Source organism: Streptomyces sp. NPDC096324 (assembly GCF_044763015.1).
GTDB lineage: Bacteria > Actinomycetota > Actinomycetes > Streptomycetales > Streptomycetaceae > Streptomyces.
The window spans coordinates 455,306-512,346 of record NZ_JBIWFK010000002.1 but is presented as its reverse complement, the minus strand read 5'-3'; the positions used below and the strand labels follow the sequence as shown (position 1 = coordinate 512,346).

General features: G+C 72.2%; 48 protein-coding genes and 2 pseudogenes (2 of these 50 running past the window's edge). 23 read left to right on the top strand and 27 right to left on the bottom strand.

Annotated elements, in window-relative coordinates; all coding sequences use genetic code 11:
• On the bottom strand, positions 1-160 hold the start of the coding sequence (locus ACIQ7M_RS05760) for an ABC transporter transmembrane domain-containing protein (RefSeq protein ID WP_403640093.1). The gene continues 1,709 nt to the left of window position 1, outside the view; 160 of the gene's 1,869 nt are visible here — the first part of the coding sequence; its start codon is at positions 158-160; its stop codon lies beyond the left edge, outside the window.
• A gap of 219 nt (positions 161-379) precedes the next feature.
• Here ACIQ7M_RS05760 and ACIQ7M_RS05755 point away from each other — a divergent pair, with 219 nt between their 5' ends.
• The gene (locus ACIQ7M_RS05755; protein WP_403640090.1) at positions 380-1,129 is read left to right on the top strand and encodes a L,D-transpeptidase family protein; all 750 of its coding nucleotides are present in this window, start codon (positions 380-382) and stop codon (positions 1,127-1,129) included.
• Between the two features lie 96 nt (positions 1,130-1,225).
• Positions 1,226-2,900: pseudogene (locus ACIQ7M_RS05750) on the top strand (peptide-N4-asparagine amidase).
• 37 nt (positions 2,901-2,937) lie between these two features.
• Here the strand turns inward: ACIQ7M_RS05750 and ACIQ7M_RS05745 are convergent.
• Together ACIQ7M_RS05745 and ACIQ7M_RS05740 are read right to left on the bottom strand one after the other, a co-directional pair.
• Positions 2,938-5,883, bottom strand: a complete 2,946-nt coding sequence (locus ACIQ7M_RS05745; RefSeq protein ID WP_403640087.1) for an FAD-binding and (Fe-S)-binding domain-containing protein — start codon at positions 5,881-5,883, stop codon at positions 2,938-2,940.
• 126 nt (positions 5,884-6,009) lie between these two features.
• On the bottom strand, positions 6,010-6,468 hold the full coding sequence (locus tag ACIQ7M_RS05740) for a MarR family transcriptional regulator (protein WP_355769003.1): 459 nt from the start codon (positions 6,466-6,468) through the stop codon (positions 6,010-6,012).
• An 87-nt stretch (positions 6,469-6,555) separates the two neighbouring features.
• On the opposite strand from ACIQ7M_RS05740, the gene ACIQ7M_RS05735 reads away from it, so the two are divergent.
• Together ACIQ7M_RS05735 and mltG are read left to right on the top strand one after the other, a co-directional pair.
• Positions 6,556-8,400 carry an ABC transporter ATP-binding protein gene (locus ACIQ7M_RS05735; RefSeq protein ID WP_403640084.1) on the top strand — a complete coding sequence of 615 codons (1,845 nt, stop codon included), beginning with the start codon at positions 6,556-6,558 and terminating at the stop codon, positions 8,398-8,400.
• A gap of 44 nt (positions 8,401-8,444) precedes the next feature.
• A pseudogene (gene mltG / locus ACIQ7M_RS05730) lies at positions 8,445-9,281 on the top strand (endolytic transglycosylase MltG); the annotation flags it as partial.
• 231 nt (positions 9,282-9,512) lie between these two features.
• Here mltG and ACIQ7M_RS05725 read toward each other — a convergent pair.
• Positions 9,513-10,601: an NAD(P)-binding domain-containing protein gene (locus ACIQ7M_RS05725; protein WP_403640081.1), complete on the bottom strand. Its 1,089-nt coding sequence runs from the start codon at positions 10,599-10,601 to the stop codon at positions 9,513-9,515.
• 246 nt (positions 10,602-10,847) lie between these two features.
• Between ACIQ7M_RS05725 and ACIQ7M_RS05720 the strand changes: the two genes are divergently transcribed.
• The gene (locus ACIQ7M_RS05720; protein WP_386981356.1) at positions 10,848-11,270 is read left to right on the top strand and encodes a secondary thiamine-phosphate synthase enzyme YjbQ; all 423 of its coding nucleotides are present in this window, start codon (positions 10,848-10,850) and stop codon (positions 11,268-11,270) included.
• Positions 11,271-11,296: 26 nt separating this feature from the next.
• Here ACIQ7M_RS05720 and ACIQ7M_RS05715 read toward each other — a convergent pair whose 3' ends face one another.
• The 3 genes from ACIQ7M_RS05715 to ACIQ7M_RS05705 all read right to left on the bottom strand — a co-directional run bounded on the left by ACIQ7M_RS05715 (position 11,297) and on the right by ACIQ7M_RS05705 (position 15,818).
• Entirely contained in the window at positions 11,297-12,874 is a 1,578-nt protein-coding gene (locus ACIQ7M_RS05715) for a multicopper oxidase family protein (protein ID WP_403640078.1), read from the bottom strand.
• Between the two features lie 327 nt (positions 12,875-13,201).
• A complete protein-coding gene (locus tag ACIQ7M_RS05710) occupies positions 13,202-15,085 on the bottom strand; it encodes a SpoIIE family protein phosphatase (RefSeq protein WP_403640075.1) in 1,884 nt (627 codons plus the stop codon).
• 52 nt (positions 15,086-15,137) lie between these two features.
• Complete coding sequence (locus ACIQ7M_RS05705; protein WP_403640072.1) at positions 15,138-15,818, bottom strand: class I SAM-dependent DNA methyltransferase; 681 nt, start codon at positions 15,816-15,818, stop codon at positions 15,138-15,140.
• A gap of 664 nt (positions 15,819-16,482) precedes the next feature.
• Between ACIQ7M_RS05705 and ACIQ7M_RS05700 the strand changes: the two genes are divergently transcribed.
• Positions 16,483-17,547 (top strand): NAD(+)/NADH kinase, encoded by a 1,065-nt coding sequence (locus tag ACIQ7M_RS05700; protein WP_389837158.1) that lies wholly within the window; start codon positions 16,483-16,485, stop codon positions 17,545-17,547.
• A 119-nt stretch (positions 17,548-17,666) separates the two neighbouring features.
• Complete coding sequence (locus tag ACIQ7M_RS05695) at positions 17,667-18,296, top strand: dihydrofolate reductase family protein (protein WP_386987469.1); 630 nt, start codon at positions 17,667-17,669, stop codon at positions 18,294-18,296.
• 74 nt (positions 18,297-18,370) lie between these two features.
• Here the strand turns inward: ACIQ7M_RS05695 and ACIQ7M_RS05690 are convergent, their stop codons facing one another.
• Positions 18,371-18,949: a TetR/AcrR family transcriptional regulator gene (locus tag ACIQ7M_RS05690; protein ID WP_403640917.1), complete on the bottom strand. Its 579-nt coding sequence runs from the start codon at positions 18,947-18,949 to the stop codon at positions 18,371-18,373.
• A gap of 356 nt (positions 18,950-19,305) precedes the next feature.
• Entirely contained in the window at positions 19,306-19,782 is a 477-nt protein-coding gene (locus ACIQ7M_RS05685) for an Lrp/AsnC family transcriptional regulator (RefSeq protein ID WP_403640068.1), read from the bottom strand.
• Positions 19,783-20,022: 240 nt separating this feature from the next.
• On the opposite strand from ACIQ7M_RS05685, the gene ACIQ7M_RS05680 reads away from it, so the two are divergent.
• Both ACIQ7M_RS05680 and ACIQ7M_RS05675 read left to right on the top strand, forming a co-directional pair.
• On the top strand, positions 20,023-21,525 hold the full coding sequence (locus ACIQ7M_RS05680) for an FUSC family protein (RefSeq protein ID WP_403640065.1): 1,503 nt from the start codon (positions 20,023-20,025) through the stop codon (positions 21,523-21,525).
• Between the two features lie 473 nt (positions 21,526-21,998).
• The gene (locus tag ACIQ7M_RS05675; protein WP_403640914.1) at positions 21,999-23,045 is read left to right on the top strand and encodes a lactonase family protein; all 1,047 of its coding nucleotides are present in this window, start codon (positions 21,999-22,001) and stop codon (positions 23,043-23,045) included.
• A gap of 118 nt (positions 23,046-23,163) precedes the next feature.
• Here the strand turns inward: ACIQ7M_RS05675 and ACIQ7M_RS05670 are convergent, their stop codons facing one another.
• From ACIQ7M_RS05670 to ACIQ7M_RS05655, 4 genes are all read right to left on the bottom strand, one after another.
• Entirely contained in the window at positions 23,164-24,084 is a 921-nt protein-coding gene (locus ACIQ7M_RS05670; RefSeq protein WP_355771772.1) for a hypothetical protein, read from the bottom strand.
• A gap of 129 nt (positions 24,085-24,213) precedes the next feature.
• Entirely contained in the window at positions 24,214-25,296 is a 1,083-nt protein-coding gene (locus tag ACIQ7M_RS05665) for an N-acetylglucosamine kinase (protein ID WP_403640062.1), read from the bottom strand.
• Positions 25,293-25,970: a uracil-DNA glycosylase gene (locus ACIQ7M_RS05660; RefSeq protein WP_355771777.1), complete on the bottom strand. Its 678-nt coding sequence runs from the start codon at positions 25,968-25,970 to the stop codon at positions 25,293-25,295. Before ACIQ7M_RS05660 ends, ACIQ7M_RS05665 begins: the two co-directional genes overlap by 4 nt.
• Before the next feature lie 194 nt (positions 25,971-26,164).
• Positions 26,165-27,250 carry a WD40/YVTN/BNR-like repeat-containing protein gene (locus tag ACIQ7M_RS05655; RefSeq protein ID WP_403640059.1) on the bottom strand — a complete coding sequence of 362 codons (1,086 nt, stop codon included), beginning with the start codon at positions 27,248-27,250 and terminating at the stop codon, positions 26,165-26,167.
• Between the two features lie 298 nt (positions 27,251-27,548).
• Here ACIQ7M_RS05655 and ACIQ7M_RS05650 point away from each other — a divergent pair, with 298 nt between their 5' ends.
• Positions 27,549-28,121: a hypothetical protein gene (locus tag ACIQ7M_RS05650; RefSeq protein ID WP_403640057.1), complete on the top strand. Its 573-nt coding sequence runs from the start codon at positions 27,549-27,551 to the stop codon at positions 28,119-28,121.
• A gap of 104 nt (positions 28,122-28,225) precedes the next feature.
• Here the strand turns inward: ACIQ7M_RS05650 and ACIQ7M_RS05645 are convergent, their stop codons facing one another.
• Both ACIQ7M_RS05645 and ACIQ7M_RS05640 read right to left on the bottom strand, forming a co-directional pair.
• Positions 28,226-30,292: a HEAT repeat domain-containing protein gene (locus tag ACIQ7M_RS05645; protein WP_403640054.1), complete on the bottom strand. Its 2,067-nt coding sequence runs from the start codon at positions 30,290-30,292 to the stop codon at positions 28,226-28,228.
• Between the two features lie 205 nt (positions 30,293-30,497).
• Entirely contained in the window at positions 30,498-31,454 is a 957-nt protein-coding gene (locus ACIQ7M_RS05640; protein ID WP_403640051.1) for a hypothetical protein, read from the bottom strand.
• A gap of 266 nt (positions 31,455-31,720) precedes the next feature.
• Here ACIQ7M_RS05640 and ACIQ7M_RS05635 point away from each other — a divergent pair, with 266 nt between their 5' ends.
• Positions 31,721-32,308 (top strand): RNA polymerase sigma factor, encoded by a 588-nt coding sequence (locus ACIQ7M_RS05635; protein WP_403640048.1) that lies wholly within the window; start codon positions 31,721-31,723, stop codon positions 32,306-32,308.
• Positions 32,305-32,919, top strand: a complete 615-nt coding sequence (locus tag ACIQ7M_RS05630) for a hypothetical protein (RefSeq protein ID WP_403640045.1) — start codon at positions 32,305-32,307, stop codon at positions 32,917-32,919. The genes ACIQ7M_RS05635 and ACIQ7M_RS05630 overlap by 4 nt, the downstream gene beginning before the upstream one ends.
• A 163-nt stretch (positions 32,920-33,082) precedes the next feature.
• Here the strand turns inward: ACIQ7M_RS05630 and ACIQ7M_RS05625 are convergent, their stop codons facing one another.
• On the bottom strand, positions 33,083-34,960 hold the full coding sequence (locus ACIQ7M_RS05625; protein WP_403640042.1) for a phosphatidylglycerol lysyltransferase domain-containing protein: 1,878 nt from the start codon (positions 34,958-34,960) through the stop codon (positions 33,083-33,085).
• 482 nt (positions 34,961-35,442) lie between these two features.
• Complete coding sequence (locus ACIQ7M_RS05620) at positions 35,443-35,739, bottom strand: hypothetical protein (RefSeq protein WP_355771792.1); 297 nt, start codon at positions 35,737-35,739, stop codon at positions 35,443-35,445.
• A gap of 205 nt (positions 35,740-35,944) precedes the next feature.
• On the opposite strand from ACIQ7M_RS05620, the gene ACIQ7M_RS05615 reads away from it, so the two are divergent.
• Together ACIQ7M_RS05615 and ACIQ7M_RS05610 are read left to right on the top strand one after the other, a co-directional pair.
• On the top strand, positions 35,945-36,712 hold the full coding sequence (locus ACIQ7M_RS05615; protein ID WP_403640039.1) for a hypothetical protein: 768 nt from the start codon (positions 35,945-35,947) through the stop codon (positions 36,710-36,712).
• A 134-nt stretch (positions 36,713-36,846) separates the two neighbouring features.
• The gene (locus ACIQ7M_RS05610) at positions 36,847-37,536 is read left to right on the top strand and encodes a sigma-70 family RNA polymerase sigma factor (RefSeq protein ID WP_403640036.1); all 690 of its coding nucleotides are present in this window, start codon (positions 36,847-36,849) and stop codon (positions 37,534-37,536) included.
• 100 nt (positions 37,537-37,636) lie between these two features.
• Here the strand turns inward: ACIQ7M_RS05610 and ACIQ7M_RS05605 are convergent, their stop codons facing one another.
• Positions 37,637-38,716 carry an NADH:flavin oxidoreductase/NADH oxidase gene (locus tag ACIQ7M_RS05605; protein ID WP_403640033.1) on the bottom strand — a complete coding sequence of 360 codons (1,080 nt, stop codon included), beginning with the start codon at positions 38,714-38,716 and terminating at the stop codon, positions 37,637-37,639.
• Positions 38,717-38,900: 184 nt separating this feature from the next.
• Between ACIQ7M_RS05605 and ACIQ7M_RS05600 the strand changes: the two genes are divergently transcribed.
• Positions 38,901-39,257 (top strand): ArsR/SmtB family transcription factor, encoded by a 357-nt coding sequence (locus tag ACIQ7M_RS05600; RefSeq protein ID WP_403640030.1) that lies wholly within the window; start codon positions 38,901-38,903, stop codon positions 39,255-39,257.
• A 215-nt stretch (positions 39,258-39,472) separates the two neighbouring features.
• Positions 39,473-41,620 (top strand): RNA polymerase recycling motor ATPase HelR, encoded by a 2,148-nt coding sequence (gene helR / locus ACIQ7M_RS05595; RefSeq protein WP_403640027.1) that lies wholly within the window; start codon positions 39,473-39,475, stop codon positions 41,618-41,620.
• 450 nt (positions 41,621-42,070) lie between these two features.
• Here the strand turns inward: helR and ACIQ7M_RS05590 are convergent, their stop codons facing one another.
• Positions 42,071-43,417: an FAD-dependent oxidoreductase gene (locus ACIQ7M_RS05590; protein ID WP_403640024.1), complete on the bottom strand. Its 1,347-nt coding sequence runs from the start codon at positions 43,415-43,417 to the stop codon at positions 42,071-42,073.
• A gap of 214 nt (positions 43,418-43,631) precedes the next feature.
• Between ACIQ7M_RS05590 and ACIQ7M_RS05585 the strand changes: the two genes are divergently transcribed.
• Positions 43,632-44,102: a DUF6214 family protein gene (locus ACIQ7M_RS05585; RefSeq protein ID WP_355772321.1), complete on the top strand. Its 471-nt coding sequence runs from the start codon at positions 43,632-43,634 to the stop codon at positions 44,100-44,102.
• A gap of 98 nt (positions 44,103-44,200) precedes the next feature.
• Here ACIQ7M_RS05585 and ACIQ7M_RS05580 read toward each other — a convergent pair whose 3' ends face one another.
• From ACIQ7M_RS05580 to ACIQ7M_RS05560, 5 genes are all read right to left on the bottom strand, one after another.
• Positions 44,201-44,884, bottom strand: coding sequence for a helix-turn-helix domain-containing protein (locus ACIQ7M_RS05580; RefSeq protein WP_355772302.1), 684 nt, complete (start codon positions 44,882-44,884; stop codon positions 44,201-44,203).
• Positions 44,885-45,000: 116 nt separating this feature from the next.
• Positions 45,001-45,291, bottom strand: coding sequence for a hypothetical protein (locus ACIQ7M_RS05575; protein WP_403640020.1), 291 nt, complete (start codon positions 45,289-45,291; stop codon positions 45,001-45,003).
• Positions 45,292-45,474: 183 nt separating this feature from the next.
• Positions 45,475-46,179, bottom strand: coding sequence for an HAD family hydrolase (locus ACIQ7M_RS05570; RefSeq protein WP_403640017.1), 705 nt, complete (start codon positions 46,177-46,179; stop codon positions 45,475-45,477).
• A 110-nt stretch (positions 46,180-46,289) separates the two neighbouring features.
• Complete coding sequence (locus ACIQ7M_RS05565) at positions 46,290-47,228, bottom strand: M56 family metallopeptidase (RefSeq protein ID WP_403640014.1); 939 nt, start codon at positions 47,226-47,228, stop codon at positions 46,290-46,292.
• A gap of 88 nt (positions 47,229-47,316) precedes the next feature.
• The gene (locus ACIQ7M_RS05560; RefSeq protein ID WP_403640012.1) at positions 47,317-47,880 is read right to left on the bottom strand and encodes a DUF5134 domain-containing protein; all 564 of its coding nucleotides are present in this window, start codon (positions 47,878-47,880) and stop codon (positions 47,317-47,319) included.
• Between the two features lie 177 nt (positions 47,881-48,057).
• On the opposite strand from ACIQ7M_RS05560, the gene ACIQ7M_RS05555 reads away from it, so the two are divergent.
• Entirely contained in the window at positions 48,058-49,725 is a 1,668-nt protein-coding gene (locus ACIQ7M_RS05555) for an FUSC family protein (RefSeq protein WP_403640009.1), read from the top strand.
• Between the two features lie 314 nt (positions 49,726-50,039).
• Positions 50,040-50,531: a MarR family transcriptional regulator gene (locus ACIQ7M_RS05550; RefSeq protein ID WP_355769568.1), complete on the top strand. Its 492-nt coding sequence runs from the start codon at positions 50,040-50,042 to the stop codon at positions 50,529-50,531.
• A gap of 195 nt (positions 50,532-50,726) precedes the next feature.
• On the opposite strand, the gene ACIQ7M_RS05545 is transcribed toward ACIQ7M_RS05550, so the two are convergent.
• Together ACIQ7M_RS05545 and ACIQ7M_RS05540 are read right to left on the bottom strand one after the other, a co-directional pair.
• Positions 50,727-51,494, bottom strand: coding sequence for a VOC family protein (locus tag ACIQ7M_RS05545; RefSeq protein ID WP_403640006.1), 768 nt, complete (start codon positions 51,492-51,494; stop codon positions 50,727-50,729).
• An 82-nt stretch (positions 51,495-51,576) separates the two neighbouring features.
• Positions 51,577-51,963, bottom strand: coding sequence for a VOC family protein (locus ACIQ7M_RS05540; RefSeq protein WP_355769524.1), 387 nt, complete (start codon positions 51,961-51,963; stop codon positions 51,577-51,579).
• Positions 51,964-52,072: 109 nt separating this feature from the next.
• On the opposite strand from ACIQ7M_RS05540, the gene ACIQ7M_RS05535 reads away from it, so the two are divergent.
• Positions 52,073-52,615, top strand: a complete 543-nt coding sequence (locus ACIQ7M_RS05535; protein ID WP_403640003.1) for a GNAT family N-acetyltransferase — start codon at positions 52,073-52,075, stop codon at positions 52,613-52,615.
• Positions 52,616-52,749: 134 nt separating this feature from the next.
• On the opposite strand, the gene ACIQ7M_RS05530 is transcribed toward ACIQ7M_RS05535, so the two are convergent.
• Positions 52,750-53,433: a glycerophosphodiester phosphodiesterase family protein gene (locus tag ACIQ7M_RS05530; RefSeq protein WP_355769528.1), complete on the bottom strand. Its 684-nt coding sequence runs from the start codon at positions 53,431-53,433 to the stop codon at positions 52,750-52,752.
• 470 nt (positions 53,434-53,903) lie between these two features.
• On the opposite strand from ACIQ7M_RS05530, the gene ACIQ7M_RS05525 reads away from it, so the two are divergent.
• The 3 genes in view from ACIQ7M_RS05525 to ACIQ7M_RS05515 are tightly spaced (at most 41 nt apart) and all read left to right on the top strand, a layout consistent with a single transcriptional unit that may run on beyond the window.
• Positions 53,904-55,301: a DUF6421 family protein gene (locus ACIQ7M_RS05525; RefSeq protein ID WP_403640000.1), complete on the top strand. Its 1,398-nt coding sequence runs from the start codon at positions 53,904-53,906 to the stop codon at positions 55,299-55,301.
• A gap of 41 nt (positions 55,302-55,342) precedes the next feature.
• Positions 55,343-56,098, top strand: coding sequence for an SDR family NAD(P)-dependent oxidoreductase (locus ACIQ7M_RS05520; RefSeq protein WP_355769533.1), 756 nt, complete (start codon positions 55,343-55,345; stop codon positions 56,096-56,098).
• Positions 56,095-57,041, top strand: partial view of a threonine aldolase family protein gene (locus ACIQ7M_RS05515; RefSeq protein ID WP_386979813.1) — the 5' portion only. The gene runs 127 nt beyond the window's last position; the window shows 947 of its 1,074 coding nt (coding positions 1-947); the start codon lies at positions 56,095-56,097; the stop codon falls past the right edge of the window. Before ACIQ7M_RS05520 ends, ACIQ7M_RS05515 begins: the two co-directional genes overlap by 4 nt.

The following is a 57,041-nucleotide window of genomic DNA, read 5'->3' as shown; positions in this document are numbered from 1 at the left end:
AGAACGGCAGCGCGGAGACGGCGAGGAAGTGCAGCAGACCCCAGGCCAGGGCCTTGAACTGTCCGCCGAGTTGATTCCTCCCGAGCCACCACAGGAATCGGGGACCTGAGCGTGCGTCGGGCACACCCGGGTCGGGATACGGAAGGTCTTGGATCTGCATGACGTCCCAGTGGCTCGTGTCAGGCGATGGAGAGTGTTCCGGATGTCGGCGGCCGTCCGGCCGGGACCGGCAGCAAACCGTGACAGGTTCGCGTCGCAGCGTGGTCGAAAGCAAACGGTTTTACGTCCCGCCGCAAGGAACCGGACCGGGGGTGGCCGCGACTGGCCGGTACGGGAGAGAAGGGCGATTCGCCCGATACGTGATGCGAGGATGGACGGCATGCGAAAGAACGGTGCGATGCGTACAGGGCTCGCGGCCATGGTCTGCGGGGCCGTCGTGCTCGGTCTCTCGGCGTGCGGTGGCGTGGAGGGCGGAGGCGGCAGCGGTGCGAAGGGCCACTCGGGATCCCGCGGCGAGGTCGCCCGTACGAGTGCGCCCGCGGTCGACCCGACGCGCATCCCCGACGTGGGTGACCGGCTCCAGCGGCAGATCCCCTCCGACTCGCGGCAGGTCCTGGCGGTGTACGGCGAGGGCAAGGACTCCGCGGACTCCACGGCCGTGCTGTACACGAAGTCCGGTACGGCCTGGGAGAAGACGATTGCCTGGGCCGCGCACAACGGGAAGAAGGGCTGGACCACCGACCATCACGAGGACGACAAGCGCAGCCCCGTCGGCGTGTTCACGCTCAGCGACGCCGGTGGCGTGCTCGACGACCCGGGTGCCCTGTTGCCGTACTCGCAGTCGGAGACGTACCAGGCTCCGCACGACTGGCCCGAGTCGTACTGGCACGACTTCGACTACGTCATCGCCATCGACTACAACCGCGTCGAGGGCAATCCGCCGGACGATCCGACCCGGCCCTGGGGCGACGACAAGGGCGGCGGCATCTGGCTGCACATGGACCACGGCAGCGGCACGTCGGCGTGCGTGAGTCTGCCCAAGGAGGGCATGGAGTACCTCCTGCGCACACTCGACCCGCGGCAGCATCCCGTGGTGGTGATGGGGGACAAGGCGGATCTGAAGGCTTAGCGGACCCGGGTGCGTTGGCAGTGGACCCGGGTGCCTTGGCCGGGGGACGCCGGTGCGCCATTGCGGACGGCACGGCCGCCCCGTAGAACACCGCACATGAAGAGACCGGTCATCATGTCCATGCTCGCCGGGTTGCTGTTAGCCGCGAGCACCCTCCTAGCGGCGGGCCCGGCTCCGGCGGCCACCGCGCCCGTCGCGGATCGCACGTCCGCGGCCTCCACCGCGTCCGCCGCGGACAGCGCGTCCGCGCCCGCGGCCCGGTCGGCCGACGTGCCCGCCGAGTTCGGCAGCGACTGGCACGACCCGGTCACCGCCGCCCCGCCCGTCGGCCGGCCGTCCGCGAAGTCCTGCGAAGTGACGCTCGCCGAGGCGCGGTTCCGCGACTTCACGCCGTACACAGGGACCTACGCCCCGCCGTCGGGCTGCGGCGACCGCTGGAGCAAGGTCGTGCTCCGGCTCGAAGGCAAGGTCAAGGGGCGTCAGTTCGACCGCCTCGGCTATCTGCACGTCGGCGGGGTGGAGATTCTCCGTACGTCCACGCCCGAGCCGTCGCCCGACGGGATCGAGTGGTCCGTCGAGACGGATGTGACCCGCTACAGCGACACGTTCCGGCGGAGCCAGGACGTCGAGATGCTCATCGGGAACGTCGTCGACGACACGTACACCGGGGTTCTCGACGTCAGGGCCACGCTGACGTTCTACGCGGGCAGGCCCGCCGTGACGCCCGACCGTGTCCTGACCCTCCAGGACGGCACGTTGACGACCCCGCGCAACAGTGAGCGCGTGATCGCCGAGGTGTACGCGACCGGGTCCGGCGGTGGCTGCGAGGAGGTCTGGTACATGACGGTCCCGGACGCGGCACCCTACTCCTGCAAGGCGGGCGACGGCCCGTACCGTGAGGTGCAGATCAAGGTCGACGGCCGGCTCGCCGGAATCGCCGAGCCGTTCCCGACCGTGTGGACCGGAGGCTGGTCCAACCCCTTCCTCTGGTACGTGATTCCGGGGCCCCGAGCCTTCGCGGTCAGACCCGTCGAGTACGACTTGACCCCGTTCGCCGGACTCCTCAACGACGGGCGCCCGCACCGGATCGACGTCTCCGTCGTGGGCGTTCCCGAGGGGGCAGTCCGGCTGGAGTCTGCCCGTCAACGTCCTGGTCCGACAGGACGCGGGGCGCGCCCGGGTGAGCGGTGGGCTCGTCCGGGCCGAGGCGGGCGACCTCACCGACTCGGCCACGTACACGCCCGGTTCGGAGTACCGCGTCGACAGCGTGGGCGGGCACCGGCTGACGGTCGCCGGGTATCTCGACACCTCGCACGGCCGGGTGCTGACGACGGTGAGCCGGGACCTCGCCAACAACTCCACGCACCGCTGGACCGAGGGGGAGAACACGGACGGCCTGGAGGCGACGTGGACCGACGACGAGGTGGTGACCGTCGACGGACGCGGACCGGCCACGACGACGCGCACCCGGCGCACGTACACGATGGACGGCACGACGACCCTCGGCGCGGACGACCGGCTGCGGACCGTGCTGACGCTCGGCGACCGGGCCACCGTGACCGAGAAGCCGGGCGGCAGGCCCACCACGTGGTCACGGCTCGACGACACCTACACGGGTGACGCGACCTACACGACCGGTGTGCCGCGCGACCAGCGGCACGCGGTCGCCACGACGAGCGAGCGCTATCGGCGCCACGGTTCGGCCGGCTGTTACGACCGCTCCCTGGTCACCGTGCAAGGGACGCTCACACAGGACCGCGCCCGCTGCTGAGCCGGGCGAGCCGGGCGAGGCCTGATCACCGGCCGGCTCAGGAGGACCGGTCGGCCGGCCCGGCGGCGGGGCGGGTCGCGTGCTCCAGCGCCAGCAGGGCGGAGTGGTAGGAGCGGCCCGTCGCGTGATCCATGCCCACCTCGCACATGCGGTTGGCCGACAGATGCGCGTCGAAGTCGCGTGAGGTCACGTATGCCGCCTCCTCGCGGGTGGCCGACTCGGTGAGCTCCCTGTGGAGCATGCCGCGGTCGCCCGCGAAGGCGCAGCACCCGGCGTCGTCGGGCACCACCACCTCGTCCGCGCAGGCCCCGGCCACCGCGCGCAGCTCCGCCTCGTCACCCAAGTGCCGCATGGAGCAGGTCGGGTGGAGGACCGCGGAGCCGAGGGTGCGGTGCACGGTGAGGTGGGGGAGGAGTTCCTCCGCCGCCCACACCACCGAGTCGACGACCCGCAGCTCGGCGTGCAACTCCCGGTTGTCCGGGGTCAGATACGGCACGACCTCGCGCGCGATGCCGAGTGTGCACGACGAGGCGTCCACGACGAGCGGCAGTCTGCCGCCGGCGGTCCAGCCCCAGGCCGCCTCGACGATCCGGTTGGCCATCACGGCGTTGCCGGCGTCGTACCCCTTGGAGTGCCAGATCGTCGCGCAGCACGTTCCGCGCACATCGTCCGGGATCCACACGGGTCTTCCCGCGCGTGCGGAGACCGCGACGACGGCCTGGGCGAGGGACACGTCTCCCGGGCCGCCGAAGACGCGGTTGACGCACGCCGGGTAGTAGACGGCGACGGCACCCACGCGCGCGGTGCGGGGCATCGCGGAGGGGGCGGCTCCGGGCATGCTCGGCAGCCACTCGGGCACGAGATCGGGGCGTACGGCCCTGCGGACCGCCCGCGTCACGGCGTTCACCCGCCGGTCGCCGATCCGGTCCGCGGCGGCGACGGCCAGCCGGGCGGAGGCCTCGAGGACCCGGAAGTGCCGCGCGGCCAGCGCGGCCGCCCTCTCCTCGCGCGGCGTGTGCCGGGCGTGCCGGAACGTCTTCATCAGGGCGCCCGTGTCGATGCCGACCGGGCAGGCCAGTTTGCAGGTGGAGTCGCCCGCGCAGGTGTCCACGGCGTCGTATCCGTACGCCCCCAGGAGCCCCTTCTCCACGGGCGAGCCGTCGGGCTGACGCATCAACTCGCGACGCAGCACGATCCGCTGGCGCGGTGTCGTCGTCACGTCCCGGCTGGGGCAGGTCGGTTCGCAGAAGCCGCACTCGATGCACGGGTCGGCGATCGACTCGATGCGCGGGATCGTCTTCAGACCGCGTACGTGCGCACGCGGATCGCGGTCGAGCACCACGCGCGGTGCGAGCACGCCGGCCGGGTCGATCAGCCGCTTCGTGCGCCACATCAACTCCGTCGCCCTGGGCCCCCATTCGAGCTCCAGGAAGGGCGCGATGTTGCGCCCGGTGGCGTGTTCGGCCTTGACCGAGCCGTCGAAGCGTTCGACCGTGAGCCGGCAGAACGCCTCCATGAAGGCCGCGTAACGCTCCACGTCGGCGGGCTGGGAGGCGTCGAAGGCGAGCAGGAAGTGCAGGTTGCCGTGGGCGGCGTGGCCCGCGACGGCGGCGTCGAAACCGTGCCGGGTCTGGAGTTCCAGCAGCGCCTCGCAGGCCTCGGCGAGCCGCTCGGGCGGTACCGCGAAGTCCTCCGTGATCAGCGTCGTACCGGACGGACGCGCGCCGCCGACCGCCGTCACGAACGCCTTGCGGGCCTTCCAGTGGCCGGCGACGGTCCGCCGGTCACGGGTGAAGGAGTTCGTGACCGAGGGCACGGGCGACACCAGGGAAAGCCCCTCGAGCACCGCGCGGGCCCGCTCCTCGTACGCCTCCTGCGCCGTCTCGTCCGGGGCGCGGAACTCGACGAGCAGCGCGGTCGTCGGCCCCGGCAGCCCGGCCCAGTCCCCGGGCACGCCGTCGACGGCCACCGAGGCACGCAGGGTGTTGCCGTCCATCAGCTCGACGGCCGAGGCACCGGCGGCGGTGAACAGGGGCACGGCGCCGGCCGCGGCCGGCAGCGAGCCGAAGAAGAGCAGCGCCGCGGAGACCCGGCGGTCCAGCGGCAGGGTGTCGAAGACGACCTCCGAGATGAAGCCGAAGGTGCCCTGCGAGCCGACCATCAGACCGCGCAGGATCCCGACCGGTGTCGAGCCGTCGAGGAACGCGTCCATGCGGTACCCGTTGGTGTTCTTGATCGCGTACTTGGCGCGGATGCGGTCGACCAGTCCGGCGTCGGCCTCGATGTCGGCCTTGAGCTCCATGAGTCCGGCGCACAGGCCCGGTTCCGCCAGGGCCAGCCGCTCGTCGGCGTCGGGTTCCGCGGTGTCGACGACCGTGCCGGACGGCAGGACGAACGTGAGCGAGGCCAGAGTGACGTAGGTGTTGCGGGTGGTGCCCGCCGTCATGCCGGAGGCGTTGTTCGCGACGACGCCGCCGACCGTGCAGGCGACCGCGCTCGCCGGATCGGGGCCGAGCACGCGTCCGTGCCGGGCGAGCGCGGCGTTCACGCGGGCGACGGTCGTGCCCGGAGCGATCCGGACCCGCGCTCCGCCGTCGAGGACCTCGACGCCCGTCCAGTGCCGGCGCACGTCGACGAGGATGTCCTCACCCTGCGCCTGGCCGTTGAGCGAGGTCCCGGCCGCGCGGAACACCACCTCGCGGCCCTTGCCGTGGGCGTAAGAGAGCACCGCCGAGACGTCGTCGAGGTCCTCGGGGACCACGACGACCCGCGGCACGAAGCGGTAGGGGCTGGCGTCGGAGGCGTAGCGCACGAGGTCGGAGATCCCGGTCAGCACCTTGTCGGCGCCGAGCAGGGCGATCAGATCGCCGCGCAGGGGTTCGGGAGTCCCGCCGGCCCGGTCCTCCGGGACCCGGTCGGCCGCCGGGGCGTCGGGGCGCGCACCGGGACGTAGTGTGTAGGGGTCGGGCTCCAGCAGAGGCACGGCGGACCACTCCTCAGACGCTCGGCTGACCGACGACGGCGCGGTGTGCCTGTCGTACCCGGCCGGCCCGGACGCGTCCGCTCCGCCCTGAGTCGCCTCAGCGGCGAAGCACCGCCCCGAGCCCGTTCAGCACCGGTGGTGGTCCACCCTCGGCATGCCGTCCACCAAGGTGTCCAGCAGCCCGCCGAGCACCTCGCGCTGTTCGTCCGTCAATGGAGCCAGGATCTCCTCCGCGGCGCCGCGGCGCGCGGCGCGGAGCTCGCGCAGTGCCTTGCGCCCCTCGTCCGTGACCTCGATACGGATCACCCGGCGGTTGGTGGGATCGGGCACCCGGCGCACCTTGCCGCTCGCCTCCAGGCCGTCGACCAGCGTGGTCACGGCACGCGGCACCACTTCGAGGCGCTCCGCGAGATCGGCCATACGGGGCGGTGAGGCGTAGTGCGCGAGGGTGCGCAGGAGCCGGGACTGGGCAGGGGTGATGCCCAGCTCGCGCTGCTCCAGATGGCGCTTCTGGATGCGGTGCACGCGTCGCGTCAGACGTAGCAACTGCTCGGCGAGCAGGCCGTCGGCATCGGGGGTGCTCATGCGGGAACAATATCAGGATGCCGTTCATTGTGAGTATAGGTAACAATGAGCTGGGGTCCGTCAGTCGTGGGATCCCTGCCGATGTCCATGTCGTCATCGGCATCCCTGTTCTCCCGTCTCCCTAGGAGTCCATTGCGCCCCGAACAGTCCACCTGGAGCCCGCCACCTGTCGACAGGCAGGAGCCACGGCAGGTGCGCCGCATCCTGAGTCTCTTCCGGCCCTACCGCGGCCGCCTCGCGATCGTCGGCCTGCTGGTCGGCGCCGCCTCCCTCGTGGGCGTCGCCACGCCCTTCCTGCTGAAGGCGATCCTCGACACCGCGATCCCCCAAGGGCGTACGGGCCTGCTGACCCTGCTCGCGCTCGGCATGATCGCGAGCGCCGTCCTCAGCGGGGTCTTCGGTGTCCTGCAGACACTGATCTCCACGACCGTCGGCCAACGCGTGATGCACGACCTGCGCACGGCGGTCTACGGCCGTCTCCAGCGCATGTCGCTCGCCTTCTTCACCAGGACGCGCACGGGCGAGGTCCAGTCCCGCATCGCCAACGACATCGGCGGCATGCAGGCGACCGTCACGTCCACCGCCACCTCGCTGGTCTCCAACCTCACGAGCGTGATCGCCACGATCGTCGCGATGGTGGCCCTCGACTGGCGCCTGACCGTCGTCTCCCTGCTTCTGCTGCCGGCCTTCGTGTGGATCAGCCGCCGGGTCGGCGACGAACGCAAGAAGATCACCACCCAGCGCCAGAAGCAGATGGCGGCGATGGCCGCCACCGTCACCGAATCGCTGTCCGTCAGCGGCATCCTGCTCGGGCGCACCATGGGCCGGGCCGATTCGCTGACGAAGTCCTTCGCGGAGGAGTCCGAAGGTCTCGTCGACCTCGAGGTGAGGTCGAACATGGCGGGGCGCTGGCGGATGTCCGTCATCGGCATCGTCATGGCCGGCATGCCCGCCTTCATCTACTGGACCGCGGGCGTGGCCCTCCAGCTCGGCGGACCCTCCATATCGATCGGCACGCTCGTCGCCTTCGTCTCGCTCCAGCAGGGCCTGTTCCGGCCGACGGTCAGCCTGCTGTCCACCGGCGTGCAGATCCAGACCTCGCTGGCGCTGTTCCAGCGCATCTTCGAGTACCTGGACCTGCCGATCGACATCACCGAGCCCGAGAACCCGGTCCACCTCGACCAGGTCAAGGGCGAGATCCGATTGGAGGACGTCGAGTTCCGTTACGACGACAAGGGCGCCCCGATCCTCGACGGCATCGACATCACCGTCCCGGCCGGCGGCAGCCTCGCCGTCGTCGGTCCGACCGGCTCCGGCAAGTCGACGCTCAGCTATCTGGTGCCCCGGCTGTACGACGTCACGGGCGGACGCGTGACCCTCGACGGGGTCGACGTCCGGGACCTGGACTTCGACACCCTCGCGCGCGCGGTCGGCGTCGTCTCCCAGGAGACGTACCTCTTCCACGCCTCGGTCGCCGAGAACCTGCGCTTCGCCAAGCCGGACGCCACCGATGAGGAACTGCACGCGGCGGCGCGGGCGGCGCAGATCCACGACCACATAGCGTCGCTGCCCGACGGGTACGACACCGTCGTCGGTGAACGCGGGCACCGGTTCTCCGGCGGCGAGAAGCAGCGCCTCGCCATCGCCCGGACGATCCTGCGCGACCCTCCCGTGCTCATCCTGGACGAGGCGACCAGCGCCCTGGACACCCGTACGGAGCATGCCGTCCAGGAGGCCATCGACGCCCTGTCGGCCAACCGCACCACGCTCACGATCGCGCACCGGCTGTCCACCATCCGGAGCGCCGACCAGATCGTCGTCCTCGACTCGGGCCAGGCGGTCGAGCGCGGCACGCACGAGGAACTGCTGGCGGAAGGGGGGCGCTACGCCGCTCTCGTCCACCGGGATGCCCAACTGGAGCCGACAAGATGACGATATGCCGGGTTTGTGGGCACTAGCGCGTTACCGTGCCGGTTATGCAGACGAACACTCCGCCACGGAGCACGATCCGACTGACGCGCCGGGGCCGGGTCGCCATGATCGCGACCGGCGCCGTCGTGGCGGCAACCGCCGTGGCGGTGCCGCTGCTGAGCATGGGGGACGACGCCCGCCCGACGTCCCTCGTCGTTCCGGAGGGCTGGCGCTCCGGGCAGATCTACGCGGCCGTCGACAAGGCCCTCCGGGTCCCCGCGGGGACCACCAAGAAGTCCCTGGGGAAGGCCCACCTCAAGCTTCCGAACGACGCCAGGGGCAACCCCGAGGGCTATCTCTTCCCGGCGACCTATCCGATCGGGGCGAAGGCGACCCCGGAGTCCCTGCTGACGTTCATGGTCGACACCGCGAACAAGAGGTTCAACGGGGCGCCGATCGCGGCGGGTGCGCAGCGCAACGCGATGAACGTCTATCAGGCGGTCACCGTCGCGAGCATCGTGCAGGCGGAGGCGGCGAGCGCGGCGGACATGGGCAAGGTGGCCCGGGTGGTCTACAACCGCCTGGCACGCGGTATGCCGCTGCAGATGGACTCCACCATCAACTACGCGCTGAACCGCTCCACCCTGAACACGAGCGAGGCGGACACCAGGCTCGACAGTCCGTACAACTCGTACCGGCGCATGGGCCTGCCGCCCACGCCCATCGCCAACCCCGGTGAGGAGGCGATGCGCGCCGCGGTCAACCCGCCCGCGGGCGACTGGCTGTACTTCGTCACCGTCAAGCCGGGCGACACGCGCTTCACGGCCAGCTACGCGGAACACCAGCGCAACGTGGCCGAGTTCAACCGACGGCACCACAAGAGCGCGTCCCCCACGGCCTCGTCCACGCTCCCGCAGTCGGCCTCTCCCGCGGTCACGTCCCCGGCGTCTCCCGCGGTCCCGTCCGTGGCCTCTCCCGCGGTCACACCGGCGACCACTCCGGAGGAGTCACCCGCGGTCACCTCCGCCGTGACCCCCACGGCCGGTTCCACAGCCGGTTCAACGGCCGGTTCCACGGTCGAGCCCACGGCCAGTCCCACGGTCATCCCCACGAACTGACCGGCGTACGGGGCATCACACGGCGACCGGGACGTCCGCCAGCAACCGCCTGATGTCCCGTACGGCCGCCCGGCCCGCCCGGTTGGCGCCGATGGTGCTCGCGGAGGGCCCGTACCCGACCAGGTGGATCCGCGGATCGGCGACCGCGCGCGTTCCCTCGACCCGGATGCCGCCGCCCGGTTCACGCAGCCGCAGCGGCGCGAGATGGTCGATGGCGGCCCGGAACCCGGTCGCCCAGAGGATCACGTCCGCGTCGACGCCCGTCCCGTCCGCCCACTCCACGCCGTCCGGGGTGATCCGCTCGAACATCGGCCGCCGGTCCAGCACACCGTCGGCCAGCGCCCGGCGGATCGCGTCGTTCAGCGGCAGCCCGGTGACCGAGACCACGCTCTTCGGCGGCAGCCCCTGCCGGACCCGCTCCTCGACGAGAGCGACGGCGGCCCGCCCGAACTCCTCGGTGAACGGTCCCTCGCGGAAGACCGGGGGACGCCGGGTGACCCAGGTGGTTCCGGCCGCGTGCGAGGCGATCTCCATCAGATGCTGGGTACCGGAGGCGCCACCGCCCACGACGACGACGCGCCGCCCGGCGAACCACTCGGGGCCCGGGTACTGGGCCGTGTGCAACTGCCGCCCGCGGAAGGTCTCCTGGCCCGGGTAACGGGGCCAGAACGGCCGGTCCCAGGTCCCCGTCGCGTTGATCAGCGCCCGCGCCGACCACGCACGGTCGCCGGCCTCCACGAGCAGTCGCCCGCCGGTGCCCTCCCGGACCGACCTGACGTCGACCGGCCTGTGGACCGGCAGACCGAAGGCGCTCTCGTACGTGGCGAAGTACTCCGAGATCACCTCGGAGGACGGACGGTCCGGGTCGGCGTCCGTGAGGTCCATGCCGGGCAGGGAGTGCATCCCGTGCACCTTGCCGTACGTCAGCGACGGCCAGCGGAACTGCCAGGCCCCGCCCGGGTGCGGCGCGTGGTCGAGCACGACGAAGTCGCGCTCGGGCTCGAAGCCGGTGCGCCGCAGGTGGTAGGCGGCGGCCAGACCGGCCTGACCGGCTCCGACGACGACCACATCGACCTCGCGCGCGTGCACCCCGGTGTTGTTCACAATTCTACGAACCGGACCGGGGCCCGGGATCTTCCCGTCGGGCACGTCGGGTACCTCACGGTGAGCCACCCGACGAAGCATCGCGCCGGAAACCGCCGGCGGCCGTCCGGCCGGTCACGACCGGACTCGCTCGCCGCTCACCGCTCGCCGGTCGCCGGTCGCCAGCCGCCGGACGTCGGCGCCCCAGCCGCCGGACGGACGCCGTCGCCACAGGCCGGGAGCCCGCGGATGGGGGAGGATCGAGGCATGTCCGATGCCTTCACCACGCAGGTCCTGCACATCTCCTCCGGCTCGTCGGAGACGGTCGTCGACCTCACCCGCGACTGCGAGGCGTTCCTCCGTGAGGTCGCGGCGGGCCGCGACGGCCTCCTGAACGTCTTCGTCCCGCACGCCACCGCCGGAATCGCCATCATCGAGACCGGAGCCGGCAGTGACGACGACCTCCTGACCGCGCTGCACTCCCTGCTTCCCGCGGACGACCGCTGGCAGCACCGGCACGGCAGCCCCGGACACGGCCGCGACCACGTCCTTCCCGCCATCGTCCCGCCGCACGCGACCCTGCCGGTGGTGGACGGGGCTCTGGAGCTGGGGACCTGGCAGTCGGTGTGCCTCGTGGACACGAACCGGGACAACCCGAACCGCCAGGTGCGACTGAGCTTCCTCGGCTGAGCGGCCGGTCCTGACGTTCCGTGGGCTCAGGCCCCGTAGGCCACGAGCGCCATCATCCCGGCCTCGCTGTGGTAGGCGTTGTGGCAATGCAGCATCCACTGCCCGGGGTTGTCGGCGTCGAAGACGACGGACACCTTCGACCTGGGCAGCACGATGGTCGTGTCCTTGCGCGCGCCGTCGGCGCCGAGTTGGTAGGTGTGGCCGTGCAGGTGCATCGGGTGCCACATGCCCGTGGCGTTGACGAAGTCGAGCTGGACCCGCTGGCCCTGCTGCACCAGCAGCGGGTCCTCGGTCGGGGCGGCCATGTCGAACCGGTGGCCGTTGATCGCCCAGTCGTACGAGCCCATGCTGCCGGTGAGTTTGACGCGGATGACCTGGTCGGGATCCTTCGCCTCCAGCCGTACGCCGTCGCTCGCGCGCAGCTGTCCGGCGGTCACCATGCGGCCGTCCAGCTGACTCGGACGCGCGGCCGGATCCGGCAGGCCTCCCGATCCGGTCCGCACGAGAGCCATGCCGGAGACGTCCTTGCCCTCGGCCAGCGCGACGAGCGGGAAGACGCCGTCGTCGAGGGTGACCAGCACGTCGTACCGCTCGCCCATGGCGATCAGCAGGGCGTCGACCTCCTCGTGCTCGACGGGGAAGCCGTCGGTGTGGGTGATCGTCAGTTTGTGGCCACCGAGCACCACCCGGTACGCGGTGTCGGCGCCGGCGTTGATGATCCTGAGGCGGACCCGCCTGCCGGGGGTGCCGTTGTAGACGGCCGGGTCCGTCGGCACGCGTCCGTTGATCAGGTGGTACGGGTAGTCGACGTCCCCGGCGTCACGGCCGAGCAGGGGGCTGGCGGAACTGCGGAGCCTGAACCGCGTCGAGGCGCCGTCGCCGGCGGACGCGGACGGGGACGTCGGCATGGACGGGTGCCGTGAGGACATCGGCCGCCTCGATCCGCCGCCCTTCATGTTCATCCCGGACATGCCGTGGCTGAGCTCGGTGAAGACGTCGTCGGGCGTGCCGGTCACGCCGTCGAGCCAGTCGTCGAGGACGACGACCCACTCGTCGTCGTACGAGAGCGGCTCCCTCGGGTCCTCGATGATCAGCGGCGCGTACAGGGCGCGGTCGACCTGGACGCCCACGTGCGGGTGGAAGAAGTACGTGCCGGGTTTGTCGGCGACGAAGCGGTACGTGAAGTTGGATCCGGCCCGCACCGGGTTCTGTGTGACCGGCGGTACGCCGTCCATGTCGCCACGCAGCGAGATGCCGTGCCAGTGGATGGACGTGGTGGTGGCGTCGGGCAACTGGTTGGACAGCTCGGCTTCGAGCGTGTCGCCGGCGGAGATGCGGATCTCCTTGCCGGGGATCTGTCCGCCGAAGGCCCAGGACTTGGCCACCACCCCGCCGCCCAGGTCGACGGTGGCGGGCGCGGCGGTCACATTGAGGCTCCGCACCCTGCCCGTGGCGCCGCGCTCCTTCTCGACGCGGGCGACCTGGGATCCGTTGGGGCTGAGGAGCGCGGGAGCGCTGGGGGTGTCCTTGCCGCAGGCGGCGAGCAAGCCGGTACCTGCCGCTCCCAGTCCGGCGAGGACGGTGCGACGGTTGATGCTGTTCACGAGGAGTCCTCTTCTCGATGCGCGTCAGGCGATTCGGGACGGTCCGCACACGGCCGTACGGCGTCGAAGGACGCGGAGAGCCGTGGGGACATGGCCTATGTGCGCGGTGAGGAGAGGAACGGCGGGCCGGGCCCAGGGCAACATGCGTACCGTCATCAGGGGCGTCAGCACTTCCTGCGAGCTAGGACCGCCACCGTACCCCGGACGGGTATGCGGGCCTCGGAACCGCCGGGACCGTCGTTCGAGATCGTCCAGGAATCATCCGAATGCGGACCGCGGCGGTGCCGGCGGAGCGGGTGGGTGGCCGCGCGGCGTCCCCCGTGGCCGCTACTTCGCCGGGATCTTCTGCTCGAACCAGACGACCTTGCCGCTGCTCACGCGTGTCGCGCCCCAGCGCAGGGCGAGTTGATTGACCAGGAAGAGGCCGCGCCCGCTCTCGTCGCCGGAGCCGGCCTGCCGCATCCTCGGCACCTGGGGCGAGTCGTCGGTCACCTCGCAGCGCAGCACGTCGGTGCGCAGCAGCCGCAGTGAGAGGGGACGGGAGGCGAACCGCACGGCGTTCGTGACGATCTCGCTGACCATGAGTTCCGTCGGGTCGACCAGGGACTCCAGACCCCAGCGGCGCAGTGCCCTGCGGGTCAGCCGGCGCGCCTGGCCCGCGGTCATCGGGTGCGGGGCCAGGAACCAGTAGCCGACGCTGTCCGGCGGGAAGCCGTCGAACCGGGCGGCGAGCAGGGCGATGTCGTCGTCCCGGGTCCCCGGGCCCAGGGTTCCGAGCACGTGGTCGCAGAGGACCTCCAGCGAGGCGAGTCCCTGGGGGGTGCGCTGGAGGGTGCCGCGCAGTGCCTCGACGCCGCTGCCGATGTCCGTGTCGCGGGACTCGACGAGTCCGTCGGTGTACAGCACCAGGGTGGCCCCGGTGGGCGCGGCCATCTCCACCGACTCGAAGACGACACCGCCGACGCCGATCGGAGCGCCGGGCGGAACCCCCAGCACATCGGCCCGGCCGTCCTCGTGGAGCAGCACCGCGGGCGGGTGGCCGGCGTTGGACATCAGCAGGCGGTGCGAGATCGGGTCGTAGATCGCGTAGAGGCAGGTGGCGATGTGGTCGCTGCCCAGCCGCTGGGCCTGCTCGTCGAGATGGTGCAGGACCTCGTTCGGGGGCAGGTCGAGACCGGCGAGGGTCTGCACGATGGTGCGGAGCTGGCCCATGATCGCGGCGGAGGTCATCGAGTGGCCCATGACGTCGCCGACGACCAGTGCGATCCGGTTGCCGGGCAGCGGGATCGCGTCGTACCAGTCGCCGCCGACCTGGGCGGTCTTGGAGGCGGGCAGATAGCGGCTGGCCAGCCGGATACCGGTGGGTTCCGGCAGTGACGACGGGAGCATGGTGTGCTGGAGGGTGTCCGCCACGGCGGCCTCGTGGCCGTACATCACCGCCTTCTGGACCCCGAGCGCGGTGTGCGTGGCGAGCTGCGAGGCGACGAGCAGATCGTCGCTGGTGAAGACCGGGCGGTCGGCGCGGCGGAACAGGACGACCGTGCCCATGACGTGATGGCTGCCGTGCAGCGGCGCGATGATCAGACGGTGGCCCGGGGGCAGCGTTCCCGGCGGCACGGTCCCCGCCGCGAGCAGTTCGGCCACGGCGGGCGTGTTGCCGGGGGCGTCACCGAACGCGGGACGCCCGTCCCGCAGCAGCTCCGCGAGCCGCCCGCTCCCGGCCGGTTCCACGCGCTCGGCGATGTCGGGGAGCGGCGGCGGTGGCGGGGTCCGGCCGCTGTACGGGGCTTGGTCGGTGCAAAGGGCTGTGTCGGCGTACTCGGCCGTGTCGCCGTACGCGGCTCCGTCGCCGTGCGGGACCGTGTCGGCGGCTGTGCCGGCGTTCGGGGCGGTGTCGGCGTGAAGCGCTCCCGGCCACGTCCGTTCGGAGCTGTGCAGGCGGAGCACGACGGGTCCCGTCGACCGCTCGGTGCCCACCGGCAGCGGATCGTCGAGGTGGATGAAGACCGCGTCCGCGAACGCCGGTACGGCCGCCTGCCGCAGTTCCCGGAGCGTCTCGTCCAGATCCATCCCGCGGGCGATCCGCCGCGTCGCCACATCGAGATACCGGAGGCGGTCGGTCTGCGGCACGCGGGCGTCCGTCACCGCCGCAGGTGGCAGGGGGACCTGTGGCGGGGTGGTGCCCTCGTGAGGGGTGCGGTGCTCGGTCACGCTTCTGTCCCGTCGGGTGGGTGGCGCTGTCCGCGGCTCGGACTCCGCCTCCTCAGTCACACCGCCGGCAGCACAGGAAGACCTGCTCCTCGGGCGGGACGTCGGCCACCGAGGGGGCGTACGTGTACGAGGTCTCCTCGACGATCTCGAAGCCCGCATCCTCGATGACCGTGTGCAGGTCCTCCCGCAGATAGCCGGAGACCCGGATCGTGTTCCCGAGGAACGGGATCGCGAAGTCGTCCACGTCGGCCTCGACCATCGACAGGACGAACAGGCCGCCGGGCACCAGCAGATGACGGACGGTCCGCAGGGCGAGGGGAATCTCGGCGCGCGGCAGCATCAACAACGAGAAGAAGGCGGCGACGCCGTCGAAGCGGCCGAGGTCGCGGGGACCGCCCGGGCGCAGGTCGGCGAGGTCCAGTTGATGGAACGTCGCGTCGGGAACGTAACCGCTCGCGAGCTTCAGCATGCCGCCGGAGAGATCGACGCCCACGACCTCGAACCCCGCGTCCGCCATCTGGCGCGCGGTCGGCACCCCCGTGCCGCAGCCGAGATCCAGGACCCGCGCCCCCTCGGAGAGTGATCCGACCAGCCACTCGCCGGCCGCGACCTGGCCCTCCTTGTGCGGGAAGGCCTCGTCGTAGCGGTCGCCGATGGCGTCGAAGGCTTCGGCCTGGCCTTTGCGGTCGAGCAGAAGGCTCTCGTAATCAGTCCCGTGATTGCTGTTGATCACGAAAGGAACCTTTCATGGGGGCGGTCGAAATGGTTCGTCATGCGGATGAAAGCGGCCATGACGGGATCTCCGAGCCTTGTCGGTCGCTCAGGAGACGTCAATTCGAGACGATAGTCGTTCAGCGTTCGGCGGGATGCCCAAGTGTCCGAAACTGTTCGGCCCGCGGAACGGATCCCGCGCGGGTTGCCCTGCCGCTGACGGCATCCGAACTCATGCTGAGCGGAAGCGAGTTGATGTACCCGGGCGACGCCGACACGGCTGGAATCCGTCCGGGGGATTCGGGGGCCGGAGCGGCGCTCGTGGCGGCAAGTCACGCTCCTGGCACGGGACATGCCGAAGTCGGTTATATGGGTGGGGAGTTGAAGCCACGGCAAGGTGGCGGTCCCCGGCCCTCGGGCCTCGGCGCTGGATCGCTCGGGCGCTGGTACGGGTGGTGACACGGGCGGAGGTGCCCGTGGTGAACGCGGCCGGAGATGCTGACAGCGGGACCGGCATCCGGGTGCCGCACCCCGGTCGCGGTGCCCGCCCCGCGGATCCCCCGTACCGCCGCGCCACGGGCCCTCCGGTACGGCCGGACGGCCCGTCCCCTCGTACCGAAATGCCTCATTCGTGGAAGGATCGAGTCGTACCCCATGTGGACCTGGATGTGGACCTGGAGGCTGCCGTGTCCGTGCACCGCGTCGGCCTGGTCGTCCACCAGGGGCGGACGGCGGCCCGCGATGTGGCCCGCGCCGTGCACGACTGGTGCGACGCGCGAGGTATTCGGTGCACCGAGATCGACGTCTGGGCCAAGGACCAGCGGCGACGCGGCGGACGCGCGGAAGCCGAAGCGGCCGGCAACCCGGACCTCGTCGTCACGCTCGGCGGCGACGGCACCTTCCTGCGCGGCGCCCGGATCGCCGTCAAGAGCGGTGCGAACGTGCTGGGCGTCGACCTCGGCAAGGTCGGCTTCCTCACCGAGGTGCCCGCGGCCGACGTCACCCGGGCGCTGCAGGCGGTCCACGAGGGCGAGGCCACCGTCGAGGAACGGATGACGCTGACCCTGCGCGCCTCGCGGGTGCTTGAGATCCCCGGGGAGATGGAGGCCGTGCTCTGCTACGGGCGGGGTCCCGCACTGCCTCCGCCGCAGGTCAGAGCCGAGACGACGGAGGGCGACGGCTGGGGGGTGGCGCTGGACGTCACGGCCCTGAACGACGTCGTCGTGGAGAAACTGGCCCGGGACCGCCAGGTCAGCGTCGGGGTCTACCTCGCCGGCCGACGGCTGGCCTCCTACTCGGCGGACGCCTTCGCCGTCGCCACCCCGACCGGATCGACCGCCTACAGCTTCGCCGCCGGCGGTCCCGTGCTCTCCCCGCACATGGACGCGGTCGTCTTCACCCCGATCGCCCCGCACATGACCTTCAACCGCAGCGTCGTCGCCGCGCCGGACGAGCCCGTCGCCCTGCGGGTGCTGCCCCACTCGGGCCAGGCCGCCGTCAGCATCGACGGCCAGTTGCGCGGGGTGCTCGACCCCGGCGACTGGATCGGGGTCTTCCGGTCTCCACGGCGGGTGCGTCTCATCCGTCTGCACCCCACCGACTTCTACGGGCGGCTGCGCGACCGCTTCCGCCTCACCGACGCGCCGGCCACGGCGGCCGACGGCGAACCCGCCCCCTTCTTCCGCCCCGACACCCCGATCCCCCCGGACCTCGCCGAACTGCGCCTGCCGCCTCCTTCGGCGGCCCGGTGACGGCGGGGCCGGACCGCCGAAGAAGGCGGCAGGGAAATTCCCGGGAGGCCGTCGATCCGCGCGCGACCCGTTCGACGTACGGGTGAGAGCTGGACACCACCGACCCAGGGAGCACGACCATGCCCAAGCTGCGAGTACACAACATCACCGTCTCGGTGGACGGCTACGCCGCCGGTCCCCGCCAGAATCTCGGGCATCCGCTCGGCGAGGGCTTCGAGACCATGCACGAGTGGATGTTCGCCGCGATGCGCGATCTGGCCGACGGCAAGGACGGAATCGACGTCGAGTACGTGAGGCGCGGCGAGGAGAACATCGGCGCCACCATCATGGGCCGCAACATGTTCGGACCTCAGCGCGGACCGTGGGAGGACGAGTCGTGGACGGGCTGGTGGGGCCCCAACCCCCCGTACCACAACGACGTGTTCGTGCACACGCACCACCTGCGGCCCTCCGTCGTCATGGAGGGCGGAACAACCTTCCACTTCACCGACGAACCCGTCGAGACGGTCCTCGCCCGAGCCTTCGAGGCGGCGGCGGGCAAGGACGTCCGGCTCGGCGGCGGAGCGGCCACCGTGCGGCAGTACCTGCGCGCCGGACTCCTCGACGAACTGCACATGGCCGTCGTCCCGCGGCTCCTGGGCGGCGGAGAGCACCTGCTCGACGACCTGGGCGACGCGATCGACGCCTACCGGGTGGCCGAGACGGTCGGATCGCCGGCTGCGACACATGTCCGGCTGGTCCGCCGCTGACCCGACCGCCTTCGCCGGGCCGGGCCGGCTGTCGGTGACCGGCGGCGCTCCCGGCCCGCGAGCCGGCCGCGGGCTCAGTCCTCCCGCGCGGGCGTGTCCGGTCCCGGCGCGCCGACGCGCAGGCCGTCCGTCACCAGGTCCAGCAGGCGGCGGGCGTGCACCTGCCAGTCTCCGTGCCGGTCGAGGTGCCAGAGCCCGGCGACGGCGAGCAGGAAGTCGTCGGGGGTCACCCCCGGCCGGATGGTGCCCGCCTCCTCGTTGGTCCTCAGCAGGACCGCGACCGCCGAGCTCAGGGGGCCGTGGTCGAGCCTCGTGAGAACCCCCCGGGGTGTGGTGGTGGTCGTGCGCAGCGCCTCGGTGAGGCACGCCTTGGCCATCGCGAACCGCGCGAGACGATCCGTCCACTCCCGCAGCGCCCGGTCCGGTGGGCGGGTGGCGAGCAGCTGCGCCGCCGCGTCGGTCACCTGCCGCACCTCATGGCGGTGGATCTCCACGATGAGGGCCTCGCGGTGGTGGAAGTTGCGGTAGAAGGTCCCCTGACCGACCCCCGCCTTCTTGGCTATCGCGCTCAGCGGTGTGTCGGCGGAGCGGGTCAGCTCCGCGAGGGCCACGGCCAGGATGCGCTCGCGGTTGCGCCGCGCGTCCGATCGCAGCGGACCGTCCGCACCGGTCGGCGCTCCTCGGCCCGTCGCCGTGTCGTACGGACCTGGCGGCGCTCCCGCGCCCGTGACCGTGTCGTACGGACCTGCCGGCGCCCCCGAGCCCGCGGGTGCGTCCTTGTCGGGGTGCACGCGTACTCCTTCCGGAACGACCGCCGGACCTTCCCGGTCGTGTCACGCCCGGGCCGCCCTCGGCGACCGGAACCTCTCGCCGACCGGCATTCTGGCGCACCCGGCGGAGCTGAGGCCGGGACTTCCGAAATGGCCCAGGGACCGGTACCGGCCCGGTGTGCCGAGGCCGCGCTCAGCCGGCGCGGGCCCGGTGTCCCGGCGTCGCGCTCAGTCCCCGCTCAGCCCTTCGCCGCCCGCCCGATCGACTCCACCAGGGGCAGCAGCCGGTACGGGACCCGTTCGCGCAGGGCCACCTCGGTCCGGGTGCGGACCACTCCGGGCAGGCTGATCAGGGCCTGGATCACATCCTCCAGGTGGGCGTTGTCGCGTGCCGCGACCCGGGTGATCAGATCGCCGCCGCCGGTGATCGAGAACGCTTCGATGATCTCCGGCACGGCGGCGAGCGCGTCGCCCACGTCGTCCAGATGCCCCTGAGTGACCTCGATGTGCACGAACGCGAGGACGGGATGACCGAGAGCGGCGGGGGACAGGGACGGGCCCGTCCCGGTGATCACCCCGTCCCGCTCCAGCCGGTCGAGGCGGGCCTGGAGCGTCCCCCGGGCGACACCGAGGACACGGGCGTATTCACGGACGCTGGTGCGCGGCTGCTCCAGAAGCAACCGCAGGATGCGGGTGTCGAGCTCGTCCACGGGCATGGTCCGTTGGCCTCCTCGCGGCCGGCGATGTTCTCCTTCGACTGTACCAATGGCCCAGCCGAAATCAGGCCGGTTGAGCCAGTTCAGCGCTGCCGCGTACGTTGTCCGTATCGATGGCGCTGCGCAGCGCCGGACGGCAAGGAAGCCGTACCGGACCCGCGGCGCCTTTCGCATGTGCGCAGCGCATGCCGGATCACTGTTGAACTGCGAAGTGGGGGCGGGCCGCCGAAGGTGAAGAAGATGTTCATGGCGCCGGATCCGGGACTGTTCCGGCTGCGGGTCTCGCTCCGGGCGGTGTTCGGCATCGGCCTCGCGGTCGCTCTGTGCCAGCTGACCGGACTCTCGCTCCCCGCCTCGATCGCGGGCGGGCTCGCGGCGCTCCTCGCGCTGTTCACGGTCGGCGACCCGACCGTGCGCGGCCAGGCCGGCACCACCGCGCTGCTCCCCGTGGTCGGCTTCCCGGTCCTCGCCGCGGCGACCACCCTGCACGGGGCGCCGATGCTGCGGGACGCGACCTGGCTCGCCGTGGTCTTCGCCGGGGTGTACGCCCGCCGCTTCGGCCCGCGCGGACACGCGCTCGGCATCTTCGCGTTCATGATGTTCTTCACGACGCAGTTCCTGCACGCCGTGCCCGGCCAGCTCCCGCAGCTCTACGCGGCCGTCGCCCTGTCGCTGACGGCCTCCTCGGCGGTCCGGTTCGGCGCCTGGTGCATCGAGCGGCGCAGCCCCCTGCCCGCGGCGCCGCTGCCGCTGGAAGGACGCGGGCTGGCCCGCCCCGCCACCCGTCAGGCCTTCCAGGCGACCGCGGCCTGCGCCTTCGCGCTCGGCGCGGGCCAGTTGCTCTCGCACGACCGCTGGTACTGGGCCGTCGGCACGGCGTGGTGGATCTTCGTCAATACGGCCTCGCGCGGTGAGACGCTGGTCCGCGGCTTCCGGCGCGTGATCGGCACCCTCATCGGCATCATGGCCGGGCTCCTGGTCGCCGTGCCGCTGCACGGAGCGCCCGCCCCCACCGCCGTCCTCGTCGCGGTGAGCGTCTTCGGGATCTTCTACACGGCCGCCCCCTCGTACAGCTGGATGATGTTCTTCGTCACCGTCATGGCGGGCCTGCTCTACGGGCTGCTCGGCGTCCTGCATCCGGGGCTGCTGGGCCTCCGGCTCGCCGAGACCGGTGTCGGCGCGCTCGGTGCCGCGCTCGCGGTGGCGGTCGTCCTGCCGATCACCACGCACACGGTCACCGACCGCTGGATCGAGCGCGCCCTGCACGCCGTGCACGGCTGCACCTCGGCGGCGGCCCGGCGGCTCGCGGGTGACGACCGGGCCGACCCGGCGCCGCTCGCGGGGGAGCTCGAAGCGCTTCTGGGGCGCGTACGGATGGCTCTCGCACCCCTGGTGCATCCGCTCAACCCGATGCGGCGGCGCAAGGAGCGGGCCCGCGCGATCCTCGCCCTGCTGGACGACTGCGCCCGCGAGGTGCGCGGTCTCGCCGCTGTCGCCGCCGACCCGGACGCCTCGCACGACGCCCGCCTCACGGCGGCCTGCCGACGGGTCGAGACCGCGATGGAGTCCCTGGTCGGCGCCGTACCGGGAGGCGCTCCGGCGTTCCATCACGGCGTTCCGGGCCATCACCCCGGTGCCGAGCAGGCGCTCGTGCACCTGCACGGCCTGGAGCGGGCGCTCGTCGACATGGCGACACCGCTGCGGGGTCCGGTCTCCCGCTGGCGACTCGTCGTCGGCGCCTGACGCGGCACTCCTCTTCCTCCTCCGGCCCTTGGGTCGCCGTCCGGCGCCCCAAGGGCCGCTTCTCCTTTCTGGGTACAGGCACAGGCGGGGGCCGAGTCCGGGCGCGTGGGGCCGAGAGGTCTCCGCCGGCACAGTCCTGCAAGATCCACACGGAGGCCCCGGACGCCCGCTGGACGGCGCCGGAGCGGTTCCCGAGGCCCCGGGTCCGGCGCGCTCCCAGGAGGCTCCTGGCGGCCGTCGTACGGGTTCCATGCACCCTCGCGACTCGGGCGCACCCCGTGCATGCGGCACCCACCCGGCCGCGGCCGGGTTTCCCGGCGCCGGATCGCCCGGATCACCCGGGGCGGCCGCCGGTCCGGATCTCCGGGACGGCCGTCGTTCAGCCGTCCGCCGACCGGCCCGGTTTTGGTCTAGACCGCAGCCGTGTGACTGCTAGCGTCGCCCCGACGACGTGGGACCGAGAGGGGACAGCAGTGGCGCACGGCGGCAGGCGGCGACAGCGGGCGTTCATCGGCTCGTTCACGGCGGCGGGAGGCCTCGGTGTCCTCACGGCGGCCGTGGACCCGGACACCGGCGCGCTGACCGTGCTGGGCGCCGCCGACGACGTGCCCGACCCCTCGTATCTCGCGTTCGCTCCCGCGTACGACTTCCTGTACGCGGTCAGCGAGAGTGCCGAGGGCGCGGTGGCCGCCTACCGGGTGCACGGCGGCAAGCCGGAACTGGCCGGTCCGCCGACCCCGACCGGCGGCAGCGGACCCACCCACCTCAGTGTCTTCGACGGACACGTCCTGACCGCGGACTACGGTTCGGGCAGCGTCAGCGCCGTACCCGTCCGTCCCGGCGGGGTACTGGCGCCCGCGGCGGCCGACGTGCTCCGGCACACCGGTTCCGGTCCGCACACGGAGCGGCAGCAGGGGCCGCACGCCCACCAGGTGCAGCCCGACCCCACCGGCCGCTGGGCGGTCAGCGTGGACCTCGGCACGGACTCGGTCCGGGTGTGCGCCCTCGACGGCGGAAAGCTCACCGTGCACCGCGAGATCGCCCTGCGTCCCGGTTCCGGGCCGCGCCATCTCGCCTTCCACCCGGGAGGCGAGCACGCGTACGTCCTCAACGAACTCGCGCCGACCGTCACCGTCTGCCGCTGGGACGCCGGGGAGGGCGCGCTGCGGCCGGTCGGTGAGACGCCGGTGCTGTCCGGTGTCCCGCACGGCGACGCGTACCCCTCGGGCGTCGTCGTCTCGCCCGACGGCCGCTTCGTCTGGGCCGCCGTCCGAGGGCGGGACACCGTCTCCGTGCTCGCCGTCGACGCGAGCGGCGAGGGGCTCACGCTCGTCGCGGAGGTGTCCTGCGGGGGCGCCTGGCCGCGTGCGCTGGCCCTCGACCCCTCGGGGCGCTTCCTGTACGCGGCCAACGAGCGCTCCGGCGACGTGACCTGGTTCACCGTCGATCCGGACACCGGCGTTCCGCTCCGTGGCGGCTCGGTCGAGGTGCCCGCGGCGTCCTGCGTGGTCTTCGACTGACCCTGCCGGCCCGACCGGCGCCCCCGGACGTGGGAAAGGGCCCCTCCTGACTCAGGAGCGGGCCCTTTCGGCGTGCGGGTGGTACGGGTAGTACGGGTGGTGCGGTGGTGGCGGCCGACTAGAAGGCCGGCGCTCCCTGACTCTGCGGCGGCGCGATGCCCAGCGCCGTCGTGTACTGGGAGAGCGCGAGCTTGCCGATCGCCGGGTACGGGCCGAGGGCCTCGGCGGCGCTGCAACCGGCCTCCTTGGCGGCCGCGTCGAGCAGACCCGCGTCGAGCTCCGGACCGATCAGGTACGGGGCGAGCGCGAGCTGCTGCGAACCGGAGCCACGAAGCTGCTCGGCGATGGCCGCGATGGAACCCTCTTCGTCGAGGGCCGCCGCCATGACCGGCACGGCGAGCCGCGCGGCGAGCAGCATGCCGGTGATCCCGGCCGCCTGGACCGCGTCCTCGCCGCCGACGGTGGCGAGCACGATGCCGTCCGCGGCGGTCGCCACGGTGAACAGCCGGGCGCGGTCGGCGCGGGCCAGACCGGCCTCGGAGAGGCGCACGTGCAGCGCCTCGGCGAGCAGCGGGTGCGGACCGAGGACGTCGGTCAGCTCGGCCGCGACACGGCTTTCCATGACCGCCTGGCGGATCCGGCGCAGCAGGGCGTTGTCCGGACCGGCGAGCAGCGGGACAACGATGCCGACAGGCCCGTCGGGCTCGGAGACGTCGGAACCGGCGGCGCGGGCCTGCTCGAAGCGCGCGGTGCGCTCCTCGGCGGCGTGGGTCAGCACGGACTGCAGCGTGGGGAACTCGTCGTCCCCGTCCAGGTAACCGATGCGGGCATCGAGGCCGGGGAGCTCGGAGCGGGCGATGCTCACGACCTCCTCGGCGAGGCTGCGCGTGGCGGCGCTGGGGGTGCCCGGCACCGCGAGGACGAGCGCGGGCGCGCCCTCAGGAGCCGCCAGGGGTTCCGGACGGCGGTGCCGCCCGGCTTGGCGGGGTCGCGGCATTCGTACTGGCAGGCCGGACGCGGGCCCAGTGGGGGAGCTCATGGCGCCGCATGTTACTGGTTTCTCGGGTTCCCCTGTTCGGGGAGGGTGCAGGTGAGCGGTATCCGTCCGCTTTTGTCTGATGAGTTACGTAGGGGTCAGAAGTGATCGGTAAACGTCGACTTGCCGGTCCTACGGTGAATTCTGGTCATGGATCTCCTGGTACGGCTTTTCGGCCACCACGTGCAACAACCGTTCGTCCAGGGGCAGTGCGAGCCGGCCGTCCGCCAGGTCGGCCGCGATCCGGAGCGCGCCGTCGAGCGGGTCGCCCGCGGCCGGTACGTGGCGGACGGCCGGCAGGCGCTCGGCCAACTCCTCGCCCAGGGGCCCGAGGAGTGCGGCGCCCACGTTGAACAGGCCCCCGGTGAGGGCGAGATGGCGATCCCCGTCGGTGGGGCACACCGCGGCGGCCGATTCGGCCATGTGCCGGGCGGCGGTCCGCAGGATGTCCGAGGAGACGGGATCGCTTCCGTGGAGGTCGGCCACGTCGGGGGCGAAGGAGGCCAGCAAGGCGGCCCGGTCGGCGCGTGGATACAGCAGACCGGGCAGTTCCGGCATCGGCCCGAATCGGTCCTCCGCCCGTGCCAGCAGTGCGGGCGAGCCGCCCGGACGGCCGTCGAACGCGCGCAGGGCCGCTGCCAGGCCCGCGCGGCCGATCCAGGCTCCGCCGCCGCAGTCGCCGAGCAGATGGCCCCACCCGTCGGCCCTGCGCCACGAGGTGAGGTCGGTGCCGATCGCGATCATGCCGGTGCCCGCCGCGATCACGACACCCGGCCGGGTGCCCAGGGCGCCCGTGTACGCGGTCACCGCGTCCGCCGCCAGGGCGAGCCGCCGTACGCCCAGTTCACGCTCCAGCGCGGCCGGCAGCTCGTCCCGCAGTTCGTCGCCGAGCGTGGCCAGCCCGGCCGCGCCGACGGCCACGGCCCCGAGCCGTTCGGCACCCGCCTCGGCCATCAACCGGCGCGCCATCGGCAGCAGTTGATCCAGCAGATGCCGGGCCGAGATCCCGCGCGGCCCGGTACGGACCGGCTCCCGGGAGGTCAGCGGCCCGCCGAGCCGGACCGGGACCTCGTGGCGTACGCGGCTGACGGCATCGTCCGGAGCCCCGTGCGCGCCGAGAGCCACCCGCAGGCCCGAGCCCCCGGAGTCCACGGCCAGCACGACGGCGGGGCTCTGCCCGTCGTGCGGTCGGCCGTGTCCTCCGTCGGGTGTCACGGCAGGCGCCAGTCCACCGGCTCGGCTCCCTGTTCGGCCAGCAGGTCGTTGGCGCGGCTGAAGGGGCGCGAGCCGAAGAAGCCGCCGTCGGCCGATCTGGGTGACGGGTGCGCGGACTCGACCGCCGGAAGACCGCCGAGCAGCGGGCGCAGATTGCGTGCGGGGCGCCCCCACAGGATCGACACGAGCGGCCGGCCGCGGGCGGCCAGTGCCCGTATCGCCTGTTCCGTGACTTCCTCCCAGCCCTTGCCCTGATGCGCCGTGGGCCTGCGGGGCGCCGTGGTGAGCGTCTTGTTGAGCAACAGCACACCCTGCCGCGTCCAGGGAGTGAGGTCACCGTTGGACGGCTGGGGCGCGCCGACGTCCGTGCTCAGCTCGCGGAAGATGTTGATCAGGCTGGGCGGGAGGGGACGTACGTCCGGGGCCACCGAGAACGACAGGCCCACCGCGTGTCCCGGGGTCGGATAGGGGTCCTGCCCGACGATGAGGACGCGGACCTCGTCGAAGGGCTGCTGGAAGGCCCGGAGGACATTCGCGCCGGACGGTAGGTAGGTGCGTCCCGCGGCGATCTCCGCGCGCAGGAAGTCGCCCATCTCGGCGATCCGTCCGGCGACGGGTTCGAGGGCTTTCGCCCAGCCCGGTTCGACGATCTCATGCAACGGTCGTGGTGCCACGGGCGTCACCCTACTGCCGTACGCATGGCCGAGATCAAACTGGTGGCCGTCCCGCGATCACGGATGACCGATTCGTTGCCGAATCGGACGTCTCCGAGCAAGACGCCTGCCACGGTGGGGTGTTGGACCCTGCCTGGCCGACGCGTCGTCCGAACGGCTCCGAGCCGTCGTGGACACCCCCGCCATGACCGTGCTCAGGCCATGACCGTCGCGCGGACGCACAGGACGTCGGGGAGATGCGAGGCGAGCTGCTGCCAACTGTCGCCGTCGTCCGCGGACGCGTACACCTCGCCGTTGCGGTTGCCGAAGTACACGCCCGCGGGGTCCGCGCCGTCCGTGCACAGCGCGTCGCGCAGCACCGTGCCGTAGTGGTCCTCGGAGGGCAGTCCCGCCGTCAGCGGTTCCCAGGTCGTGCCCGCGTCGTCCGTACGGAAGACCCGGCAGCGCCGGTCGGCCGGGACCCGGTCGGCGTCGGCGTTGATCGGGAAGACGTAGGCGGTGTTCCCGCGATGCGGATGGGCCGCCACCGCGAAGCCGAACGTCGACGGCAGGTCCGCGCCGATGTCGGTCCACTGCCCGGCTCCGTCGTCACTGCGGTACACCCCCCAGTGGTTCTGGAGATAGAGCCGGTCCGGGTTCGCCGCGTCGCGCGCGACCTTGTGCACGCACTGCCCGAACTCCGGGTTCGGATCGGGCAGGAACACGGCGGAGACACCGGAGTTGGCGGGCTCCCAGCTCGCGCCGCCGTCGGCGGTGCGGAAGACCCCGGCCGTGGACACGGCCACCGTCACGGCCCGCGCGTCGCGTTCGTCGGTGAGGATGGTGTGCAGCCCCTCGCCGCCGCCGCCGGGGACCCACCGCGAGCGGGTGGGGTGCTCCCACAGGGGGCGGACGAGTTCGAAGGACTCGCCCCGGTCCTCCGAGCGGTACAACGCGGCCGGTTCCGTCCCCGCGTACACGACGTCCGGTTCGGCGGCCGCCGGGTGCAACTGCCACACCCGCTCCAGCGAGGCGCCCGTCTCCTTGGGGAACTTGACCGCGGGCCGCGCGGGTTCGGTCCACGTACGGCCCAGGTCGTCGGAGTGGAAGACGGACGGGCCCCAGTGCGCGCTGTCCCCGCCGACCAGCAGCCGCGGATTCCCGCCCCGGGAGTCGATCGCGACCGAGTACACGGCCTGCGCGTTGAAGTACGGACTCTCGTCGAACTCCCAGGCGCCGCTGCGCCGTCGCCCGATGAAGAGGCCCTTGCGGGTGCCTACCGTGAGCAGTGCGTCGGCCATGACCGGCCACCTCCGCGACGTCGTTGTCTGCGCTACGGGCCAGTCTGCACCCCGGCACCGACAGTCACCTTTCGGCCTGGCGTTCGTGCAGGTCGGACGGGGTGTTCCGGCAGCGGACGCGGGTTCGTGGCCCCGCTCGCCGGGAGCCGGCCGAACCGCTCGCGGAGAGGGTCCCGCGGCGCACCGGCTCCGCGCTTCGGACGAGCCGGTGGGCGCGAAGCGTGAGCATCGCGGGGAGCACGCGCGTAAGGGAAGGAGATGTGGCGTGTTCATTGCGGTCGTGAGGAGGAGGCCCTTGATGGCGGCGTTCCGTGGTCCGAGGGTCTGGCTGTGGCGGTGGCGGAGCAACCCGCTGCGGCGGCGAAGCGATGTCCTGGAGGCCTGGATCATGCTCGCGGCCTGGGTGTTCACGGTGCTCGGCGGTGCGGTGGCGGGCCTGGTGACCGTCGGCGCCGTGGAGAACAGCCTGGCGAGGGAGCGCGCGGAGTCGCGCACCGTGACCGCTCAGTTGATCGAGGACGCGCCGGAGGCGAGCGGGCCCGGCGGTCGCGTCGTGTGGACGCGGGTCCACTGGACGGCACCGGACGGCATCGTTCGCTCCGGTCAGGTGCGGGTCTCGGCCGGCACCTCGGCGGACACCCCGGTCCTGGTGTGGACCGACCCCGACGGGCGCCTCGTCGACCGGCCCACCGCCGTCGCCGTGGCCCGGCTGCGGGCCTGGCTGATCGGCGCCTTCGCCGGCGCCGGAGTGGCGGGCGTCCCCTTCGCCGCCGGCCGCTTCCTCAGCGGCCGTCTGGAACGCCGGCGCATGGACCGCTGGGACGCGGAGTGGGCCCGGATCGGCCCACTCTGGGGCCGGATGACGAGCTGAGCGGACGGTTCCCAGAGCATCGGCGAACGGCCCCGCGCTTCCGTTCCGACAGCCTCGACGCCCGGATCGACCCCGCCACCGCGGGTCCGGGTGCTTCGGATCCGTCACGCGGCCTCCAGTACCGTCCGGCAGTCCCGCAGGAGCGTTTCGTCGTCGAGGACGTCATGACTGCCGTGCCCGCCCGAGCGGGCGCGGTGACGGCGGGGCGCGGCCAGTTCCGTGCGGACCAGATCGTGGACGGGTGCGCCCGCGGCGCCCATCCGGACGAGGCACGCGGTGATGGTGCCCCGCGTGTACGGGTTCCGCCAGGCGTCGCGGAACACCGGCAGGACAGGTTCCGGATCTCCGGATATCTCCCACAGGGCGCGGGCGGCGGCGGTCCGCTCCCACACCTGTGCGGACTCCGTCAGGCGAAGCAGCCCGGGGAGCGCGGGCGCGGCCGCCGCCCCCGACCGGCCGAGCGCCTCGGCCGCGGCCCGGCGACTTCCGGCGTCCCGTTCCGGGGCCAGTGCCCCGAGCAGGACGGGAAGGACCGCCTCGATGTCGCCCTCCACGGACCGGAGCGCGTCGGCCGCCGCCACGGCGTTCTCGCCCGTCAGCAGTTCCCGCAGCGTCGGTACGGCCTCACGCGCCCGCGGACCGAACGCGGCGAGTGTCCTGGCCAGCGCCTTCACCAGAGCCTCCCGGAGCCGCGGATCGTCTGGCGTGCCGTGCAGCAGTCGCAGCACCTCCGGCACGGCCGCGGCGTACCGCAGCGCGCCGAGACCGGACAGCAGTGGCGCGGCACGGTCGTACGTCTCCGGAGAGCCGAGCGGAACCTCGGCCAGCCGCGCGCGCAGCAGGGGAGCCAGGGGCGCCGCGGCCGGACCCAGAAAGCCGATGGTGTACCCGGTCTCGTTCGGCACGGCCGGGCCCCGCAGCACCTCGGCGAGGGCCGGTACCGCCCGCGCGTCCCCACACCGGGCGAGGGCTTTCAGCGGGCGGTACAGCGTTGCCGTACCGCGCCGCCGGGCGTCCGTGCCCGACTCCACGAGGGCGGCGAGCCGGTCCGCCGCCGGAACCGCCAGAGTGAACAGGAACTCCAGGACGGACACGGCGGCGCAGCGCAACCGCTGCTCGTCCGAGCCGAGTTGCTCACCGATCAGCGCGACCGGTTCCTCGTACGCGCCCCGCCATTCACGGAACAGTCCCGCCGACATCCAGACGGCATTGCAGCGGTCGGCCGTGTTCTGACAGCTCAACTGTCCCTTGAGCAGGGCGATCCGGTCCGCGGTGCGGGCGCCCAGCGCCTTGTGGAGCGTGCGGAGCAACTGCGCTCCCTCCTCGTCCGCCGGGCGTATGCGGCGCAGACTGCCGATGAGGGTGTCGGAGGAGGTCCGGACGGGCTCTCTGGACGGCCGGATCCGCTGTGACCTGGTGTGGAGCAGCGTGACGACCGTGGGCACGAGGTCGGCGGGCAGCCGGTCGAGGGCGCACGAGGCGAGCTGGCCGAGCGCCGCCAGTCGTAGCCCGGGGTCGTGCGGCGGGCCGCACAGCGACACCAGGCAGTCCACCGCGGGGGCCGAGGAACCGCCGTACAGCCGGGCGAAGAGGCCGAGACTCTCGACCAGTGCCAGCCGGACGCCGTCCTCCTGCTCGTCCCGCAGCCGCTCGCTCAACAGGGCCAGGACGCGCGGCGGTTCGCCGTGGAAGCGTACGAGCGCCGACGGCGCGGCGCGGCGTACCTCCGGGTCGCAGTCCGTGACCAGGTCCAGGAAGACCGCGGCACCCGCCCGGACCGCCGCCCGCGCCATCGCGTGGTGGTCGTCCTCGGGGATCTCCGCTTCCCGGCCGCCGCCGTCCTCGTCCGCTCCGTCCCCACCGTCCTCGGAGGTGCCTCCGGGGGTGTCCCCGTCGTCCGAACCGCCGATGCTGCTGAGCAGCTCCACGATTCCGCCCCGGTCGGGGAGTTCCGTGTGTCCGGCGAGCGTGAGGAGGAAGGGGATGGACGCGAGCGTCGAGTCGTACACGTCGCCCTGGTGGTGCACGGCTCCGTACATCCCGTCGAGCGCGGTCTCCCGCTCCTGGGGGAGCGGCGAGGCGAGTCCCCGCAGCAGCTCCGGCACGTCCGCGGCGCTTCCGTACGCATGCTGCATCGAGGCCCAGTCGACCTCGTCGATCCCCCTGAACACGGTGTCCTCCCCCTGCGTACGGCCATCGATCGTGAGTGTGCACCACGGCACTGACAGTGACGCTCACGAACCGTCCCGTCGATGGCGTCGGTCCAGCCAACTAAGGAGCGAACGGCCGTTTTCCGACGGTCGGCCGGGGCTGCCGCCGCCGTCGAGCGATATCCGCACGGTCGGCCACCCGCGGCTGCCGGGCACGGGAAGCGGTTCAGCCGCCGGTGAAGTACGACGGCGTGCGCACTCGCATGGTGCCGGCGAGCTTTCGGAGAACGGTGTCGCTCACGGGAGGGGTGCGGGCTTGGATGACCGCGACGGTGTTTCCGACCCGGGTGAAGTACTCGACGTAGTCGTACCTCGACCATCGCCACACTCCGGGAGCGACCGGGGCACAGGCGGGTGACGGTACGGGGTAGACGCTGGTGAGCGCGGCACAGTGCGAGGGCGGGGTGAAACCCTGTTGCAAGGGGCCGACGGTCACCTGGATCTCTTGTTTGAGGTCGTCCATGGTGTCCGCGCCACTCAGGTCGTCGGGTGAGATCCGGTAGTAGAAGGTGGCCTCGTCCTCGGTTGTCGATCCGCTGGTGCCGACGCCGTTCAGGCGGTAGCCCGCGGGCAGTTGCGGCCCGAGCAGGGGGATACGTGCCTGGGCCAGTTCGCTGTCCTGCCTGCTCCGGACGTGCTGTGCGGTGGCGAGCGAGTCGAGTGGCATCAGCAGGATCAGGGCGAGGGCGACGGCTGCTCGCGGCCACAGCGGCCTGCGGGACTGGGTGATCCAGGCCGCGAGGGCGAACGCCGCCACGCACAGGGCAGGTTGGACGTACCGCGTGCCGCCGGGGATCCACTGGACAGCTTTGATGTTCCGGACCAGGTACCAGCCGATTCCGGTGCCGATCAGCGCGGTGAGCCAGGCCGGACGGATTCCGAGGAGGCGCAGAGCCGGCCAGGCGAGGAGGAAGTTCAGGAAGGGTAAGACGTAGGACCACAGGACGACGATGCCGAGGCAGCCGTAGCCCGGCGCGTTCCGGCAGGTGCCGGAGTCCAGGACCAGCCACGTTGCGAGTGTGGAGACGACCGCCGAGGCGAGCCCGACTCCGGCAGCCTTTGCCGCACGCTTCACATACCGCGGCCGTCTCACGGCTGCCGGTTCGACCAGCGCAGTGCCCATCCTGTCCTCCCCCGATTCGCACCAGAGCGTAGTGAATCAACCGCGGCCGTGGCAGTCGGCCACCTCGTCGTGCAAGACACGACAAGAGTCTCGAGCGGGGGCACGACCAGACTCCCGGCGGGCATCTCAAGAGCCGGGCGGGCCGTGGGCGGTGAGGTGGTGGGCGAGCCTGGCTCGAGCCCGAATCCGGCAGGGGCTGTAAGAGATTCGGTCCGGCTGGACATCTCCCGGTTGAGAGCCGTTGACGGGCGGAACATGGAGGTGCTGTGAGGCGACGACGAACAACCGCCGGGGAGTCCGGTGATCCGGCCGGACACCGGGCCCTGGAGGCTCTCTATACGGCTCATGCCGATCGGGTCCTGGCGTATCTGCTGCACCGTACGGACCGGGAGACAGCACAGGACATCCTGTCGGAGACCTTCGTGCTGGCCTGGCGCAAGTCCGTGTCCGTGCCCGACGATGCCCTGCCGTGGCTGCTCGCCTCGGCCCGGCGGCTGCTCGCCAACCGCGTGCGGTCGGACCAGCGGCACCGTGCGCTGACCAAGCGCTTGGCGGTGATGGCCGACCGGACGGAGGCCACGGAGATCGGGGACGCCATAGGGACGCGGGCCGAGGTGGCCGCTGCGCTGTCGGCGCTTTCCGAACAGGACCGGGAGGTGCTCGTGCTGAGTGCCTGGTACGGACTGACGGCCAAGCAGGCGGCCGTGGTCATGGGCTGCACGGCCACTGCCTTCGCTGTGCGCCTGCACCGGGCACGCAAAAGGTTCAGGACGGAGCTGCCCCCTGCGGGCCATGCCCAGCCGGTCCAAGGCTCCCTTGTCCAGGCCCACTTCACCCAACGGGAGTCAGCATGAAGCAGACCGTCACCAAGCGCGGCCGGGCGTCCGACCTCGACGCCGTCCGCGCCCTGCGCCCCACCGGCGACGGTACCGACGGCTGGGCGGCGTCCGAAGACGGCCGGGCCGTCCTGCGGGAGGTCCTGCGACGTACCGAGCAGCCGGGTGGCACGGCCGGTTCCGGGAGGCGCCGGCACGTGTTCATGGTGGGTGCGGTCACGGCCGTCCTCCTCGGGGGCGCCACCACGGCTGCCGTAGCCATGTTCGGGCCATGGGGCGAGGACGGGCGCAATGTCATGTGCGCTCGCACGCTGTCGCCCGAGGCGGACCTGAGCCAGCTGCCGCTCAAAGCCATGAAGGACTTCGATCCGCAGGATGCGGCGCGTTCCTGCGCGGCGTCCTGGGACCGGATGTGGAACCGGCCCGCACAAGGCACAGCGCCACACACTCCCAAGCCGACCCGGTTCGCGGCTTGCTCCTTCCCCAACGCCCAGCCCGACAGCGGCGAATCCTCCGCCACCGACGCCCAGGGAGACCTCGGCGGACCGGTGATCTACCCGGCGGACGGCTACCCCACGAAGGAGGCGGCCTGCGCAGCCATCGGCTCCAGGCCCGTCGCAGGCGGTTGAGACCGACGGTTTACGCCAGTTGACACTCAACGGCAATCCAGGGCGCTCCCGGTGGCGGAGCCCGAGAGCCGTCGCCGAGTTGGGCGTCGGTCGGCCCAAGCCGGGGCCGGACCCCCACCGCGAGAGCCGGTCCCGCCGATTGATCACGACTCGATACGCGGCCCTAGTCGCCCGGCGTGGACGACCTGGGACGTGCGGATCCGGTCGAGGTCGCCGTGGGTGTCGCCGGGGGCGGTTCGGGGGAGCGCCGGTTCGGGTGGGCCGGGCGCCGGGAGGGGAACCGGGGCAGGGCCGGCGGGGCCAGGAAACCCTCCGCGCGGGCCGCCGCGATACCGATACGGGGAAGATCGGCGCTCTTCTCGAAGAGGAGGTAGCGAGGCTCCCAGACCGGCCGGTACTTGGCGTTGGCCCGGTAGAGGGATTCGAGCTGCCACCAGCGCGAGAGGAACGTCAGCACCGAACACCACAGCCGCAGCACGGGTCCCGCCCCCAGCCGGGTGCCGCGTTCGAAGACGGACCGGAACATCGCGAAGTTCAGGGAGATCCGCTCGACACCGAACTCCTCCGCGCCCAGCAGCAGTTCGATCACCATGAACTCCATGAGCCCGTTGTCGGAGTTCCGGTCGCGGCGCATCAGGTCCAGGGAGAGTCCCCGCTCACCCCACGGCACGAAGCTCAGCACGGCCCGGGGTTCGCCTTCGCTGTCGTGGCACTCCAGCATCACGCACCGTCCGTCGGCGGGGTCTCCCAGCCGGCCCAGCGCCATGGAGAAGCCGCGTTCGGTCGCTCCGTCGCGCCACTGGTCCGCCTTGTCGGTCAAAGCGGCCATCTCGGCCTCGGGGATGTCCTCGTGCCGGCGGACGCGGACCGTGTAACCGGCGCGCCGGACGCGCTTGTGCGCCTGCCGGACGCCCCGCATGGCGCGTCCCTCCAGGGTGAAGTCGGACCGGTCCACGATGGCTTCGTCGCCGAGTTCAAGGGCGTCCAGGCCGTGCCGGGCGTACACGGTCCCGGCCTCTTCGCCGGCCCCCATCACCGCGGGCGTCCACGCGTGCCGCCGTGCCTCCCGCAGCCACGCCTCGATCGCGCCGGGCCAGGCCTCCGGGTCGCCGATGGGGTCGCCGGACGCGAGGGTCACACCGCCGCGGACGCCGTACGCGATCGCCGCCTTGCCGCTGGGGGACCAGATGACCGCCTTGTCGCGGCGCAGCGCGAAATAGCCGAGGGAGTCGCGTTCCCCGTGCCGGGCCAGCAGGGCTCGCAGTCGGACCTCGTCGTCCTCGCCGAGGAGTTCGAGGCCGCGTGGCGAACGGAAGCACGCGTAGAGCACCAGCAGGAAGGTGGCGGCCACCAGGACGTTGACCAGGATGTCGACCCAGCGGGGCGCGACGACGCTGTCGAAGCGGTCGGCGAGCGGGCCGACACTGATTCCGCGCAGCAGGGTGTACGCGATCCGGTCGCCCAGCGGTGTTCCCGGCACGCGGTTGGTGGCGCTGACGAGCAGGGTGCCGAGGGTGGCGCTGACGAGCAGGCCGCCCGCGCCGACGGCCAGTGCGAGACGGGGGTTCGAGCGGTCTCCGACGGCCTGGAACTCCTTGCGCCCCAGCAGCAGCGAGACGACGAAGAGCGCGGTGAGCAGGAGCGAGATCCAGTTGAAGACGTGCCGCTGGTAGCGGTCCTGGGTCAGGGCCACGGTGTAGAGCGCCAGGAGCGGCCCGGCGAGCAGCAGGTTGAAGATCCAGGCCGCTCGCTTGCGGCGCCGCATCACGAGTGCGAGGAACAGGGCCAGCGCTGCCGAGATCAGCCCGGCGGTGGCCAGATAAGGCGTGAAGAACTCGCCTCCGTTGTGCTCGTGCACCTCTTCGCGGAAGGGCAGCGAGGACACGGCGACGACGTTGAGGACGGCGAGCAGCCGCAGATACCAGACCGTGAACGCGGCGGCTCGTGGCCGGATTCCGTCGCCCGCTCGTCCGGAGGGGGCCGTGCCGCGCGGGCTCGAGTGCCGCTGTTCCGGGATGAGCGCTGACTGTTGTACGGACACCGTGGAGCATCACCTTGGGGAGAGGGCGGGAGAACCGGTGGGGACAGAGGCCGGAACACTACATCTTGTAGGGAAGAGTGAGGTTATGGCCAGCCAGAGGCGGAGTGAAGAGGTAAGGAGGAGTTGAGAATGCGCGGAGCGGTCCGCGTCGCCCTGTGAGGCAGGGGTCGCGTTGCGCAGGAGTCGCGTTGCGTCCGTCCGGCAGGAGTCGCTTCGCGCGGGCGTCGCGTTGCGCCTGTCCGGCAGGAGTCCTACCGCCCCAGCCCAAGAGGGGCGGGTCGCATCTGTCCGACGGGGGCCGGGTCGCTCTTGTCGGCGAGCCGGGTCGGGCCGTGGACTGGCGTGCCACCCCCCGACGCGGCTCGGCCCCGGTGACGTCGACCCGGGCGACCCGGGCGACCCAGCCATCTCAGGCGACGACCGTGCCTCTCGCGAATCGCGGATGCCTCGCGTCCGTGGCGGCGGAGTCCGGAGGGGGCTCCTCAGCGGTGGGGCGTCGCGCCCCGGTCGCGGCCCGTGCGTGTGGTCGCCCACCACAGGAGGTCGCCGAGGGCCGCGCCCGCCGCCACCAGGGCCGTGATCACTCCGGCCATGGTCAGTCCGTCGGCGAGGTGCGGGCGTCCGTGCAGGGCGTGCAGGTCGAACCCGCACAGGTGGTACACGCCCAGCGCGGCGATCCCGAGGCTCGGCACGAGCAGGGCCAGCACGGACCCGGGTCCGCGTGCCGCACGCCCGGTGTCGCGTTCGTTCACGGGCTCCCCCTGCCGTACGTCGTTCACCGCCGGGACCCTACAGTACGTAGGGCCCCCTGTCCTGGCCGTGCTTCCACGGTGTTGCGGCGGCTACCCCGGACGGCGGCCGTCATGCGGGGCGGGGGCGTCCGGAGCGCGTGATCCGGATCACGGGTGCGCCACCCGTTCGGCGCCCGCGGATTTCCGTACCCCTTCATGACGTCCGGACCTCGGATGCGAAGATGAGGCGGTCATGACTGCCGGGTGGTGCACGCGCATGCTGCGGGCCGTGATGTTCGCGGCCGTCTGTGTGGTGCTCGCCGCCCTCGGCCACGTCATGATGTCCGGCTCTCCGGTGGCCTGGTGGGTGCTGGCAGGCTCGGGAGCCGGCATGGCCGGGGCGGGCTGGTCCCTGGCCGGTCGTGAGCGCGGGCTTCCCCTCATCGTGTCCGTCGTGGTGCTCGCCCAGGGCGTGCTCCACGGCGCGTTCTCGGTCGCGCAGTCCCTCACCGCTGCCACGGGTGCCGGACCGGGTCGGTCCGCCGGCGGTGCCATGGACGGCATGGACGCCATGGCGATGGGCGCCATGGACTCGATGAACATGAACTCGATGGGTGCCATGGGTGGCGGGTCCATGGGCATGGACTCCATGGGCTCGGGCTCCATAGAGATGGGCTCCATGGGCGGGGGCTCCATGGGTTCCGGGGCCATGGAGCATGTGCTTCCCTGGGGAGCCGAAGCGAGCTCGCCCTCGTCGATCGGCATGTTCGCCGCCCACCTGCTCGCGGCACTGCTGTGCGGCTTCTGGCTCGGGTACGGCGAGCGTGCGGTGTTCCGCGTCCTGCGGGCGGTGGCCGGCCGACTGGCCGCGCCCCTGCGGTTGTTGCTCGCCCTTCCGCTGCCGCCGTACCGGCCGACGCTCCGGGTGCGCCGACGTTCATCGGACCGCGCCCCGCGCCTCCTCCTTCTCGTTCACGCGATCACTTCCCGGGGTCCGCCCGTGGGGACCGCTGTCGCCTGAGACAGCCCGCTCCCCGAAACGCCACCTGGGCGCTTCGGGCATCGGTCGTACCTCCTGGGTACGGCCGCACCCCACCACCGGACCCATGGCCTTCGCGCCGGTCCGGATCACGGATGACCCGAGAAGGACACCTGGTGATCACTCCTGCCCTGCCTGCTCCCTGCCGTGGACACGAGCGGCGGAACGAAGACGGCCGAGCGGTGTCGGCCGACGAATCCGCGACCGCCTGGGCGCTGGCCGCCCGCGCCGGCGATCCGGCCGCCGTCGAGCGCTTCGTCCGCGCGTTGCACAGCGATGTCGTGCGCTTTGTCGCCCATCTGTCCGCCGATCCACAGGCCGCCGACGACCTCGCCCAGGACACGTTCCTACGGGCGTTGGGCAGCCTGCACCGTTTCGAGGGGCGCTCCTCGGCGCGGACCTGGCTGCTGTCCATCGCCCGCCGCGCGGTGATCGACAGCCTGCGGTACGCAGCCGCCCGCCCACGGTCGACCGGTTGCGCGGACTGGCAGACCGCGGTGGAACGCGAGCAGCCGCTCGGTCTGCCCGGCTTCGACGACGGCGTCGCTCTGATGGAACTCCTGGCCGTGCTCCCGGACGAACGGCGCGAGGCGTTCGTCCTGACCCAGATGATGGGTCTGCCCTACGCGGAGGCCGCCCTCGTGAGCGGCTGTCCCGTCGGAACCGTCCGCTCCCGCGTGGCGCGCGCCCGCGCGACCCTGATCGCGCTGCTGGCCGAAGCGGAGGCCGAGGTGGCGACCGGGACGGAGACCGTGGTGACGATCAAGGCGATGGCCGCCGGGGGAGCCGCGTCGACCGCCGCCTGAACGGGACGGGGCCGCGGTCCGGCCCCCGGCGCCGGGCGGTGCGACAGCGCGTCGACCGCCCGGCGCCGGGAGCCGCTTCGCGGCCTCCGCTGCCGGACGTCTACACGGACCGGTGGTACTGATCGGGGACATGGACCTCGGCCCCGAGTTCGCGTGCCGCGAGCCGGGCGAAGGACGGGTTGCGCAGCAACTCCCGTCCCAGCAGCACCGCGTCGGCCTCGCCGTTGGCGACGATCTTCTCGGCCTGCTCGGCCTCGGTGATGAGCCCGACGGCGGCGACGGCCATCGAGGTCTCCCTCTTCACCCGTGCGGCGAACGGGACTTGATAGCCGGGCCCGACGGGAATGCGTACGGCGGAGGCGTTCCCGCCCGTGGAGACGTCGAGCAGGTCCACGCCGTGGTCGTGCAGTTCGCCGGCGAAGCGGACGGTGTCGTCGGCGCTCCAGCCCGCGTCCTCCAGCCAGTCGGTCGCGGAGACGCGGAAGAAGAGCGGCTTGTCCTGCGGCCAGACCTCCCGTACGGCGTCGACGACTTCGAGGGCGAACCGGGTGCGGTTCTCGTACGAGCCGCCGTACGCGTCGGTGCGGTGGTTGGAGTGGGGGGAGAGGAACTCGTTGATGAGGTAGCCGTGGGCTCCGTGGATCTCGACGATCTCGAAGCCGGCGGCCAGGGCCCGGCGAGCCGCGTCGGCGAACTGGCCCACGATCTCGCGGATTCCGTCGACCGTCAGCTCGTCGGGAACCGGGTGCCTCTCGTCGAACGCCAGCGCGCTCGGGGCGACCGGCTGCCAGCCGTGCGCGTCCGGACCGACGGGGGCACCGCCCTTCCAGGGGCGGTCGGTCGAGGCCTTGCGCCCGCCGTGGCCGAGCTGCACGGCCGGCACCGTGCCCTGTGCGGAGAGGAAGCGCGTGATGCGGCGGAAGGCCTCGACCTGGGTGTCGTTCCAGATGCCCAGGTCGTACGGGGAGATCCGGCCCTCGGGCGAGACGGCGGTCGCCTCGACGATGACCAGTCCCGTCGCTCCCGTGGCGCGGGCCGCGTAGTGGGCGAAGTGCCAGTCGTGCGGAGCTCCTGCCGAGGGGCCGTCGGGCGCGGCCGAGTACTGGCACATCGGGGGCATCCACACCCGGTTGGGGATGGTGACTTCGCGCAGGACGCAGGGCTCGAAGAGAGCGCTCACGACCGACTCCATTCGTGGCGGGACCGGTGAATGCCTCGTACGATAAACCTCGTAGTACGGCGAGTGTCAAACTACGACGGGTCTCGTACTATGGCGAGGTGCGGCGGAGCCGGGTGAGGCCCGTCGGACGATGCCGAAGGTGAGGGGGCGAAGACCGAGGTCCCCCGGACGAAGTGGAGCCGCCGTGACGCCCGCCGCCACCGCCGCCAGTGGTCGTGATCTGCCGCACCCCGCGCGTGAGGAGATCCGGCTGGAGTCGGTGCTGCACGCGCTGGCCGACCCTATGCGGCTCCAGATCGTCCGCGAGCTCGCCGCCGAAGGCCGTGAACTCTCCTGCTCGGACTTCCTGCTGCCGGTCACCAAGTCCACGACGACGCACCACTTCCGGGTGCTCCGCGAGAGCGGGGTCGTCCGCCAGGTCTATCGCGGCACGGCGAAGCTCAACGGCCTGCGCGCGGACGACCTCGACGCACTCTTCCCCGGACTCCTCGACCGTGTTCTGGAGGCCGCCACCCGGCAGGCCGCGCGCCCGGCGCAGTGACGCCTCCCGGAGCCTGCGTCCGACGCCCTCGCGGAGCCGATTCCGAGGCTTCCGGGTTCCGGGCAAGAGGCTTCCGGGTTCCGGGCAAAAAGAAAGGGCAAGGAGGAAATCCATCCCCTGCCACTCTCAACTTATAGCGCACCGGGGGGCTTGCGGCAAGGCCCCCGTCGTCCCGCAGAATCACTGGCCGAAGCCAGGACCTGCGGAAAGTTGACATGAACCCTCTGACCACCAGCGCGTTCCGCCTTCCCGGCCGGCTCTCCGCCAAGGCGGACCCGGCACTGATCGCCGCGGACGAGCGGCACTTCACGGCTGTCGCGGAAAGCCTCGAACGCGCGATCGTCGAACTGTCCGACCGTCTCGCCGCCGAACGCAGGGCGCCCGGCGGCGTCGGCCGCGAGGCGATGGAGCGAGACCTGGAGATCCACCGGCTGACCGGTCGGCTCCGTGCGCTGCGCCGCTTCGGGCTCGACCTGTGCCTCGGCCACATCGTCGCGGCGGACGGCTCCGGACCCCTGTACATCGGGCGCCTCGGCCTCACCGACGGCGCGGGCCGCCGGCTGCTGACCGACTGGCGTTCTCCCGCCGCCGAGCCGTTCTTCGCCGCGACCCACGCCCAGCCGATGGGGCTGGCGAGCCGACGCAGATATCGCTGGACCGACGGCCGGATCAGCGACTACTGGGACGAGGTGTTCACCGCCGAGGGACTCGAACGGCGCGCGGCCCTCGACGACCAGTCCGCCTTCATCGCCGGCCTGGGCGGCAGCCGTTCGGCCCGGATGAGGGACGTGCTCGCCACCATCCAGGCCGACCAGGACGCCGTCATCCGCGCGGGATCCCGCGGCGCCCTCGTCGTCGACGGCGGTCCCGGCACCGGCAAGACGGTCGTCGCGCTGCACCGTTCCGCCTACCTGCTCTACTCCGACCCCCGGCTCGGTCACCGGCGCGGCGGCGTGCTGTTCGTCGGTCCGCACCAGCCCTATCTCGCCTACGTCGCCGACGTCCTGCCCAGCCTCGGAGAGGAGGGCGTGCAGACCTGCACCCTGCGCGACCTCCTGGCCGAGGGAGCCGGAGCGACGGCCGAGCGCGACCCGCACGTGGCCCGCCTGAAGTCCACCGCGGACATGGTGCGGGCGATCGAGACGGCCGTCAGGTTCTACGAGGAGCCGCCTGCGAAGGGGATGACGGTCACGACCCCGTGGGCCGACGTCCGGCTGAGCGCCGACGACTGGGCCGAGGCCTTCGAGGCGGCGGAACCGGGCACGCCGCACAACGAGGCACGCGACCAGATCTGGGAGGCGCTGCTCGCGATCCTGGCGGACAAGCACGACGACGACGTCTCGCCCGAACTGCTGCGCAGGGCGCTGCTGCACGATCAGGAGCTCGTCGGGACCCTCGACCGCGCGTGGCCGCTCCTCGACGCGGCGGACGTCGTGGGCGACCTGTGGTCCGTGCCCGCCTACCTGCGGCTGTGCGCGCCCTGGCTCGGACCCGACGACGTCCGGGCACTGCAACGCCAGGACGCGCGGGCCTGGACGGTGTCCGACCTGCCCGTCCTGGACGCGGCACGGCAGCGGCTCGGTGACCCGGAGACCTCCCTGCGAAGGCGCCGCCACGAGGCGTCCGTGGCCGCCGAACGCGAGCGCATGGCCGGCGTCATCGACAACGTGCTCGCGGCCGACGACGACGGCGAGGGCGCGGTGACGATGCTGCGCGGCCGGGACCTTCAGGACACCCTGATCGACGTGAGCGGACTGCCCGCCGACCGGCCGGACCTGCTCGCCGGGCCGTTCGCGCACATCGTCGTCGACGAGGCGCAGGAACTGACCGACGCGGAGTGGCAGATGCTGCTGCGGCGCTGCCCGTCCCGGAGCTTCACCGTCGTCGGGGACCGCGCACAGGCCAGGCACGGTTTCGCCGAGTCCTGGGAGGAACGGCTCGGGCGGGTCGGATTCGACCGGATCGACGTGGCCTCACTGACCATCAACTACCGGACGCCGCGAGAAGTCATGGCGGAGGCCGAGTCCGTCATCCGGACCGCGCTGCCGGACGCCAACGTGCCGACCTCCGTCCGCGGTTCCGGCGTTCCCGTCGTCCACGGTTCGGTCGCGGATCTGGAGTCGGTGCTCGACACCTGGCTCCACGGGCACGCCGAGGGGATCGCCTGCGTCATCGGCGACCCCACGTTCCGGGCGACCTCCCGGATCCGTTCACTGACACCGGAGTTGTCGAAGGGCCTCGAGTTCGACCTGGTCGTCCTCATCGACCCGGAGAACTTCGGAGAGGGCGTGGAAGGCACGGTCGACCGCTATGTCGCGATGACCCGGGCGACCCAGCAACTCGTCATCCTCACGAGCCCCTGACACCGAGAACACGCCGGACCGCCGGAGGCCGCCCGTCCGGGCGGCTCACGGGGCCGTCCCGTAGGCCGCCGAGAACACGGCATCCGCGCGGCCGTCAGCGTCGGGCCGACGCGGTCGGCAGGACCCACCCTCCGGCCGCCGCAGGACCGGCGGCCGGAGGGCCGGCCCCGACGAGGGCGCCGGAATCCGCTGTCCGTGGGTCATCGATGCCGCCCATCCTCGCGGCCGTCGCAGTCAGGCCTACGCGGTTGTCAGGACCCGCCCTCGGGGGACTGCCAAAACCGCCTGTCCCGGGGCCGCCGGGGCCGGCCCCGGCGAGGGGCGCCGGAACCCAGTCTCCGTGGGGCATCGGCGCCGCCTGTCCTCGCGGTCGTCAGGGTCGGGCCGGCCAGGATCGCCGGGCTCACCTTCCGTAGGTCGCCGGGAGCCCGGCGTCCGCGCGGCCGGCGGTCACCCGGTCGTCCGTGCCGCCGTCCAGAGCGCCTCCCAGTCGGGCAGCTTGACGACCTCACGGCCCAGCCCGGCTCCCAGCTCCGCCTCGGCCCGCTCGATCGCCTGCCATCCGGCCCATTCGACCGGCCGAATCCCTTCGGCCCGCAGGGCCGCGAGGGGATCATCGGCCACCTCCCGCCGTACGAGTCCGGGGGCGTCCTCCAGCAAGGAGGCCACCGTCTCCTTCGCGCACGGGCGATTGGTCCCGATGACTCCGGTCGGGCCCCGCTTGATCCAGCCCGCCACGTACTCGCCCGGCGAGACCACGCCGTCGCGCAGGACCCGTCCGGCCCGCTGCGGCACCGTGCCGCGCCCGGCGTCGAACGGCATCCCGTCCAGCGGAACCCCGCGATAGCCCACCGAGCGCAGCACCAACTGGGCCTCGATCTCCTCGAATCGGCCCGTCCCCGTCACTCCGCCCGCCCCGTCCGGAACCGTCCGCTCGAACCGCACCGCGCCCACCCGGCCGCCGTCGGCGAGGAGTTCGACGGGCCGCAGGAAGAAGCGCGGGCGGATCAGCCGCGGCCGGCCCAGCGGCGCGCCCGCGGCCCAGCCCCTCAGGACCTCCACGTTGCGCCGCTGTGCGGCGGGCAGTCCGGACGGATCGAGGTAGGCGGGATCGAGCGCCAACTCGGCCTCGTCCACGCTGATGTCGGCCTCCGGAAGGCCGCCCAGCTCGCGCAGTTCCTTCGTGGTGAAGCGGGCCTGCGAGGGCCCGCGTCGCCCGACCATGCTGATCTCGGTGACCTCGCTGGCGGCCAGCGCGCCGAGCGCCGCCTGCGGAATGTCGGTGGGGCTCAGCTCGGGCGCGGTGCGGGCCAGGATGCGGGTCACGTCGACGGCGACGTTCCCGACGCCGATGACGACGGCCGAGCGCGCCCCGGCCACGAAGCCGTCGGCCACGGAATCGGGGTGCGCGCTGTACCAGGAGACGAACTCGGTCGCCGACCAACTGCCGGGCAGGTCCTCGCCTGGCACGCCGAGGTGCCGGTCGGTGGCGGCGCCCACGCAGTACACGACCGCGTGGTACAGCTCCCGCAGCCGTGCCACCGGCACCCCGCCGGGGCCCACCTCGACGCCGCCGAGGAACCGCACCCGCTCGTCCTCGAGGACGGTCCGCAGATTGTTCTGGAGCGACTTGATCTTCTCGTGGTCGGGTGCCACGCCGTAGCGCACCAGGCCGTACGGGCAGGGCAGCCGGTCCAGGACGTCGACGCGGACGTCCGGAGGCCCGCTCCGCTGGACCAGACCCTGTGCGCTGTAGACCCCGCTGGGTCCCGAACCGACGACGGCGACACGCAGCACGGCGGAACTCCTCACCCGAGGGATCAGGAAGATCGCTGACAGGACATCGCTGGTGCTCCCAGGATCGCACCACCGGGTGCTCCGCTGACAGGGTGCGGTGCGTACCGATCACGCGCGTGTCCGGCCGTGGCGAATGTGATGATGCGGTTACGTTCCGTATGTGCTGGACGCATCGTTTCTTAATCTGTCCGACCGCTGCCGCGCGGACGGCGAGGTGTCCGTGCGGCCCGCCTGGGACGTACGGGAGTCCGCGTCGGGCGTCACGTCCTGGTTCAACGTCCGGCTGGCCTTCCCCGACGGTGCCAGGGTCGATCTGCTCGCCGTGCTCTCGGCGACGGCCCTGTCGATCGAGGACGTACGGGCCGAGCCGCCCCTCTCGCTGGACGACCTCGCGGCGGTCGCCGAGTGGATCGAGGAACCCCTGTCCGAGGCGTGCGGCAGCCGCCTCGGCGCCGGCCACGACCAGGACCGGGAGAGCCAGGCGCGGCGCGCCCGGCCCGCCTGGCCGCGCGGCGCCGAGGGCCGTCTGCTGGTGGCGGAGGAGTACCGGGCGGCGCAGGAGGAGGGGCTGGATCCGGTGCTCGCGGTCATGGACGCCACCGGTCACAGCCGCCGCAAGTCCCTGAGACTGATCGCCGGGGCCCGGGACGCGGGTTTCCTGGCACCTCGTCACGCGCGCCGCTGACCGGGGCCGGGGCCGGGCCCGCCCGAGCGTGGCCCTTCGAGCGCGGGCCAGGCATCCGGAAAGGCCGGCACCACGCGCTCGACAACCCGAGAAGACCGCTACGTGGACTGACCGTCCGCGGGCTCGGGCTCCGGGTCGGTCGCGAAGAAACGGGAGAGATCCGTCGCGCGGCGGCCGTCGGCCGCCTCGGAGCCCGGCGGCGCCCCCATCTCCCAGTCGAGCCGGTAGCGCTTGAAGAGTTCGGCCCGCAGCACCGGGATCCTCATCGGCACGCCCGGCACCAGCGCCGAGTAGACGGCGCCCATGAGCAGGGCGCGCAGCATCGGGTAGTCGGCCGAGACCTGCTGCGATCCGTACCGTGCCACGGTGTCCCCGAGCAGTTCGGAGAGCCGCACCTGTTCGGGGCACCGCACGAACCCCTCGGCCTGGAGCAGCCCGGCCATGTGCTGCCGCATCAGCACCGGCTGGTCCTGGGTGAGGCCCAGGATCGCGTCGATGGCCCGTGCCATCCGCTCCCGGCCGTCCTCGGTGCGAGGCTCGCGCTCAAGGGCTTCCTCCAGGGTGCGATGCATCAGCCGGTGCACCGCGGACTGCAGGAGCTGGCGTTTGCCGGGGAAGTAGTACGAGACGAGCCCGCGCGCCGATCCCGCGCGGTCGGCGATGTCCCCGAGCGTCGTGGCCTCGTAGCCACGCTCGCTGACGAGCTCGACCGCGGCTTGCAGCAAGCGCTCCCGGGAACGCCGCCGCAACTCTTCATTGACCGAGGCGCTTCGCGGGGACATGCTGTAACTCCTGCGTTGACTGGCTGCCAGCCAACTATACTCAACGCGTCCGGATCGAGGCCCTTCGCGGGTCGGTTCCGGGCTGCCGCCGACCTGGGGCGACGCGGGGGATCGCCTCAGGTCGGACGTGCGGCGGCGGGTGTCGGGGGAGTGCCGTCCAGGCGGCCGCCGTCCTCGCGCCTCGAACCGTCGTTCCGCGCCTCGGGCGTCTCGCCTCGGGGCGGGCGCGGGTGTGCGGCGAGGTAGGCGCGTCGCCAGTTGGTGACCATGTACCAGCCGACGGACAGACTCAGCAGTGCGTTGCCGACGAGGGTCTCCCTGTCGTCGCTGCGTGCCGTGTTGACGAGCGCGGCACCGGTGACGCAGGTGAGGAAGCCGGCGAGGAGAATCCAGAACGCTGTCTTCATTGCGGACCTCGGGACTGTGTGGCGGAGGCGCCAACGTAGCCATGGATCCCGCATTACGAAGCGTTTGGCCTCTGTTGGCCGGAACTTGACGATGTCGGCCTGTCCGAGGCTGAAAATCGTCGCTTCTGTATCGGGATTCCTGAACGGGTGTTCCAGTGACGGTGAACGGCTGTTTCCCGTGCGTCAGTTCGTGTCCACCAGGCCGAGTACCGGCCGCAGTCCGTCCGGGCGGTCCGCCGCCGGCAGATGGTCGACGAAGAGCACCGCACATCCCAGGGCGGCCGCGCCGCCGTCCGCCGTACGGTCGTCGCCGACCATCAGAGTGTCGCCCGGGGTGATGCCCAGTTCGGCGCAGGCGGTCGCGAAGAGCCGCGGATCCGGCTTCTGGACACCGTGCTCGTACGACAGGACGTACGTCCCGACGTACGGGTCGAGCCCGTGCTCGCGGAAGACCGGCCGCAGGTCCCAGCCGATGTTGCTCACCACCCCGACGCCCAGACCCCGCTCGCGGAGCGCGCCGAGCACCTCGGCGGCGTCGGGATAGGACCTCCAGGCGGCGGGGCGCATCTGGCGGTCGTAGAGAGCGTCGTGCAGACCCGGATCGGGCAGCGACACCTGCCGGGACAGGCCGGTGAACGCCGCCCGGTGTTCCTCGGCACCGCGGTCGCGGGCCTCCCACAGGGCGCGGAGGCGATCCGGCACCGGGAGCGTCGGAGGGGCTCCGCCCGCGAGCGCCCCCACCGCCTCCAGGGCACGCGCCTTCTCGGCCAACTCCGGCTCCGTGAGCGAGTGACCGGCCTCCGCGAGCACCGCGCGCAGCCACGATTCCGTGTCCTCGACACGGAAGAGGGTCCCGGAGAAATCGAAGAGCACACCCTTGAAGGTCATGAGGGAGATCCTTCGCGGCACCTCCCGCGGCGGTCAAGAAGCACTCGTCCGCCGGCCCCGCACGGGAGTCCGGGATGCCGCCGACCGGACGAACGACCCGGTGGTACCGGCTAGCCCAGGGCGCGCAGGCCCGGTACGAACGCCACGAGGACCGGTATCACCGGCACCAGCGCGGCCGCCGCCGTCAAACGCAGCCGACGGGCCGCCGTGAGCCGGTCCCGCGGCGTGAGGAGGCGGTCCACGCGTTGGGGGACGTGCGCGCCCGGGCCGGCCGGGCCGGGTCCGAACACGCCCCGGTCCTCGTTGAGTTCGACCAGGGCGAGCGCGATCGTGAGCCGGCCGAAGCGGCGCGACGCCACGTCGTCGGCGGCGAGTTCGACCAGCCGGTGCATCTCGTCGCGGAACGCGGCGAACACGGGCACCTGCGGAAACCCGTTGGCCAGCGCGGCCGAACAGTGCAACAGCCAGTCGTGCCGGGCCCGCGCGTGCCCCTGCTCGTGGGCGAGTACGGCATCCAATTGCCGCCCCTTGAGACGGCGCAACGCGGCTGTGGTGATGACCAGTTGGGGAGCGGCGCCGGGCAGCCACCAGGCGTCGGGGCGTTCACCCTCGAGGACCACCAGACGGCCGGCGGTGCCCCCTTCGCCGGGCAACAGCGGTGCCCGCACCAGGAGTTCGGACCGGTTCTGCCGACGGCGCGTCCGGGCCCGTACGATCTCGCGTGCCAGCATCGCCGCGGTCCAGGCGCCGCCGCACGCGAGTGCCACCGCCGTGGCGGCGGCCCAGGGGGCGCCCGCACCCGGCGCGTAGGCGTCGACGACCGACGCCGGTGCGCCGTCGAAGACGTGCCCGCGCACCGCCACCCAGGCGGCGGACGCGCTCAGCGTCATCGACAGGACGCAGCACAGCAGGACGGCCGCCACCACGCATTGCCACACCCAGAGGGCGACCACGGGTTCCCGGTCCGGCCAGTCGGCCCGAGCGAGCAGTCGCGGAGCGACCACGGAGGCAAGGGCGCCGAGCAGCAACAGTGCCGCGGGGACCATCATGGCCGAAGCCTATGAGCGGGGCCCGCCGGTGGATACGGTCGGCGACCCCAAGTGACGTACGCCACGGGTCCGTAGAGGGCGAGCGGCGTCAGAGCGTGATCAGCATCGCCAGCATCGCGATCCCCATCGACAGGCGGCAGGCCTGGGAGAGTTCGGGGCGGTCGCCCCAGCCGACGGAGCCTGCCGGTGGGCCGGACGCGACGGGGCCCGACGCGACGGCCAGGGGCAGGAGACGGGCACCGGAGCGGAGTACGTAGCCCGTGAAGTACAGCAGGAGCGCCCCGGTGAGGACGGGGACGCCGGTGCCGCCGTGGACGTGATGGGCCGGGGCGGCGGTCATCACCGCGGCCATGTAGACCATCGCGACGGTGCCCATCAGATGGTGCAGATGGTGTCGCGTGCCGCGGGCCGTCCCCAGCGCGCGCAGCGCGGCGACGCCGAAGACCGCCGTGCAGACGAGCCAGGCCCAGCGCGGCGGGGTCACCACGGCCGCCGGTATCGCCATCGCGGCCATGCCGAACCCCATGAGGGCCTCGCCGCCCGCGGTGCGGCGCTGTTCCTCGACCGGGCTGCGCATCCGCAGCAGGCAGTAGGCCCCGGTCGCCGCGCACAGCGCGACGAGCAGCCAGCCGGGTGAAGCCGGTCCGTGCACCGCGTACCTCCCCGCAAGACGACGTCGTACACGCGACGGTCGGTCAGGGCATGCCCCGGGCGGCCGGTGCGCAAGCGAGCGCAGGGGTGTACACGGGGGAGCGTGCGGGAGTACGCCGCAGGTGGGAGCCGATTCGGGAAACTAATTTACAGATAAAACACCTGCTAAGGTTATGGAATGAGCAGTGCGACCCCTCTCCGCCCCGGCGGTGCGACCCCTCCCCGTCCCTCCCGCGCACGGCGGCTTCCGCTGGCCGACGCGCTGCGTCTCGGCAGGCCCTCCGACATCTGGTTCAAGCCCGCCCTGAGCGTCGTCGTCGCGGTCGCCCCGCCGAATCTGGCGCTGCTGGCGCTCGGCCGGCTGGACCTGGCGATGTACACCATGGCCGGGTCGCTCTGCGCGCTCTACGCCCACAGCCGTCCCTACGCCGCGCGGGCCCGGGCCCTCGCCTGGGTGGTGGCCGGGATGCTCGCCGGACTCGGCGTCGCGCTCGTCACGGCCTCGCTCACGACGAACGCCGTCGTGCTGGTCACCGTCGGCGCGCTGCTGGCCGCCGCGCAGAAGACCCTGTGCGACGCCACGCGCATCGGCCCGCCGGGGCATGTCGTCCTCGCCTTCATCTCCTCGGCGTCCCTGTTCGTGCCGCAGAGCCTCGGCCAGGTGCCGGGCCACCTCGCGCTGGGCGCGGCGGCGGGGGCCTGGGCCTGGATCGTCGGCATGGCACCCGGGCTCGTGCGCCCGCACGGCCCGGAGCGGCGTGCCACCGCCCACGCGCTGAACGCCGCGGCCGTGTCCGTCGGGGCCCCGGACGACGCCCGTGCCCGCGCCGCCGCGGCCGCCGCCGTCCACACCGCCTGGCAGTCACTGCTGTCCACGGGAGCCCGTTCCGCGCCCCGGCGCGCTCTCGAACGGCTCGTCGTACGGGCCGAGGTCGCGCTCGCCGCGCCCGCCGACACGGACCCCGAACGGCTGCGCGGCTGGGCTCGCGCACTCTCCGGCACCGGCCCCGTCCCGCACCCCGACGGTCTCGGGGACGCCGCGGACGAACTCCTCGGCGTCGAGGCGGCCCTCGCTTTCGGGGAACCGCCCCTGTACGCCCGGCTCGGTCCGCTCGCCCCCATCGCCCTGCGCACCTCGCTCGGCTGCGCCCTCGCCGGATACGTCTCGCTCGCGCTCGGTGTCGGCCGCCCCTACTGGGCCCTGGTCACCGCCGCCTCCCTCTACCAGGCCAACGTCACCCTGACCTGGAGCCGGAGCGTCCAGCGGGTGACCGGCAACCTCGTCGGCGTGGCGGCCTTCGCCGTCCTCGTCCCGCTCGCCCACGCCGGCCAGGCGGCCCTCGTCCTGTGCTGCCTCGCGCTGAACTTCGGCGCCGAGGCGCTGATCGGCCGCAACTACTGGCTCGGCAGCGTCTGCGTGACCCCCATGGCCCTGCTGATCACCGAGTTCGCGCACGCCCAGCAGCCCGGGGAGCTGATGACCGACCGGGTCCTGGACACCCTCGTGGGAGCGCTCGTCGGCTTCCTCGCGGCCGTCGCCGTGACCAACCGGCGGGCCGGTGACCGGATCGAGGAGGCGCTCTCCGCGGTGGGGCGCGCCCAGGACCACGCCGCCGGACTGCTCGCCGAGGAGCGGCCCGAGCCCGGCGCCCTGGAATCGGCCCGCCGGGGCCTGTCCGCCGCCGTCGTTCACCTGCGCTCCGCCGCGGACGCCGCGGCGGGCGAATGGTGGCGGCGCGCCCTGCCGGAGGAGCGGGTGATGCGGTCCGAGCAGGCCGGACACCGTACGCTCGCGGCGACGGTACGACGCCAGGGACTGCACTGCTCGGAGGGCGCACAGGCATGACGACAGCGGACGGGCGGAGAGCGGCGGAGGGCGACCCGGCGCGGGGCGGTGATCCGGCGCCGGACGTGGACCCGGCGCGGAACGGCCACCCCGCACCGGACCGGGCGACGCCCACCGAGGGGACGTCCGTCGACACCGAGCCGACCGGCACCGGCCCGTCAGGAAACCCGCCCGCCGAAGGGACCCCGGCGAGCACCGGGTCCGGCGGTAGGGACTCCTCCGGCACCGAGCGCGCGAGTGCCGGCCCCGCGGACGGGGAGCCGTCCGGCGGCGGCTCCGCCGAGCGGCCCCCCGGCGCCAGCGTCGGTGACACGGTGGCGGCCGTCGTGCGGCAGTGGGAGAACGTGCGGCCCGATCTCGACACCGGGCCCATGGAGGTCATCGGGCGGGTCAACCGCTGTGCCGCGCTTCTTCAGCAGGCCGAGGACGCGCCCCTGCGCCGGGCCGGGCTCACCCGACCCGAGTTCGACGTGCTCGGGACGCTGCGCCGCACCGGGCACGAGCTGACCCCCAGCGACATCGCCCGCGAGACCTTCTCCTCGGGTGCCGCCGTGACCAAGCGGCTCAAGCAGCTCACCGAACGCGGTCTCGTCGAGCGGCGCGGCGACACCCGGGACCGCCGTGTCGCGCACGTCCGGCTGACCGACGCCGGACAGGACCTGGTCGACGCCGTCCTCCCCGACCAACTCGCCTACGAGACCGGGGTCCTGTCCGGCATCGACCGGGAACGCCAGCGTGAACTGGCCGGACTCCTGGGCGAGTTGCTCGGGCAGCTCGAAGGCCGGCTGAGGCTGCCCCGCGCCTGACCCCGGCCGGAGACGAAGGGCAGGCGCAGCGCCTGGATCAATTCCGCGCAGCTCAACCGCCCGGGTCGGGTCAGTCCCGCGCGGCTCACCTGCCCGGGTCGGGTCAATCCCGTGACGCCTTGGTCGGGTCAATCCCGCGCAGCCGCGCCCGGCCGGATCAGCCCTCCGGCCCTCCGCGCCCGCCGACCGGCCGGATCAGACCTTCGTGCCCTCCGCGTAGATGCCGAAGGCCGCGCCCTGCCGGTCCCGGGCGACGGCCAGACGGCGGTGGCCGCCCGGCTGGGAGACGGGCTCCATCAGCAGGTGGCCGTCCGCCATGAGGACCGCGTTCGCCGTTTCGTCCACGTCCTCGACGGCGAAGTAGGGCAGCCAGTGCGAGGGGACCTCGTGCGCGAAGTTCTCGTCCATCGTGACCATGCCACCGAAGTCGGCACCGTCGATGCCCCACTGCGGGTAGTGCTCCGAGGGCTTCACGGTCCAGCCGAACACCGTCGTGTAGAACTCGGTCACCCGGTCCGGGGCCCGGGTGAGGAGTTCCACCCAGCCGAGCGCGCCGGGCGCGTTGAACAGCCCCGCACCGGGGAAGGCCCGCGCCTGCCACATCTGGAACACGGCGCCGCCCGGGTCGAAGGCGACCGCGAAACGGCCCACGTCGAGGACGTCCATCGGGGCGAGGGCGAGCGTTCCGCCGGCGGCCTCCACGGCCGCCGCTGTCGCGTCCACGTCGGTGACGCCGAAGGACACGTTCCAGGCGACGGGCTGCGACTCCTGGTAGATCGGGGTGATCGCCGCGACGGCCGCGTCCCCCAGGTGGGCGACGGTGTACCCGCCCGCCTCCTGGCGCGGGTCCGTCTCCGGGCGCCAGCCGAAAAGATCGGCGTAGAAGGCCTTGGCGCCCTCCAGGTCGTCGGTGCCGAGCTCTGTCCAGCAGGGTCCGCCGGGCACGGGCCTGTCGAGCTTCATGACGTTCCTTCCGCAGCGAGTTCCCTCAGCACGCTAAGCCCGCCGTGGAGCACCGGCCATCCGGACACACCGTCCCGGGGCTTCAGGGCCGGGAGCGCAGCGGGTGGTCGGCCGGGATCTCGACGATCACGATCTCGGTCCCGTCCGGGTCCGCGATCCACATCTCGACGAGCCCCCACGGCTCCCGTACGGGCCCGCGCACCACCTCGACTCCGGCGGCCGTCAGCTCCTCATGTGCCGCCGTCATGTCCGCGACCTGGAGCCACAGTTTGAGCGCCGGGGAGGGCGGCGTCTCGGAGCGTCCGGCGACCTCCAGGAAACCGCCGCCGAGGAAGTACACCGTCCCGCGCTCGGGCCCCGTGCCGAACTCGCGGTAGACGGCCAGGCCGAGCCGCTCACCGTAGAAGACGCGTGAACGTTCCGGGTCGGTCGGACGCAGGAGGGTCCGGCTGCTCAGTACATGCACCATGCGCACGGAGCCTAGGGCCTGTCAGACCCCCGGGGCCTGCCCGACAGCTCCCGGGGGAGCGTTACGCTCGGGCGTGCCCCGCCGCGCCACCGATCGGAGAACCGCTGCCATGGAAACCGCCGCCGCCACCGGACTGACCTTCCGCGACGCCGTCGACAGCGATGTGGACGCGCTGGTCGCGCTGGTCGAGTCGGCGTACCGAGGTGACTCCAGCCGGGCCGGCTGGACCACGGAGGCGGACATCCTCGAAGGCCAGCGGACGGACGCCGACGCCGTCCGCGCCATCGTCGAGGCACCCGACAGCCGGCTCCTGACCGTGGAGCGGGACGGCGCGCTCGTCGCCTGCTGCCAGCTCGAGCACCGCGGCGACCACGCCTACTTCGGCATGTTCGCGGTCAGCCCCGCGTTCCAGGGCGGCGGTCTCGGCAAGGTGATCATCGCCGAGGCGGAGCGGACGGTCCGCGAGGCGTGGGGCGCCACGGAGATGCACATGACCGTGATCTCCGTACGCGAGGACCTCATCGCCTGGTACGAGCGGCGCGGTTACCGCCGTACGGGCCGGATGACGCCCTTCCCGTACGGCGACGAGCGCTTCGGTGTCCCGCAGCGCGACGACCTGCGCTTCGAACTGCTGGTCAAGCCGCTCGGCTGAACCCGCTCGGCTCAACCCTCCCCGCCCGGGTTCGCTCCGGGCCATCGACCAAGAGGTCTTCCGGGCCGCTCGGCGCGTCCTCGCCGAGCGGCCCGTACGCGTCGCCCCCGACGGCGCGGGCCCGCCTCGTCCGGCTACGCCGTGAAGCGGCCCGTGCGCTTGATCTCGGGGTAGTCGGTCGTGGCGCCGTCCAGTTCCAGAGCGCGTACCAGCCGGAGATGGTCCTGGGTGTTCACGACCCAGCCGATGATCTTCAGGTCGGCCTTGCGGGCGTGCTCGACGACCTCCAGGCTCAGCCTGCGGATGTTGAGGCACACGGTCGCGGCGCCGGCCTCGACGGCGCGGTCCACCACGTCGGTGCCGAAGCGGCTCGCGATCAGCGCGGTGCGGACGCCCGGCACCAGCCGGGCGATCTCGGCGACCGCCTCGTCGTGGAACGACGACACCTCCACCCGCCCGACGAGGTCCTTGCGGTGCATCACCTCGGCCAGCGCCCTGGCCGCCGCGACGTCCTTGATCTCGGCCTGCAACGGCGTCCTGACCGCCTCCAGGACCTCCTCGAAGACGGGGACGCGCTCACCGCGTCCGGCGTCCAGCGTGCGCAGTTCCGCGAGCGTCTTGTCGGCGATCGGCCCCGTGCCGTCGGTCGTACGGTCCACTTCGGCGTCGTGCATGACGACGAGTGCGCCGTCCTTGCTCAGATGCAGATCGAGTTCGATGAGGTCGAGGCCCGCGTTCTGGGCGGCGGTGAAGGAACGGAGGGTGTTCTCGGGCTCGACACCCATCACTCCGCGGTGACCGATGGTGAGGAAGTTCAAGATTCGACTCGCTTCCGTCGACGGCGGCTCGGCTCGCGCGTGGTTCCGACGGGCGGCCACGCGGCAGGCCGCAGCCTAATGGCCTGGCTGTGCTGTGTACCCGTTCCTACGCCGTGCAATGGGAGTGTCGGATTCACACGGCGCGGCGGAAGCGCCGTGACGAGGGCCACGCGTACACCGCCGGCCCGTGGGAAGTGGCGGAGAGAGGACCTCGGGAGGCCGGAGAGCGGGTCGCCTAGAGCGGTCAACGGGGCGTGTTCCACGGACCGTTCGGATTCCCGGAGCGTCCGGCGGGCACCCGTGCCGCCACGGAAGCTGTGGCGCATGTCATCGCATGGACGGTGTCGAACAGGAAAAAGAGCGGTGAAGGCGGGGGGTGCGCAGGATAATCTCCCGGCTTTCCTCTTGCGTAACGGAACCTCGCATACATACGGTGTCCATACGCGAGGTTTTCCTGTGGAGGATGGGACATGACGGAAGTTCTTGAGCGGGTGGGTTCGGAGGAGCGGGTTCCTCCCGTGGCCAGGGTGGTGGATCACCCGGCATGGCCTGTTCTCAAGGCGGCCGTGGAGGAGATCCGTCCCTGGCAGTCCAAGGACGGCTCCATCGACCTCGAGGCGGACGGCGCCCCCGCCGCCGCCGACGTCGAAGCCGTCGTGCGCCGGGTGGCCGAGGCGATAGATGACCTCTCCCCGCTGGTTCCCCACGACGTCGCCTACCACGAGGCGCTCGTGAAGGACCTGCGCCGCTGGGCCGACAGCGGCTTCCAGGTGCCCGACTTCCTCGACTCGCTGCTGGCCTTCCAGCCCGCCGCGAACCGTGAGGACGGCCTCCAGCACCTGGTCGTCTTCCCGATGTACACGCAGAACGGCAACCTGGACCGCAACTTCGAAGCGGTCGTGCTGCGCATGGTGTGGCCCGAATGGCTGGCCGAGCTGGAGGCCACCCGCTACGACAACCCGCTGTTCTGCGGCATCACGTTCGAGGACTTCACCGCCGGGTACGACACCAACTCGGCCGTGCTCTTCCCGGAGACCATCGCCGTGCGCGAGGCGCCGGAACGATTCTCCTGGGGCGGCATCTTCTGCGACCGCGAGGCCGCCCGCTTCCGCGCCGTCACCGAGGCGGCCGTGGACACCCTGGGCCTGGAACTGCCCGAGGACATCGCCGCCATGGTCCACGACCAGGAGCGCTGCGAGAAGGCCTTCGTGCTCTGGGACATGGTCCACGACCGCACCCACAGCCACGGCGACCTGCCGTTCGACCCCTTCATGATCAAGCAGCGCCAGCCGTTCTGGATGTACGGCCTGGAGGAGCTGCGCTGCGACCTCACCGCCTTCAAGGAGGCCGTGAAGCTGGAGTCCGAGGGCAACGCGCACGGCCGCGACGTGCAGTACGCCGTGCTCTTCGACCGGATGTTCCGCTTCCCGCTCACCGGCGACCGCGTCCGCAACTACGACGGTCTCGGCGGCCAGCTCCTCTTCGCCTACCTGCACAAGCACGACGTCGTCCGCTGGACCGACAACAAGCTGCACATCGACTGGCAGCGCGCCCCGCAGGTCACCAACCAGCTCTGCTCCGAGATCGAGGAGCTCTACCGAGCCGGCATCGACCGCCCCAAGCTCGTCCACTGGTTCAAGGCGTACGAGCTCGTCTCCACGTACCTCGCCCCGCACCCGGGTTCCCGCTGGGCCAAGGGTCCGGACGCGCTGGACCTGTCCCTGCCGCCGCGCAAGCTCGTCGACGACGTGCTTCCGGACGAGTTTCCCCTGAGCATGTTCTATGAGGCGCTCTCCAAGAAGCTCAAGACCGTGATCGCCTCCACCAAGGGCATCACCGCGGCCGGCTCCGAGCGGGTCGCCGCGTGACCGACCGCGGTAGCGAGAACATTGCTCAGGAGGCGAAGACCATGGGGAACGGGGCTCTCAGCGGTGCGGTGATCGCGGTGGCGGGCGCGGGCGGACCCGCCGGCCGCGCGGCGCTGCTCCGGCTCGCCGAAGCCGGCGCGACCGTCATCGGCGCGGACAACGACGCGGAGCGGCTGGCGGAGGCCGTCGACGCGGCCCGCTACGCGCACGGCGGCTCCACCGTCGTCGGCGACACCGTCGACCTGCTTGACCTCCAGTCCACCCGTGACTGGTCGGCGCGCATCCAGAAGGACTTCGGCCGGGTGGACGGGCTCGTCCACCTCGTCGGCGGCTGGCGCGGCAGCGAGACCTTCACCAAGACGGTTCTCGACGACTGGGACCTGCTCGAACTCCTGCTGATCCGCACGGTGCAGCACACCACGCTGGCCTTCCACGAGGCGCTCCAGGCCAGCGAGCGCGGCCGGTACGTCCTGATCAGCGCCGCGGGCGCGAGCAACCCCACGGCGGGCAACGCCGCCTACTCCGCGGCCAAGGCCGCGGCGGAGGCCTGGACCCTGGCCATGGGGGACTACTTCCGCAAGGCCGGCATCGCCGAGGGCGCCGACGGCGCGACCTCCGCCGCTGCCATCCTGGTCGTGAAGGCGTTGGTGCACGACGCGATGCGCGCCGAGCGGCCGAACGCGAAGTTCGCGGGCTTCACGGACGTCACGGAGCTGGCCGAGTCCATCGTCGGCGTCTGGGACAAGCCCGCCGCCGAAGTGAACGGAAAGCGCCTGTGGCTGACCGAGAAGCCGTGAACCCTCCGAAGACCGACGCCCGGCGTCATCACGACCCGGCCGTCCGCGGCTTCGCCAGCGACAACTACGCGGGGGCCCACCCCGAGGTGCTCGCCGCCCTGGCCCTGGCCAACGGCGGGCACCAGGTCGCGTACGGCGAGGACGACTACACGGACAACCTGCAAGGGATCATCCGCAGTCACTTCGGTGCCGGAGCGGAGGCCTTCCCGGTCTTCAACGGCACCGGCGCGAACGTGGTCGCGCTCCAGGCGGTCACCGACCGCTGGGGCGCGGTGATCTGCGCGGAGAGCGCGCACATCAACGTCGACGAGGGCGGCGCCCCCGAGCGCATGGGCGGCCTCAAGCTGCTCACGGTGCCCACGCCGGACGGCAAGCTCACGCCCGAACTGATCGACCGGCAGGCGTTCGGCTGGGACGACGAGCACCGCGCGATGCCGCAGGTCGTCTCGATCACCCAGAACACCGAACTGGGCACGCTCTACACGCCCGACGAGATCCGTGCGATCTGCGACCACGCCCACGCGCACGGCATGAAGGTGCACCTGGACGGGTCCCGGATATCCAACGCGGCCGCCTCCTTGGACGTCCCGATGCGGACGTTCACCAACGCGGTCGGCGTCGACATCCTGTCCCTGGGCGGTACGAAGAACGGGGCGCTGTTCGGCGAGGCGGTCGTCGTCCTCAACCAGGACGCCGTCAGCCACATGAAGCACCTGCGCAAGCTGTCGATGCAGCTCGCCTCCAAGATGCGTTTCGTATCGGTGCAGTTGGAGGCGCTGCTGGCCAAGGATCTGTGGCTGCGCAACGCCCGGCACGCCAACGAGATGGCCCAGCGCCTCGCCGAGGGCGTCCGCGCCGTGCACGGAGTGGAGATCCTCCACCCGGTCCAGGCCAACGCGGTCTTCGCCCGGCTCCCGCACGACGTCACCCTGCGGCTCCAGAA

What these genes read in the sequence shown, in the direction of transcription:
- ACIQ7M_RS05755 (WP_403640090.1), top strand. Translation starts at nt 380, where the DNA reads ATGCGAAAGAACGGTGCGATGCGTACAGGGCTCGCGGCCATGGTCTGC.
- ACIQ7M_RS05740 (WP_355769003.1), bottom strand. Translation starts at nt 6,468, where the DNA reads ATGAGCACCCCCGATGCCGACGGCCTGCTCGCCGAGCAGTTGCTACGT.
- ACIQ7M_RS05735 (WP_403640084.1), top strand. Translation starts at nt 6,556, where the DNA reads ATGTCGTCATCGGCATCCCTGTTCTCCCGTCTCCCTAGGAGTCCATTG.
- ACIQ7M_RS05720 (WP_386981356.1), top strand. Translation starts at nt 10,848, where the DNA reads ATGTCCGATGCCTTCACCACGCAGGTCCTGCACATCTCCTCCGGCTCG.
- ACIQ7M_RS05695 (WP_386987469.1), top strand. Translation starts at nt 17,667, where the DNA reads ATGCCCAAGCTGCGAGTACACAACATCACCGTCTCGGTGGACGGCTAC.
- ACIQ7M_RS05685 (WP_403640068.1), bottom strand. Translation starts at nt 19,782, where the DNA reads ATGCCCGTGGACGAGCTCGACACCCGCATCCTGCGGTTGCTTCTGGAG.
- ACIQ7M_RS05680 (WP_403640065.1), top strand. Translation starts at nt 20,023, where the DNA reads ATGTTCATGGCGCCGGATCCGGGACTGTTCCGGCTGCGGGTCTCGCTC.
- ACIQ7M_RS05670 (WP_355771772.1), bottom strand. Translation starts at nt 24,084, where the DNA reads ATGAGCTCCCCCACTGGGCCCGCGTCCGGCCTGCCAGTACGAATGCCG.
- ACIQ7M_RS05655 (WP_403640059.1), bottom strand. Translation starts at nt 27,250, where the DNA reads ATGGCCGACGCACTGCTCACGGTAGGCACCCGCAAGGGCCTCTTCATC.
- ACIQ7M_RS05650 (WP_403640057.1), top strand. Translation starts at nt 27,549, where the DNA reads ATGGCGGCGTTCCGTGGTCCGAGGGTCTGGCTGTGGCGGTGGCGGAGC.
- ACIQ7M_RS05640 (WP_403640051.1), bottom strand. Translation starts at nt 31,454, where the DNA reads ATGGGCACTGCGCTGGTCGAACCGGCAGCCGTGAGACGGCCGCGGTAT.
- ACIQ7M_RS05630 (WP_403640045.1), top strand. Translation starts at nt 32,305, where the DNA reads ATGAAGCAGACCGTCACCAAGCGCGGCCGGGCGTCCGACCTCGACGCC.
- ACIQ7M_RS05615 (WP_403640039.1), top strand. Translation starts at nt 35,945, where the DNA reads ATGACTGCCGGGTGGTGCACGCGCATGCTGCGGGCCGTGATGTTCGCG.
- helR (WP_403640027.1), top strand. Translation starts at nt 39,473, where the DNA reads ATGAACCCTCTGACCACCAGCGCGTTCCGCCTTCCCGGCCGGCTCTCC.
- ACIQ7M_RS05580 (WP_355772302.1), bottom strand. Translation starts at nt 44,884, where the DNA reads ATGTCCCCGCGAAGCGCCTCGGTCAATGAAGAGTTGCGGCGGCGTTCC.
- ACIQ7M_RS05575 (WP_403640020.1), bottom strand. Translation starts at nt 45,291, where the DNA reads ATGAAGACAGCGTTCTGGATTCTCCTCGCCGGCTTCCTCACCTGCGTC.
- ACIQ7M_RS05570 (WP_403640017.1), bottom strand. Translation starts at nt 46,179, where the DNA reads ATGACCTTCAAGGGTGTGCTCTTCGATTTCTCCGGGACCCTCTTCCGT.
- ACIQ7M_RS05565 (WP_403640014.1), bottom strand. Translation starts at nt 47,228, where the DNA reads ATGATGGTCCCCGCGGCACTGTTGCTGCTCGGCGCCCTTGCCTCCGTG.
- ACIQ7M_RS05555 (WP_403640009.1), top strand. Translation starts at nt 48,058, where the DNA reads ATGAGCAGTGCGACCCCTCTCCGCCCCGGCGGTGCGACCCCTCCCCGT.
- ACIQ7M_RS05545 (WP_403640006.1), bottom strand. Translation starts at nt 51,494, where the DNA reads ATGAAGCTCGACAGGCCCGTGCCCGGCGGACCCTGCTGGACAGAGCTC.
- ACIQ7M_RS05540 (WP_355769524.1), bottom strand. Translation starts at nt 51,963, where the DNA reads ATGGTGCATGTACTGAGCAGCCGGACCCTCCTGCGTCCGACCGACCCG.
- ACIQ7M_RS05535 (WP_403640003.1), top strand. Translation starts at nt 52,073, where the DNA reads ATGGAAACCGCCGCCGCCACCGGACTGACCTTCCGCGACGCCGTCGAC.
- ACIQ7M_RS05525 (WP_403640000.1), top strand. Translation starts at nt 53,904, where the DNA reads ATGACGGAAGTTCTTGAGCGGGTGGGTTCGGAGGAGCGGGTTCCTCCC.
- ACIQ7M_RS05520 (WP_355769533.1), top strand. Translation starts at nt 55,343, where the DNA reads ATGGGGAACGGGGCTCTCAGCGGTGCGGTGATCGCGGTGGCGGGCGCG.